This window comes from Acinetobacter colistiniresistens, assembly GCF_000413935.1.
Taxonomy (GTDB): Bacteria; Pseudomonadota; Gammaproteobacteria; order Pseudomonadales; family Moraxellaceae; genus Acinetobacter; species Acinetobacter colistiniresistens.
The window spans coordinates 1-57,671 of record NZ_KE340380.1; the positions used below are offsets into that span (position 1 = coordinate 1).

Annotated in this window: 58 protein-coding genes, 2 tRNA genes and 1 pseudogene (1 of these 61 running past the window's edge); 23 read left to right on the forward strand and 38 right to left on the reverse strand. The window is 40.9% G+C overall.

The features are described from left to right. Positions 1-487 precede the first annotated feature (487 nt). The 3 genes from F907_RS10135 (at position 488) to F907_RS10130 (ending at position 1,662) form a co-directional block, all read left to right on the forward strand. Complete coding sequence (locus tag F907_RS10135) at positions 488-1,039, forward strand: hypothetical protein (protein WP_016652022.1); 552 nt, start codon at positions 488-490, stop codon at positions 1,037-1,039. Between the two features lie 114 nt (positions 1,040-1,153). Continuing rightward, positions 1,154-1,285, forward strand: a complete 132-nt coding sequence (locus F907_RS19365) for a KGW motif small protein (protein WP_005274116.1) — start codon at positions 1,154-1,156, stop codon at positions 1,283-1,285. 62 nt (positions 1,286-1,347) lie between these two features. After that, positions 1,348-1,662: a YqfO family protein gene (locus F907_RS10130; protein WP_016652023.1), complete on the forward strand. Its 315-nt coding sequence runs from the start codon at positions 1,348-1,350 to the stop codon at positions 1,660-1,662. 3 nt (positions 1,663-1,665) lie between these two features. Here F907_RS10130 and F907_RS10125 read toward each other — a convergent pair whose 3' ends face one another. After that, positions 1,666-2,811, reverse strand: coding sequence for a glycerate kinase (locus F907_RS10125; protein WP_016652024.1), 1,146 nt, complete (start codon positions 2,809-2,811; stop codon positions 1,666-1,668). A gap of 134 nt (positions 2,812-2,945) precedes the next feature. Beyond that, a complete protein-coding gene (locus tag F907_RS10120) occupies positions 2,946-3,746 on the reverse strand; it encodes an enoyl-CoA hydratase-related protein (RefSeq protein ID WP_005274124.1) in 801 nt (266 codons plus the stop codon). Between the two features lie 107 nt (positions 3,747-3,853). Between F907_RS10120 and F907_RS10115 the strand changes: the two genes are divergently transcribed. Further along, on the forward strand, positions 3,854-4,426 hold the full coding sequence (locus F907_RS10115; RefSeq protein WP_162616974.1) for a nicotinate-nicotinamide nucleotide adenylyltransferase: 573 nt from the start codon (positions 3,854-3,856) through the stop codon (positions 4,424-4,426). A gap of 15 nt (positions 4,427-4,441) precedes the next feature. Here the strand turns inward: F907_RS10115 and F907_RS10110 are convergent, their stop codons facing one another. The 8 genes from F907_RS10110 to dapD form a co-directional block, all read right to left on the reverse strand. Then, on the reverse strand, positions 4,442-4,804 hold the full coding sequence (locus tag F907_RS10110) for a glyoxalase superfamily protein (protein WP_016652026.1): 363 nt from the start codon (positions 4,802-4,804) through the stop codon (positions 4,442-4,444). A gap of 12 nt (positions 4,805-4,816) precedes the next feature. Next, positions 4,817-5,386, reverse strand: coding sequence for a CAP domain-containing protein (locus F907_RS10105; RefSeq protein ID WP_016652027.1), 570 nt, complete (start codon positions 5,384-5,386; stop codon positions 4,817-4,819). 108 nt (positions 5,387-5,494) lie between these two features. Next, entirely contained in the window at positions 5,495-5,956 is a 462-nt protein-coding gene (locus tag F907_RS10100; protein WP_016652028.1) for a peroxiredoxin, read from the reverse strand. A 19-nt stretch (positions 5,957-5,975) separates the two neighbouring features. After that, positions 5,976-6,662: a Dph6-related ATP pyrophosphatase gene (locus F907_RS10095; RefSeq protein ID WP_016652029.1), complete on the reverse strand. Its 687-nt coding sequence runs from the start codon at positions 6,660-6,662 to the stop codon at positions 5,976-5,978. 93 nt (positions 6,663-6,755) lie between these two features. Next, on the reverse strand, positions 6,756-7,172 hold the full coding sequence (locus tag F907_RS10090; RefSeq protein ID WP_016652030.1) for a hypothetical protein: 417 nt from the start codon (positions 7,170-7,172) through the stop codon (positions 6,756-6,758). A 31-nt stretch (positions 7,173-7,203) separates the two neighbouring features. After that, positions 7,204-7,872, reverse strand: coding sequence for a 7-cyano-7-deazaguanine synthase QueC (gene queC, locus F907_RS10085; protein WP_010589729.1), 669 nt, complete (start codon positions 7,870-7,872; stop codon positions 7,204-7,206). 74 nt (positions 7,873-7,946) lie between these two features. Then, on the reverse strand, positions 7,947-8,657 hold the full coding sequence (gene queE, locus F907_RS10080; protein ID WP_016652031.1) for a 7-carboxy-7-deazaguanine synthase QueE: 711 nt from the start codon (positions 8,655-8,657) through the stop codon (positions 7,947-7,949). A gap of 138 nt (positions 8,658-8,795) precedes the next feature. Next, positions 8,796-9,617 carry a 2,3,4,5-tetrahydropyridine-2,6-dicarboxylate N-succinyltransferase gene (gene dapD / locus F907_RS10075; RefSeq protein ID WP_005195842.1) on the reverse strand — a complete coding sequence of 274 codons (822 nt, stop codon included), beginning with the start codon at positions 9,615-9,617 and terminating at the stop codon, positions 8,796-8,798. 298 nt (positions 9,618-9,915) lie between these two features. On the opposite strand from dapD, the gene carO reads away from it, so the two are divergent. Next, positions 9,916-10,665 (forward strand): ornithine uptake porin CarO, encoded by a 750-nt coding sequence (gene carO / locus F907_RS10070; RefSeq protein WP_016652032.1) that lies wholly within the window; start codon positions 9,916-9,918, stop codon positions 10,663-10,665. Positions 10,666-10,778: 113 nt separating this feature from the next. Here the strand turns inward: carO and F907_RS10065 are convergent, their stop codons facing one another. The 6 genes from F907_RS10065 to F907_RS10040 form a co-directional block, all read right to left on the reverse strand. Continuing rightward, positions 10,779-11,702, reverse strand: a complete 924-nt coding sequence (locus tag F907_RS10065; RefSeq protein ID WP_005274141.1) for a CysB family HTH-type transcriptional regulator — start codon at positions 11,700-11,702, stop codon at positions 10,779-10,781. A 53-nt stretch (positions 11,703-11,755) separates the two neighbouring features. Beyond that, complete coding sequence (locus F907_RS10060) at positions 11,756-12,826, reverse strand: sulfate/molybdate ABC transporter ATP-binding protein (RefSeq protein ID WP_016652033.1); 1,071 nt, start codon at positions 12,824-12,826, stop codon at positions 11,756-11,758. 11 nt (positions 12,827-12,837) lie between these two features. Then, positions 12,838-13,722, reverse strand: coding sequence for a sulfate ABC transporter permease subunit CysW (cysW, locus tag F907_RS10055; RefSeq protein ID WP_005274144.1), 885 nt, complete (start codon positions 13,720-13,722; stop codon positions 12,838-12,840). After that, entirely contained in the window at positions 13,719-14,552 is an 834-nt protein-coding gene (gene cysT, locus F907_RS10050; protein WP_005274145.1) for a sulfate ABC transporter permease subunit CysT, read from the reverse strand. Before cysT ends, cysW begins: the two co-directional genes overlap by 4 nt. Positions 14,553-14,628: 76 nt before the next feature. Next, positions 14,629-15,231, reverse strand: coding sequence for an RBBP9/YdeN family alpha/beta hydrolase (locus F907_RS10045; RefSeq protein ID WP_016652034.1), 603 nt, complete (start codon positions 15,229-15,231; stop codon positions 14,629-14,631). A 140-nt stretch (positions 15,232-15,371) separates the two neighbouring features. Further along, on the reverse strand, positions 15,372-16,379 hold the full coding sequence (locus F907_RS10040) for a sulfate ABC transporter substrate-binding protein (RefSeq protein ID WP_016652035.1): 1,008 nt from the start codon (positions 16,377-16,379) through the stop codon (positions 15,372-15,374). Positions 16,380-16,632: 253 nt separating this feature from the next. On the opposite strand from F907_RS10040, the gene pabC reads away from it, so the two are divergent. The 3 genes from pabC to tmk are packed head-to-tail and all read left to right on the forward strand — an operon-like array spanning position 16,633 to position 19,125. Then, positions 16,633-17,445 (forward strand): aminodeoxychorismate lyase, encoded by an 813-nt coding sequence (pabC, locus tag F907_RS10035; RefSeq protein WP_016652036.1) that lies wholly within the window; start codon positions 16,633-16,635, stop codon positions 17,443-17,445. 1 nt (position 17,446) lies between these two features. Continuing rightward, positions 17,447-18,526: an endolytic transglycosylase MltG gene (gene mltG, locus F907_RS10030; RefSeq protein WP_016652037.1), complete on the forward strand. Its 1,080-nt coding sequence runs from the start codon at positions 17,447-17,449 to the stop codon at positions 18,524-18,526. Beyond that, on the forward strand, positions 18,526-19,125 hold the full coding sequence (tmk, locus tag F907_RS10025; protein WP_016652038.1) for a dTMP kinase: 600 nt from the start codon (positions 18,526-18,528) through the stop codon (positions 19,123-19,125). The genes mltG and tmk overlap by 1 nt, the downstream gene beginning before the upstream one ends. A 259-nt stretch (positions 19,126-19,384) precedes the next feature. Here the strand turns inward: tmk and nadB are convergent, their stop codons facing one another. Next, the gene (gene nadB, locus F907_RS10020; RefSeq protein ID WP_016652039.1) at positions 19,385-21,016 is read right to left on the reverse strand and encodes an L-aspartate oxidase; all 1,632 of its coding nucleotides are present in this window, start codon (positions 21,014-21,016) and stop codon (positions 19,385-19,387) included. Between the two features lie 381 nt (positions 21,017-21,397). Here nadB and F907_RS10015 point away from each other — a divergent pair, with 381 nt between their 5' ends. From F907_RS10015 to miaE, 11 genes are all read left to right on the forward strand, one after another. Continuing rightward, positions 21,398-22,774: a Do family serine endopeptidase gene (locus F907_RS10015; RefSeq protein ID WP_016652040.1), complete on the forward strand. Its 1,377-nt coding sequence runs from the start codon at positions 21,398-21,400 to the stop codon at positions 22,772-22,774. A 131-nt stretch (positions 22,775-22,905) separates the two neighbouring features. Then, positions 22,906-23,361 (forward strand): acyl-CoA thioesterase, encoded by a 456-nt coding sequence (locus F907_RS10010; RefSeq protein WP_016652041.1) that lies wholly within the window; start codon positions 22,906-22,908, stop codon positions 23,359-23,361. A 163-nt stretch (positions 23,362-23,524) separates the two neighbouring features. Next, entirely contained in the window at positions 23,525-25,342 is a 1,818-nt protein-coding gene (gene lepA / locus F907_RS10005; protein ID WP_005242499.1) for a translation elongation factor 4, read from the forward strand. A gap of 74 nt (positions 25,343-25,416) precedes the next feature. Continuing rightward, positions 25,417-26,280, forward strand: coding sequence for a signal peptidase I (gene lepB / locus F907_RS10000; protein ID WP_016652042.1), 864 nt, complete (start codon positions 25,417-25,419; stop codon positions 26,278-26,280). 24 nt (positions 26,281-26,304) lie between these two features. Further along, positions 26,305-26,682 carry a DUF4845 domain-containing protein gene (locus F907_RS09995; protein ID WP_016652043.1) on the forward strand — a complete coding sequence of 126 codons (378 nt, stop codon included), beginning with the start codon at positions 26,305-26,307 and terminating at the stop codon, positions 26,680-26,682. Continuing rightward, the gene (rnc, locus tag F907_RS09990) at positions 26,651-27,346 is read left to right on the forward strand and encodes a ribonuclease III (RefSeq protein WP_005274161.1); all 696 of its coding nucleotides are present in this window, start codon (positions 26,651-26,653) and stop codon (positions 27,344-27,346) included. Before F907_RS09995 ends, rnc begins: the two co-directional genes overlap by 32 nt. 4 nt (positions 27,347-27,350) lie before the next feature. Beyond that, complete coding sequence (gene era, locus F907_RS09985) at positions 27,351-28,376, forward strand: GTPase Era (RefSeq protein ID WP_016652044.1); 1,026 nt, start codon at positions 27,351-27,353, stop codon at positions 28,374-28,376. Positions 28,377-28,388: 12 nt separating this feature from the next. After that, on the forward strand, positions 28,389-28,574 hold the full coding sequence (locus F907_RS09980; protein ID WP_016652045.1) for an NF038104 family lipoprotein: 186 nt from the start codon (positions 28,389-28,391) through the stop codon (positions 28,572-28,574). A 9-nt stretch (positions 28,575-28,583) separates the two neighbouring features. Continuing rightward, positions 28,584-29,291 (forward strand): DNA repair protein RecO, encoded by a 708-nt coding sequence (gene recO / locus F907_RS09975; RefSeq protein WP_016652046.1) that lies wholly within the window; start codon positions 28,584-28,586, stop codon positions 29,289-29,291. A gap of 54 nt (positions 29,292-29,345) precedes the next feature. After that, positions 29,346-30,074: a pyridoxine 5'-phosphate synthase gene (gene pdxJ, locus F907_RS09970; protein ID WP_016652047.1), complete on the forward strand. Its 729-nt coding sequence runs from the start codon at positions 29,346-29,348 to the stop codon at positions 30,072-30,074. Between the two features lie 4 nt (positions 30,075-30,078). Further along, complete coding sequence (miaE, locus tag F907_RS09965) at positions 30,079-30,735, forward strand: MiaE family protein (RefSeq protein WP_016652048.1); 657 nt, start codon at positions 30,079-30,081, stop codon at positions 30,733-30,735. A 105-nt stretch (positions 30,736-30,840) separates the two neighbouring features. Here miaE and F907_RS09960 read toward each other — a convergent pair. The 10 genes from F907_RS09960 to gloB all read right to left on the reverse strand — a co-directional run bounded on the left by F907_RS09960 (position 30,841) and on the right by gloB (position 42,470). After that, a tRNA-Asn gene (locus tag F907_RS09960) sits at positions 30,841-30,916 on the reverse strand. 9 nt (positions 30,917-30,925) lie between these two features. Continuing rightward, positions 30,926-31,001 (reverse strand) — tRNA-Asn (locus tag F907_RS09955). A gap of 142 nt (positions 31,002-31,143) precedes the next feature. After that, positions 31,144-32,370, reverse strand: coding sequence for a multifunctional CCA addition/repair protein (locus F907_RS09950; RefSeq protein ID WP_005274171.1), 1,227 nt, complete (start codon positions 32,368-32,370; stop codon positions 31,144-31,146). Positions 32,371-32,466: 96 nt separating this feature from the next. Beyond that, positions 32,467-34,737 (reverse strand): NADP-dependent malic enzyme, encoded by a 2,271-nt coding sequence (locus F907_RS09945; RefSeq protein ID WP_016652049.1) that lies wholly within the window; start codon positions 34,735-34,737, stop codon positions 32,467-32,469. Positions 34,738-34,928: 191 nt separating this feature from the next. Next, on the reverse strand, positions 34,929-37,805 hold the full coding sequence (locus tag F907_RS09940; RefSeq protein WP_016652050.1) for a bifunctional diguanylate cyclase/phosphodiesterase: 2,877 nt from the start codon (positions 37,803-37,805) through the stop codon (positions 34,929-34,931). Between the two features lie 91 nt (positions 37,806-37,896). Next, positions 37,897-38,616 (reverse strand): 16S rRNA (uracil(1498)-N(3))-methyltransferase, encoded by a 720-nt coding sequence (locus tag F907_RS09935; RefSeq protein ID WP_016652051.1) that lies wholly within the window; start codon positions 38,614-38,616, stop codon positions 37,897-37,899. A gap of 22 nt (positions 38,617-38,638) precedes the next feature. After that, positions 38,639-39,475 (reverse strand): methylenetetrahydrofolate reductase [NAD(P)H], encoded by an 837-nt coding sequence (gene metF, locus F907_RS09930; RefSeq protein ID WP_016652052.1) that lies wholly within the window; start codon positions 39,473-39,475, stop codon positions 38,639-38,641. Positions 39,476-39,548: 73 nt separating this feature from the next. Continuing rightward, positions 39,549-40,931 carry an adenosylhomocysteinase gene (gene ahcY, locus F907_RS09925; protein WP_016652053.1) on the reverse strand — a complete coding sequence of 461 codons (1,383 nt, stop codon included), beginning with the start codon at positions 40,929-40,931 and terminating at the stop codon, positions 39,549-39,551. A gap of 303 nt (positions 40,932-41,234) precedes the next feature. Continuing rightward, the gene (locus tag F907_RS09920) at positions 41,235-41,441 is read right to left on the reverse strand and encodes a hypothetical protein (RefSeq protein WP_004654498.1); all 207 of its coding nucleotides are present in this window, start codon (positions 41,439-41,441) and stop codon (positions 41,235-41,237) included. Positions 41,442-41,738: 297 nt separating this feature from the next. Continuing rightward, positions 41,739-42,470 (reverse strand): hydroxyacylglutathione hydrolase, encoded by a 732-nt coding sequence (gloB, locus tag F907_RS09915; RefSeq protein WP_016652054.1) that lies wholly within the window; start codon positions 42,468-42,470, stop codon positions 41,739-41,741. 363 nt (positions 42,471-42,833) lie between these two features. On the opposite strand from gloB, the gene F907_RS09910 reads away from it, so the two are divergent. Together F907_RS09910 and F907_RS09905 are read left to right on the forward strand one after the other, a co-directional pair. Beyond that, on the forward strand, positions 42,834-43,820 hold the full coding sequence (locus tag F907_RS09910; RefSeq protein ID WP_016652055.1) for a hypothetical protein: 987 nt from the start codon (positions 42,834-42,836) through the stop codon (positions 43,818-43,820). Then, complete coding sequence (locus F907_RS09905; protein ID WP_005242452.1) at positions 43,814-44,701, forward strand: arginase family protein; 888 nt, start codon at positions 43,814-43,816, stop codon at positions 44,699-44,701. The genes F907_RS09910 and F907_RS09905 overlap by 7 nt, the downstream gene beginning before the upstream one ends. On the opposite strand, the gene F907_RS09900 is transcribed toward F907_RS09905, so the two are convergent. The 10 genes and pseudogenes from F907_RS09900 to F907_RS09855 form a co-directional block, all read right to left on the reverse strand. Continuing rightward, positions 44,687-45,313 (reverse strand): LysE family translocator, encoded by a 627-nt coding sequence (locus F907_RS09900; RefSeq protein ID WP_016652056.1) that lies wholly within the window; start codon positions 45,311-45,313, stop codon positions 44,687-44,689. The two genes, F907_RS09905 and F907_RS09900, sit on opposite strands and share 15 nt — an antisense overlap. 134 nt (positions 45,314-45,447) lie before the next feature. Beyond that, positions 45,448-46,143: a methionine ABC transporter permease gene (locus F907_RS09895; RefSeq protein WP_005274188.1), complete on the reverse strand. Its 696-nt coding sequence runs from the start codon at positions 46,141-46,143 to the stop codon at positions 45,448-45,450. Further along, on the reverse strand, positions 46,140-47,168 hold the full coding sequence (locus F907_RS09890; RefSeq protein WP_005274191.1) for a methionine ABC transporter ATP-binding protein: 1,029 nt from the start codon (positions 47,166-47,168) through the stop codon (positions 46,140-46,142). The genes F907_RS09895 and F907_RS09890 overlap by 4 nt, the downstream gene beginning before the upstream one ends. Positions 47,169-47,240: 72 nt before the next feature. Beyond that, positions 47,241-48,116: a MetQ/NlpA family ABC transporter substrate-binding protein gene (locus tag F907_RS09885; protein WP_016652057.1), complete on the reverse strand. Its 876-nt coding sequence runs from the start codon at positions 48,114-48,116 to the stop codon at positions 47,241-47,243. A gap of 609 nt (positions 48,117-48,725) precedes the next feature. Beyond that, positions 48,726-50,012 carry a phosphoribosylamine--glycine ligase gene (gene purD / locus F907_RS09880; protein WP_016652058.1) on the reverse strand — a complete coding sequence of 429 codons (1,287 nt, stop codon included), beginning with the start codon at positions 50,010-50,012 and terminating at the stop codon, positions 48,726-48,728. A gap of 202 nt (positions 50,013-50,214) precedes the next feature. Then, positions 50,215-51,789: a bifunctional phosphoribosylaminoimidazolecarboxamide formyltransferase/IMP cyclohydrolase gene (gene purH, locus F907_RS09875; protein ID WP_016652059.1), complete on the reverse strand. Its 1,575-nt coding sequence runs from the start codon at positions 51,787-51,789 to the stop codon at positions 50,215-50,217. Between the two features lie 82 nt (positions 51,790-51,871). Further along, entirely contained in the window at positions 51,872-52,141 is a 270-nt protein-coding gene (gene fis, locus F907_RS09870) for a DNA-binding transcriptional regulator Fis (protein ID WP_001086304.1), read from the reverse strand. A 374-nt stretch (positions 52,142-52,515) separates the two neighbouring features. Further along, a complete protein-coding gene (locus F907_RS09865) occupies positions 52,516-53,376 on the reverse strand; it encodes a DUF3426 domain-containing protein (RefSeq protein WP_016652060.1) in 861 nt (286 codons plus the stop codon). A 14-nt stretch (positions 53,377-53,390) separates the two neighbouring features. Continuing rightward, on the reverse strand, positions 53,391-54,296 hold the full coding sequence (gene prmA, locus F907_RS09860) for a 50S ribosomal protein L11 methyltransferase (protein ID WP_005274207.1): 906 nt from the start codon (positions 54,294-54,296) through the stop codon (positions 53,391-53,393). A gap of 232 nt (positions 54,297-54,528) precedes the next feature. Further along, a pseudogene (locus tag F907_RS09855) lies at positions 54,529-54,825 on the reverse strand (hypothetical protein); the annotation flags it as partial. A 251-nt stretch (positions 54,826-55,076) separates the two neighbouring features. Between F907_RS09855 and mnmG the strand changes: the two are divergent. Both mnmG and F907_RS09845 read left to right on the forward strand, forming a co-directional pair. Further along, entirely contained in the window at positions 55,077-56,957 is a 1,881-nt protein-coding gene (gene mnmG, locus F907_RS09850; RefSeq protein WP_016652061.1) for a tRNA uridine-5-carboxymethylaminomethyl(34) synthesis enzyme MnmG, read from the forward strand. A 111-nt stretch (positions 56,958-57,068) separates the two neighbouring features. Continuing rightward, positions 57,069-57,401 carry a DMT family transporter gene (locus tag F907_RS09845; protein WP_016652062.1) on the forward strand — a complete coding sequence of 111 codons (333 nt, stop codon included), beginning with the start codon at positions 57,069-57,071 and terminating at the stop codon, positions 57,399-57,401. Positions 57,402-57,467: 66 nt separating this feature from the next. Here F907_RS09845 and F907_RS09840 read toward each other — a convergent pair whose 3' ends face one another. Then, on the reverse strand, positions 57,468-57,671 hold the end of the coding sequence (locus F907_RS09840) for a sterol desaturase family protein (RefSeq protein WP_016652063.1). Its footprint extends 420 nt past the window's final position; 204 of the gene's 624 nt are visible here — the last part of the coding sequence; its start codon lies beyond the right edge, outside the window; it ends in the stop codon at positions 57,468-57,470.

Below are 57,671 nucleotides of genomic sequence, written 5' to 3' on the forward strand. Positions count from 1 at the left end.
TCCTTTATTATTTTAATTAAAGTAGTATGGTGCGAACAGGAATGACTGGTATGGTACGAACAGGAATGACTGGTATGTTTATGCAGGAATATGCAGTTTGACTTTTAATTTTATTTTCATCCGCTCGGAATTTAGTAATCTGGAAGAGATGTCGCTTTTTTACAAAGAGAGATGCGGGGTGAAAGCAAATTATGATTTATTTATTGGATTGGTTTTGCTGACCTAGTTCCATTCTCTGTAGCGCAGGTTCCAATCGCCCTTGGCGTTTATGCTTGCAATGGTGCATCTTAAGTTCTTGCTTGGATCAGGAGTCAGTTATATAACGGAACTTTAATTCCAATGACCAACGGCTTAGTAATTTTATATGGTTTGGCTTTCGTGATGATACTATATGAGAAAAAGTAGTTGAAAGCCTTCCAAAAGTATAAATTATTCAGTAGATTAAGAAGGGTGTGAGTCTTTGCTCTAGTCTATTGATGTTAGGAAAATGAAAAGAAGACTTCTAGATACCGCAACAGTATTGTTAGATAAATTTGTTAATCGTTATCATGATTATGAGGACTTTTGGGCAATAGGTGTTTTATATAGCTACTGCCAGTCTTTAGATCAATCGTCATTAACATTTAATCTTATAGATCGGGACTGCTTTGGACGTGATGAATTCTTAAAGCAAGTTAATATCAAATTTTCGGACGATCTCGATAAATATTTGGCTATCCATAAGAAAAGAAGAGAGGATTTAGCTGATGCAACAATAACAATTGCATTTGATAAAGATCATAAAATATCGTCAGAAACTTTATTTGGCGACTATTTTCAAGTTCGAGTGATACTTATTGATTCGTACGGTAGGCGCTTCATGAGGTATAGTGATGGATATTGCGTGTCACATACATTGTGGTTAGAACAACGTAATTATATAGATTCATTATCGATAGAAACCCATCACATAGTGGGGAGTATTCATTTTCCATTAACACGGCCTATTAAGTCTTTACCCGATACTGATATTTTATTTAATGATATTAAGGCAGTATAGTTGAAGAGATATTGGTGAGAAACTTGTCTTTCTATTGATTACCTAATTTATTTATGAAGTTGGATCAATTCTTGCTTCTTATATTTAGACAATGAACAAAATATGAGAAGTCTGATGATGAAAAATGCAAATTATTTAAGAACAGTGCATACCAAAGATCGAGGCTGGTTTTGGTTTGGTCTAACGGTCGCGATTCAAGTGCTATTTATTGTCGTGAGTTACCTAGCGATCAATATTTCACTTTGATTATTCAGCTTTTATCGCGTTATGATTAAGATCTTATCTATTTGATTTGAGCTGTTTAAGCGATGCTAAAACTGATTTATTACGTGCCTGAGTCTCATTTGGAATCGACTAAACAAGCAATTTTTGCTGCTGGGGCGGGTGGTATTGGCAATTACGAGCATTGTGCGTGGCAAGTCAAAGGCATTGGTCAGTTTAAGCCCGTAAAAGGTGCAAATCCATTCTTAGGGCAATTGGATGAATTAGAGCAGCTTGAAGAATGGCGCGTTGAAACCATTGTTATAGAAGAAAAGGCCAGTGCTGTGGCAAAAGCTTTAAAAGTAAGCCATCCTTATGAAGAACCTGCTTTTGAATTTATCCAGATTTTAGAGATTCAATAAACTTTATTCTTTTCTAAGCATACTGCTTTGAATCAACCGAGCAATATCGGTTGCCCGTGCATGAATCAGCTCTGCCGCATTTTGACAGGCTTCTTCTAGACTGATTGGACCTGAGGTTAAAGAGAAGGCAGCAGTAACACCATGTGGGTAAAGTGCTTGGTAATCCTCTCCAAGTGTTCCTGCTATGACAATGACGGGGACATTGGTCAATTGTGCAATTTTAGCGACGCCGAATGGAGTTTTACCATTCAAGGTCTGCTCATCAAACTTTCCTTCACCTGTAATCACCCAATCCGCCCCTTGGATTTTAGCAGCAAGCTGATTCAGTTCAGCAATGACTTCGACTCCAGATCTAAACTCCGCCTTTAAGAATGTTTTAGCAGCAAAACCAAGTCCGCCTGCGGCTCCGGCACCAGCTTCATTACGTTGATCAACCCCAAGCAATTGTGCGGTGACATCGGCAAAATGGGCGAGGGCTTGATCTAACTCCAATACTTGTTGAGGTGAAGCACCTTTTTGAGGCCCAAAAATATGTGAAGCGCCATTGGCCCCACATAAAGGATTGGTCACATCGGCGGCTAATCGAAATTGGGTTTGTTGAATCCGTGGATCAAGCTGATCTAAATTGATTTTAGCTAAGTTTTGCAGTGCAATGCCGCCAGCGGCTAGGGGATTATGCTTTGCATCTAGAAATGTTGCCCCTAATGCCGTCAATAAGCCTGTACCTGCATCATTACTTGCGCTGCCGCCGACAGTCAGTACAATTTCCTTTGCACCCGCATCCAAAGCAGCGAGGATCAATTCACCTGTACCAAAAGTACTGCTGATACATGCATCTCGATCAGCAGGTTGCACCAACTGGATACCACTGGCTTGCGCCATTTCAATAATGGCAATTTTTTCTGTGGCTAACCAGCCCCATTTAGCCAGTACAGGTTCACCAAGAGGGCCTTGTACCATTTGCTCACGCCATTCCCCTGAACAAACTTCTAAGACAGCCTCGATAGAGCCCTCACCACCATCTGCCATGGGGCATTGAATGATTTCTGCATCAGGAAAGACCTGTTGCCAACCTGAAGCAATTGCTTGAGCAATCTCCTGTGCAGATAGGCTGTCTTTAAAGGAATCTGGGGCAATCACTACTTTCATAATTGTTTGTAACTTTATCTTGTTCTGACCTGAGCTTAGTCTGTCTGGTGTGGAATAGCTAGATGAATGCCAAAAAGAAAAAAGCCACTGAATTGTATCAACTCAGTGGCTTGGTTTAATCAACGATTATTGCATCAATTAAACTGAGAAAAATCAGGTTTACGTTTTTGCATAAAGGCTTGTACGGCTTCCATCATTTCAGGTGAGCGTACACGCTGCATAAAGATTTCAGCTTCATCATCCACACACTGAATGATCTCAGCCAAGTCTTGTTTCATTAGGGCTTTAGTCTGTTTGATTGAAGCCAATGGTAATGCTGCTAAATGTTGCGCTGTTTTTTGCGCTGTGGCATAAACATCTTCAACCACATCATTCACAAGATTGGCTTTAACCGCAGTTGCTGCATCAAATTTCTTCGCTGTGAAGAGTAATTCAGCGGCTTTTTGATAGCCCGCTTGTTTTACCAAGAGTCGACTTGCAGCACCTTCTGGAGATAGACCAAGGCTAACAAATGGAATTTGGAACAGGGCAGTATTGTCTGCAAATACCAGATCAGCATGTAATAAAATCGTCACGCCAATACCGATTGCGACACCTTTAACCGCAATAATCAATGGCTTAGAAAAACGAGCAGCCGCTTTTAACAATACAAAAGGAGGTTGATCACCCGCTTTGCCTTCATGTGGTTTTTGAATAAAACCCATAAAGTCTTTCATGTCATTACCCGCAGTAAAGTCTTGTTCTGCACCACGGAAAATTACCACACGAACGTCTTTATTTGCATCGGCTTCATCTAGAGCTTTTGCGATCCAAAGGTAAAGTTCGCCATAGAGTGCATTTTTTGCTTCTGAACGGTTAATGGCTAAGGTGAGTACGCCATCTTCTAAATTTGCTTGCAAATGTTGATGAGGTTGTTGAATACAGCTAAGTGTCATCGTACTATCCTTGCTTTAATCCAGATTGATTTTTAAGTGCCCTCATTATGTCGCATATTTGTCTGAATGACACAACTGATGAGTTCACAAAAAGTGAAATTACGCCTATGTACACATTTGACTATCTTGTTTTTATTGGACGCTTTCAGCCCTTTCATTTGGCACATCTAGAAACTATTGAAATTGCATTACAGCAAAGTCAGAACGTGATCTTGGCTTTGGGCTCAGCTCAATCTGAACGAAACATCAAGAATCCTTTTCTGGCGATTGAACGTGAGCAGATGATTCTGTCAAATTTCTCTGAAGATGCACAAAAGCGGATTCATTTTGTACATGTGATTGATGTTTATAATGATGAAAAATGGGTTAAACAGGTCAAAGATTTGGTCAATGGCGTCATTCAGCCAAATGCAAAAGTCGGTTTAATCGGTCATTTTAAGGATGAATCTTCGTATTATTTACGTTTATTTCCTGAGTGGCAAATGCTGGAACTAGACAGTTTAAAGAACTCGATTTCAGCAACACCGATGCGTGAAGCCTATTATCGTGGCGAGATTCAAACTGAATTTTTCCCAGCAGGGACGATACGCTTTCTGGAAGAATTTCAAAAGTCATCGGCTTATCAGAAGTTGCAGCAACATTTTGATCAAGATGATCGTTCCAATATCGATGAATCTTGAGGCTGGGGAAGAGGATTAAGCATCTTCCCAAAAAATAAGTCGATTGGAAAATGGATCGGTGATAATGAGTTCTAAAGTTTCCCAATCCGTTTTCTCAATTTGTGGCTTGGCAAATTTATAGTCTTTTGCATCAATTTCAGCATGTAGCTGTGTCAGATCTTGCCAATAAATCCGAATCGCACTGTGTGGACTGGCATCACCGAAATGTTCAGATAAGTGAATAATACAATCACCTTTAGAAACTTGTAGATAAATAGGGAAGTTATCCCCAAAGGTATGCTCCCAATCCTGTTGGAAGCCTAAATAATCAAGATAAAATGATTGGGCGAGTGGAAGATCAAAAATACGAAAAATCGGGGTGATTGAACCTGATTGCATTACTTTTTCCTTTTAACGAACACCGAAGTGCTGTGTCCAATAGTTTTTTTGCCGAACGGATTGGTCTGTGGTACAAGCGATGGCGTAATCTGTAAATTTTGGATGTATTAAATTATGACAATGGACAGGGCTCGCTAACCAGGTTGCCATAACAGCATGCAGATTTTTTTGTCCACGTGCCACATTCTCTCCGCCGCCCCGACCGTTAAATTGTGAATACTTCAAACGGGTTCTAAAATCTTGCCCTGTGATGCTGACATGTCCTAGAAAATTGTGTTGTGCCATCTCCTGAGCATGCCTCAAAGCCGTTTGATAGAGCTGATTGTTCCATTTTAATGGTGCAACTGCTGGAAAATATTGTTCGCCACATTGACGTGGATGTTGTCTAATTTCATTGATTGCATTGAGAATGACTTGTTGATAAGCAGGGTTCTGTAGATCTTGGCAGCGAATTTCAGTTGCTGCTATCGTAATTTGTGGTACTAGAGCCGACTGATCTTGGGTTGTTGTTGGTGTATTGGAATTACATGCCACTAAAAAAAACACCAAAGAGAGTGGCCAAAAAACATGGGAATGATTCATTATAAATGTCTTTCATTTAATTTTTTTAATCTATTTATCATACGTCAAACGTAATTTGCTTCAACAAAAAAGCGAGTACTGAACTCGCTTTTTTGTTACTCAACATGATTATGCTTTTTGTAATGCTTTTAAGTCTTCAAGCACTTGTTCTGCATGTCCAGCAGCTTTAACTTTACGATAGCTTTTGACCAGTTGCTTGTTATGGAAAATAAAGGTAGAGCGTTCGATGCCCATCACTTGTTTGCCATACATATTTTTTTCTTTAATCACATCGAAATGTTTACAGAGTACTTCTTCTTTATCACTGATTAAATCAATCGTGAGCGCTTGTTTTTCAGTAAAGTTCTGATGTGCTTTAACAGAATCGCGTGATACACCAATGATTTGACAATTTAAGGCATCGAATTGATCTTTTAGGCATGAAAAGCCGACTGCTTGTGTGGTACAGCCTGGGGTTGAATCTTTTGGATAGAAATAAAGAATCAACCATTCGCTGCTAAGTTCAGCAAGATTAACTTCACTTTGTGTGGTTGGGAAGCTGTGATTCGGTAATTGAATATTCTCAGACATTGCTTATCCTTCGATAAAATTAATTGTTTTCGAGCTCAAGTGTTAAAAAAGCATATTCCTCATGATAAACAATATCGCCGTGACGTACAGGAATAGCTTTGTTAAAAATTGGTCCATCAATGACCGTTGTATGGAATTCACCACCTTCACCACATGGATCAACCCCTCGATTTTCTAACTCTTGGATGTAGTCTAATGTGAGGGTTTTGCCCAGATCTTCGACTTTCATACCAAGTTTAAGATTGACGGTGACGATTACGCTGCGGAAACCAAGATTGATAAACTCTTCTACCACTTCTCTATGCGGACGTAACCACAGTGGCATGCCTAGTTTGAGTCCAACCTGTTGGGTTACACGGTCATGCCAACAACCATGTTCAGGCATATCCAGATCACCTGTTACCAGAACTTCGGCACCTTGTTGTTTGGCTTGATCGAGTAGAGCAATAAATTTATTTTCATAGTCAGCCCAACTGGAAGAGGCCATAAACACCGGTAAACCAACTGCATTTGCCTGTGCATGAATGATATCCAGTGGCATGGCATGTGAACGAGAGCGCTGGCCTTGTTCTTCTAACATCACGATTAGACCAACAGCAACGCCTGTCTGCATCGTATGGTAGAGGGCTAGGGAGCTGTCTTTGCCACCACTAAATGACACAATCGACCGCCGTCGATCAGCATTGGTTCTCCACTGCTCTTGCATACTGTTATTCAACTAATTCTAGATAAAAGGGATTTTAACAAAACCCAATAAAAAAGCCTGCATTAATGCAGGCTTTTTCTGGGCAATCCAAGCTTATTTTTTAGGAGCTTGTTGCTGAGCAGCTTTCATTGCTTCTTCAGTTAACTTTTCAAGTTTGCTTACAAGCGGAGCACCTAAGCATGCTTGTAGGTCTTTATTTTGCTGTTGTACAAAAGCTAAAGAACTTGGGCTTTTCTTCGCGTTAATTGCGCTTTGGATTTCCCATTTCTGAGCTTCGGTTACTTTACCTTGTGCGTCAATTTGGCAACCACAGAACTTGCTGACTTCTGCTGCTGTTAATTTACCGCCTTTCGCAGTTTGATCTTTACATACATTGACCAATGCTGCTTTTACATTGGTACTTTTATACGCAGTTTGTAATGGATTATCAGCTGCGTGAGTTGCTGTCGCAAATAATGCAGCAGCTGACATCATGGTAGAAAGAATAAGATTTGATTTAGAAAACTTCATATAATGTACCTAATTTTTTACCCTATATCGGTTATTCAGCGTATCGCGTAGGATCTGCAATACCTGCTTCGATAAAACCTTGTTGACGTAGACGACAACTGTCGCATTTGCCACATGCACGTCCTTGAGCATCTGCCTGATAGCAGGATACCGTTTGACTATAGTCTACGCCATGTTCGATGCCTAAGCGTATAATATTCGCTTTGGATAAATGTAACAAAGGTGTTTCAATTTTAAGGGGTTTTCCTTCAACCCCCGCTTTTGTTGCAAGACGAGCTAAATTGGCAAAAGCGTCAATAAATTCTGGACGGCAATCTGGATACCCTGAATAATCAACAGCATTGACCCCAATGACGATGGCTTCAGCGTCAAATACTTCGGCTGCTGCGAGCGCATAAGATAAGAAAATGGTGTTACGTGCTGGAACATAAGTTACAGGAATGCCTTCTTGTAATTGTTCTGGGACTTCAATGTTATGATCTGTAAGTGCAGAACCACCTAGATTACCCAAATCAATATTAATGATCCGGTGTTCTACACCTGCGCGTTGTGCAAGTGCTTTGGCTGCATCAAGTTCTGTGGTCGAACGTTGACCATACATAAAGCTCAAAGCAATGCATTCGTAGTTAGCTTGTGCCCAAGCTAGACACGTTGTTGAATCTAAACCACCAGACAATAATACGATGGCACGGGAACGCATATTATTTTCCATTATTTAACCTAAATCTAAATTGGGGAAGACCATTCTGAATGAGTAGAAAGGCTTCATGAGTTTTAACGACCAGATTCATCATTCCATAACAGTTTATGCAACTGGAGCTGGAAGCGAACAGGGAGATGGTCTTCTAAAATCCACTGTGCTAAATCGCGCGCCAATGCAGGAAGGGCGACTGCACCTTTTTCAACTGCAAAAGCGGGGGAGAACCAGACCGTACTCACTTTGTTTTGCAACTGAAACTGTTCAAGTTGTTGTCTTGACCATTCATAGTCTTCACGATTACAGATCACAAATTTAATCTGATCGTGCTGGGTTAAATAGTCAAGATTGCTGTATAGATTTCGATGATCTTCTTTGGAGGTCGGTGTTTTTAAATCCAGTACTTTAGAAACACGGGGATCAACTTTAGAGACATCTAAAGCACCACTGGTTTCCAAAGAAACGTCGAAACCGAGGTCACACAGACGCTGTAATAGGATCAGGCAATTGGGTTGAGCAAGTGGCTCACCCCCTGTGACACAAATATAGGGTGTTTTATGCTGGCTAGCAGTTTCGATAATCTGTTCGAGTGATAAACGCTCACCGCCTTCAAAAGAGTAAGTGGTATCACAATAACTACAACGTAAAGGACAGCCTGTTAAACGAATAAAAACAGTCGGTAGACCAAACGTATTCGCTTCGCCTTGCAAAGAGTAAAAGATCTCCGTAATGCGTAAACCAGCCGCAGGATCAGAGACAGGAATTGCCGAAGAACGTAAGGAAGCCATAAACAGTTACCACAAACAGGTGCCGCATAAGCAGCATGCTATATAAAAAACAAAATCTCTACGACCATGACTGATCGTAGAGACGAGGAGCAATTGAAGCTCCGAGGAACGATCAAGTTCCACAATAAATATTACAAATTAGTCAGCGCGCAATAAATCGTTCAAGCTGGTTTTTGCGCGAGTTTTCGCATCTACTTTTTTGACGATGATTGCAGCATAAAGGCTGTAAGTACCGCATTTCGATGGAAGGCTACCAGCAACAACTACAGAACCTGCTGGTACGCGACCGTAGTGAACTTCACCAGTTTCACGATCGAAGATCTTGGTTGATTGACCAATGAAAACGCCCATTGAAATCACAGAACCTTCTTCAACAATCACACCTTCAACGATTTCAGAACGTGCACCAATGAAGCAGTTATCTTCAATAATGGTCGGGTTTGCTTGTAATGGCTCTAATACACCACCAATACCAACGCCACCTGACAAATGAACATTTTTACCAATTTGTGCACATGAACCGACAGTTGCCCATGTGTCAACCATGGTACCTTCATCAACATAAGCACCAATGTTGACATAAGAAGGCATCAACACCACATTTTTTGCTTGGAAGCTACCACGTCGTGCTACTGCAGGCGGTACAACACGGACACCAGCAGCTTTGAACTGTTCTTCTGTCCAACCTGAGTATTTGGTTGCTACTTTGTCATAGAAACGAAGATCACACGCTTCAATCGGCGTATTGTCATTGAGTTTAAATGAAAGTAAAACCGCTTTTTTTAACCATTGATGAACAACCCATTCACCATCAATTTTTTCTGCAACACGGAGGGTACCGTTATCTAAACCTGTCAACGCTTCTTCTACAGCTTGACGGATTTCTGTTGGGCAGTCCGCTGCACTATAGTTGGCACGGTCTTCAAATGCTTGCTCAATGATTGTAGAAAGCTGAGACATGATCTTCCTTCTTCCAAAAAAAATTTTGTAGATTTTACACTAATTTGTAGCAAGAATCTTTGAAAAAAGTAGTTACAATATTTTGTTTTAAATTTGAGCAATAAATCTGTAATAAAAAATGGAGCTTATTGTTTTTTATCTATATTTTGCAAATACATAATTACTTCGAATTTGTATCAAAAAATAACAAAAAGTAATCAGTTTTTGTATAAAAAAATAGCGATCATTCTTTTATGCTTATTTCACAAGCAACAATTATATATTTATTTAAATAAAAGCATTTTTTGAGGAGACTTCAATGAAAGCTTTGCGTGTTATGTTAGCAGCAGGTGCATTAACAGCGATTGCAGGTACTGCATTTGCAGCAGATGAACAAGTAGTGAAGGAATCTGTATATGCGTTCCCTTCATACTTAGATCCAGTTTCAGTTCGTGCTGAGGTAGGTACTACAGGCTACGGTGGTGCAATTTCATATAGAGTCAATCCATATGTAAGCTTAAGTCTTGGTTATAATGGTGGCGATATTTCTTGGTCAGATGACCTTAAAATAAATGGCTCTAAATATGACTTGGACATGGACAATAAAACAGCATATTTAAATGCTGAGATTCGTCCTTGGGGCACAAATCCGAACAACTTTGTAAACTCAATTTATGTTGCAACAGGTGTTGGTTATTTAGATAATGATTACAAGCTTGACCGTCGTGTAGGTCAAGGGCGTAATTTCACTGTAAATAATACTGATTTTAACGCAACTTCTGATGTTCATATTGCAGGTAAAATGCGTTATAAAGATGATATCGCACCATATTTAGGTGTGGGTATCGCGCCGCAAGTGTATAAAAACATTGGTGTATTCGGTGAAGTCGGGGCTTACTATACAGGTAACCCAACAGCAACTTTACAAAATGTGAATGGCGGTACTGCGACTAACGGTAATGGTGCAAACTTAAATGATGAAATTGCTAAAGAACAAGGCAAAATTCAAGATAAAGCACGTTACGAGTGGATGCCAGTTGCGAAAGTGGGTGTGAGCTTCAAGTTCTAATCCATGCATTCAATATAAAAAAACGAGCACTATGCTCGTTTTTTATATTTTGATATCCGATCAAAGACAAACAAAAAAGGCTCTAGCTGAGCCTTTCTTTGTTCTGTAGGGGATTACTCTTCTGGATATGCCACTTTCTTTAACGCTTTAATGTCAGTTTGAGGTGAGCATAGTGAGATGAATTCATAACCATAGCCACGGAGTAGGTGTCCTTTACGCACTGCGATCCATGTCGTATTTACCCCAAAAACATCGGTTTTAATTTGTTGTAAACGATAGTCACGCTCGGCATCATAAGCGACATCATTGACAATCCCAACCCCCATATTAAGTTCAACATAGGTTTTGATAACATCGGCATCTAGTGCGGACATTACGATATCAGCATGCAATTGTGCATCTTCAAAAGCCTTATCAATTTTAGAGCGTCCTGTGAAACCACCATGATAGGTAATTAAAGGATATTCAGCTAATACGTCTAGGCTGATTTTGTCTAGTTTTGCGAGAGGATGGTCTTTTGGCGTAATGATACTGTGGTGCCACTCATAATAAGGCACGCTGGCTAAATTATCTTCTGTAGTTAACGATTCTGTTGCAATCCCGATATCTGCTTCACCTTGTAGTAACATTTCTGCAATTTCAACAGGGCTGGCCTGTTGTAAAACCAAATGTACTTTTGGAAATAGTTTTTTAAATTGGTTAACGATTGGCGGAAGGACATAACGTGCCTGTGTATGCGTTGTGGCAATTGTGAGTGTCCCTTCATCGACTTTATTAAAATCATCGGCCAGACGTTTAATATTATCTGCATCGACCAGCATGCGTTCCACGATGCTTAATAAGGATTGACCTGGTTCGGTTAAGCCAAGTAAGCGTTTACCTTTACGGACAAACAGTTGTACACCTAATTCATCTTCTAGATCTTTAATATGTTTACTGACACCAGATTGGGAGGTATAAAGTGCCGCAGATGCTTCAGTCAAATTAAAGTTTTGGCGAACTGTTTCTCGAATAATTCTGAGTTGTTGAAAGTTCATAAAAGTTTTTCCTCATAAGAGGATGGGGCGTGTTTTACCCCATCAATATTATTTTAAGCAACTTGCGTTGTTTGATCTGCGAATAAATGAAGTTGAGCCGCACTAATCCAAACGGTTTGATTTGGTTTGAATTGATGTAAGTTCGCCTCTTCTACAGTTAATAAAATTTCAATCGTTCGTCCACTACGATCTTGTAATTCAGCTACGACACGACCTGCAATCCATACTTCCCGCAAGAAGGTTGCCTCAATGGTATTGGCTTGAGGCTGAGTATGAATATGTAATTCATTTGGTCGCGCAAAGGCAATCACTTTCCCTTGCGGCGCTTCTAGGCTAGTTGGTAGCTGAATACGATCATCACCGATACGAATAATACCGCCAGTATGCTCACCTTCAAAACGATTTGCTTGACCAAGGAAATCAAAAACAAAGGGGGTTGCTGGTTTTTCGTACACTTCTCGTGGTGAACCGATTTGTTCAACGTCACCTTTGTTCATGACAATAATCTGATCTGCAACTTCTAAGGCTTCTTCCTGATCGTGTGTCACGAAGATTGAAGTAATGTGAAGTTCATCGTGCAAAGTTCGTAACCAGCGGCGTAATTCTTTACGGACTTTGGCATCTAATGCACCAAATGGCTCATCGAGTAATAAAACACGTGGTTCAACTGCCAAGGCACGTGCCAAGGCGATACGCTGGCGCTGGCCACCTGAAAGCTGAGCTGGATAGCGGTCTGCCAAAAAGCCGAGCTGTACCAAATCGAGTAAACGAGTGACACGTTTTTTGATTTCTGCTTCCGATGGGCGTGTTGCGCGTGGACGAACACGTAAACCAAAAGCAATATTGTCAAAAACAGTCATGTGACGGAACAGCGCATAGTGCTGGAATACAAAACCAACCTGACGCTCACGGACGTGAATATCCGTTGCATCTTCACCTTCAAGTAAAACCTGACCGCCGTCTGCAGACTCTAGACCTGCGATAATGCGTAGTAAGGTGGTTTTTCCACAACCAGAAGGGCCAAGCAGGGCAACCAATTCACCTTCCGGAAAGTCTAAAGAGATATTTTTCAGCGCATGGAATGCACCAAAGTGTTTTTCAATATTTTTAACTTGAATACTCATGTGTTCATTCCTTAGTGATTGGGTTGATGTTCATTTGCTTGGTCTTGGCGGACTTCTAGCCAAGTTTTCAAAATCAAAGTAATGATCGCTAAAAATGCCAGTAATGAAGACACAGCAAATGCAGCACTAAAGGTATATTCGTTATAGAGAATTTCTACATGTAACGGTAGTGTATTGGTTTGGCCGCGAATATGACCTGAAACCACAGATACTGCACCGAACTCACCCATTGCACGGGCATTACATAGAATTACACCGTAAATCAAACCCCATTTGATATTAGGCAGGGTTACTTTCCAGAAGGTTTGCCAACCTGAAGCACCGAGTACAATCGCTGCTTCTTCTTCCTCAGTCCCTTGCGCTTCCATTAAAGGAATTAACTCACGAGCAACGAAAGGAACCGTAATAAAAATGGTGGCAAGGACAATCGCAGGGACGGCATACAAGATTTTGATGTCATGGTCCATTAACCAGCTACCCATCCAGCCTTGTGTACCAAAAATCAGCACCAACATGAGGCCAGCAATGACAGGAGATACCGAGAAAGGCATATCAATAATCGTGGTTAAGATGGCTTTACCACGGAACTGGAATTTCGCAACCGCCCATGCTGCAGCAACACCAAACACGACATTAATGGGTACAGCAATGGCTGCTGTGAGTAAGGTCAGTTTGACTGCTGATAAGGTATCTGAATCAGTTAAGGCATTAATATAAACCGTCAACCCTTGTTTAAATGCTTCAACAAAAACCAAAATCAGGGGCAGAATTAAGCAGCTCAGGAAGAAGATTAGTGCAACAGTGATCAAGCTATAGCGAACCCAAGTCGGTTCACGGGTTGCATCTCTGGCTTGTAATTTGAGTGCCAAAGCATTGCCATTGGTATTTAAGCTCATTGTGCAACTCTCCCTGTACGACGGCTCGCCCATGCTTGTACCAAGTTAATTAAAAATAAAATACCGAAAGAGAGGACAAGCATGACCACAGCAATGGTGGTTGCACCGGCATAATCATATTCTTCTAAACGAGAAATAATCATCAGCGGCGCGATTTCAGTTTTATAGGGCTGGTTACCTGCAATGAAAATGACTGAGCCATATTCACCGACGCCACGGGCAAAGGCCAATGCGAAGCCTGTCAGTAAGGCAGGGAATAAAATCGGTAAAATAATTTTGGTAATGGTCTGCCAACGATTCGCACCTAAGGCAGAAGCAGCTTCTTCCAATTCGGTTTCAATATCACTAAGTACAGGCTGAACTGTACGAACCACGAAAGGTAGACCAATAAAGATCAAGGCTAATGTAATCCCGATGGGGGTATAAGCCACTTCAATCCCTAGCGGTGAAAGATATTGTCCAATCCAGCCTGTTGGTGCGTATAAAGAGGTTAATGCAATACCTGCAACAGCTGTTGGTAGGGCAAAAGGTAGATCCACTAAAGCATCAACAATGCGTTTACCAGGAAAGTTATAACGGACGAGGCACCAAGCCAGTAACAAACCAAAAATAACGTTCACTAAAGCCGCAATCAGTGCAGCACTAAAGCTCAGTTGTAAGGACTTTAAAATTCGTTCTGAGGTTAAGATTTCCCATAAGCCATCCCATCCAATCCCAAAAGATTTGATAAATACAGCAGATAAAGGAATAAGCACAATCAAAGACACGTAAGCGAGGGTGAAGCCTAATGAGAGACCAAACCCAGGCAGCACTCGGGAACGCTGCGACATGATATTTCCTCAAAGAGAAATTTTGCTAAAACAAGCAAATAAATAATGGGAATACTAAAATTACGGAAAGCTGGGGTTAGGCAAATTTCAAATTAAAATTTGCCTGACTCATTCGGACCACAGGTTGCATCTTTTTTTCAGGCAGCAAATAGTTCAGGATCTCAGGGAAGGGACCAAATCCAGATGCGACATTGATATGACCAACAGCACCTAAATTAATCGGTGTTAATTTCCATGTTTGGGCCAATTGCAAGGCATCGACATAACCTAACCAAGGATCATTTTCACTGATCAGTAAAGTGGTGGGCACTTCGATTTTGAGTTGCTGAAAATACTGTTTGTAGTCCGTCAAGCTATGTCGTGCAAAACCTGCTTCACCAAAACGGGCAGGATTTGCAGGAGCAACTAAAACCAGATTTTTCACTTTTGCGCTGAGTTCTGGATGCTCCGCAAGTGCTGCGACACTGGTCAAACAACCAAAGCTGTGGGCAACGATTTGCACAGGGGCTGGCGCAGCTGAAACTGTTTTGACAAACTGAGCAACCCATTCGCTGAGCACAGGACGATCCCAATGTTTCTGTTCAACGCGAGAGCTAGACACGAGTTGCTGTTGTAACCAAGACTGCCAATGCTGCGCTTCGCTACCACCTACACCTGGAACAATTACGGTATGAATCATGTCTATTCTCCTTAGAATCCCTCCCAACCGCCCTTTAAGAAAGGGAGGAGTGACACGAATTTAGTAACTAAACTAAGATTCGTGTAATTCCCCTCTTTTAAAAGAGGGGAGCTGCGTTTATAGCAGCGCAAGGGAGATTTTTATTTGCCTGTGCTGTTGAGCTTGACGATTTGGTCAAACACACCGCCATTATCAAAGTGAGTTTTTTGTACTTTGGTCCAGCCACCGAATTCTTGATCAATCGTCACTAATTTTAGGGGTTTGAATACATTGCTATATTTCTTTAATACAGCTGCATTGCGTGGGCGGTAGAAGTTACGTGCCGCAATCTCTTGACCCGCAGGTGAGTAGAGGTAGTTCAAATAACCACGAGCGATTTGTAAATTGCCTTTTTTCTCAGCATTTTTTTCTACGACTGCAACAGGTGGTTCAGCAAGAATTGAGAGGGATGGTGTGATAATCTCGAATTTGCCTGGCTGTTCACGTACAGCAAGATAAGCTTCATTTTCCCAAGCCAGTAATACGTCACCGATACCGCGTTCAGCAAAGGTTGTGGTTGCGCCACGTGCGCCTGAATCTAGTACTTTGGTTTGTTTATAAATTTGACGAACAAATTCTTGTGCTTTGGCATCGTTACCACCTTTTTGGTGTTTCGCCCAAGCCCAAGCACCTAAGTAGTTCCAACGTGCCCCACCTGATGTTTTTGGATTTGGTGTGATGATTTCTACACCAGGTTTAATCAGATCACCCCAGTCCTTAATTTGCTTTGGATTGTCTTTACGAACAAGGAATACAATTGTTGAAGTGTATGGCGTAGAGTTGTTTGGTAATTTCTTTTGCCAGTCTGCAGGAAGTAATTTTGCATTTTTAGCAATTTCGTCAATATCCGCTGCAAGTGCAAGCGTAACGACATCTGCATTTAAGCCATCAATTACGGCACGCGCTTGTTTACCTGAGCCGCCATGGGACTGTTTAAAGTCAATGTCTTGACCCGTACGTTGTTTCCAGAATGTGCCAAATTGTTTATTGAAATCTGTATAAAGTTCACGAGTTGGATCATAAGACACATTTAAAAATTCTTGTGCCGCAAATGAAGAAACTGAGAGTAGTGCGGCAATGACGCCAACTTTAACTTGAGATAAACGCATGAAAAACCCCTTAAAAACTAAATCACTGTTTGGAATATGTACGCAGCATAACGCCAGTTTTTTTGCAAAAAAAATAATTAAAATCGAATTTGATATGAAAAAAATGCAATTGCATAAAACAGCTAAGCTTTGCTGAATTGTTGATATAGATCTGTTTTTTTTGGCGGAAATTAAATTAACATCCTTGTTTAAAATCAAATGGTTATTTAGTATTTGTTATAAGGCTCATAGAAAGTGAATAGGTGCTTAGGTCATGCAATGTTATAAAAATGGACAATTGATTGATTCCATTCCTTTATTAGATCGAGCTTTTCATTATGGCGATGGTTGCTTTACCACAGCACGTATTTTTCACGGAATTTGGGAGCTAAAAGAATTACACTTTGCACGTTTGCAGTTGGCTTGTAAAAATTTAAGCCTTGAAGCCGATCTGAGTTTGATTGAAAGCTCTTTGCAGCACTTAGCACAACAGAATGTGCATCTCAACGGCACCTTAAAAGTCGTGATCAGTCGAGGTATCGGAGATCGAGGCTATAGCCTTCCATTACATGCTGCTGATGTATATGTCTGGTATTACCCGCGCGCAACTCAAGTTTTTCAGCCTGAATGGATTGAAAGCGGGATGTTGCATCATGCCTTAGGCTTGAATATGCCGCATTTGGTGGGTTTAAAAACCCTGAATAGATTAGAGCAGGTTTTACTCAAGCAAGAAGCGGATCAACATGGTTGGCTGGAAGCGTTGGTGAGTGATGTACAAGGTTATATTGTTGAAGGGGTGAGCAGTAATTGTTTTATTCGTATAAATGATCGATGGATTACGCCTGAACTTCGTTATAATGGCGTCCACGGTGTGATGAGAGCCAGAATCTTATCGAGAATGCAGCAATACCAGATTGAATGTGAGCAGCGGTGTATCGATATCAATGAGATTGGGCGCATCCAGAATCTATTTTTTTGTAATGCCTTACATCCCATGAAAGCGGTTGTTCGATTTAATGATCGGGCTTTAGAGCAACAACCCTATCTTGATTTATTTGAAACTTTAAAACTTAGCCAGATTGATTAATATGCCAAAGCCGCCTAATTCCAGCAAGAGCAAGAAAAAGCCTAAAGCGAAACCGAAAGCCAGATTTTCTTTTTTTAAAGCCCTTTTGATCATCATTATTATTGCGCTATTGGGGATCTTTGGTGCTGTATGGTCAAGTTTATTTAAAAATTATCCTGTAGAAGGGAAGAAACAACTTCTGGTGATTTCTTCTGGTGATACCTATTCACGATTTATTGATCGTTTAGCCAAAGAAAATAAAGTGAACTTTCCAATAGTTTTAAAGCTGTATCAGAAGTTTATGATTCATGACACCATGAAAGCGGGTGTCTATGAAATCGCAGAAGGCATGAGTATTCGTCAGGTCATGGATATGTTGGCTGATGCAGATAATGCACAGATGAATCGTATTTTGGTGATTGAAGGGACAACTTTTTCACAGCTGATCCAGAGTTTGAGAAAAGATCCGAATGTGACCAATACCTTACTCGATCTTCCGCACAGTGAGCTATTAAAGCAGTTAAATATTCCGTATACGCATCCAGAAGGTCTGTTTGCACCAGACACTTACTTCTTTGCCAAAGGTGAGACAGATAAAAAAATCTTAACTGATTTATACCGCCGTCAAATGAAATCACTGGATGAAGCATGGGCCAAGAAAGCACCGAATTTACCGTATAAAGATAAGTATGAAGCGTTGATCATGGCTTCTATTATCGAGAAAGAAACCAGTTTAGACAGTGAGTTAGAACAGGTTTCAGGTGTATTTGTGCGTCGCTTAAAAATCGGGATGCGTTTGCAAACAGATCCAACCGTGATTTATGGCATGGGTGAAAATTATAAAGGCAATATCACCCGTAATGACTTACGCACCCCAACTGCATATAACACTTATACGATCAATGGGTTACCACCAACACCAATTGCTTTACCGGGCAAAAAAGCAATCGAAGCTGCAATGCATCCTGATGATGCCAAAAATATTTATTTTGTTGCGACAGGTAATGGTGGACATAAATTTACAGCGTCTTTAGACGATCATAATCGGGCAGTGCAAGAATATTTAACTGTACTACGTTCAAAGAAAAAGCAGGGCGAATAATGTTTATTAGTTTTGAAGGGACGGAAGGTGTAGGCAAGACTACATTGATTCGTAAAATTCATCAGTACTTTGAACAGCAAGGTAAGGAAGTGGTATTAACCCGTGAGCCGGGTGGAACACCCTTGGCTGAGCAGATCCGTTCGCTATTATTGGCTGTGAATCATGAAGAGCAAATGAGTCATGATACTGAGCTACTCTTGATTTATGCCGCACGTGCACAGCATTTACAGCAAGTGATTTTACCTGCATTACAGGCAGGCAAGATTGTATTAAGTGATCGTTTTACCGATGCCAGCTTTGCTTATCAGTGTTCTGGACGTGGTTTAAGCCAAGAAAAGTTGCAACTGTTGAATCAAACTTTTGTCGCGAAAATGCCCAATATTACTTTTTGGCTGGATGCGCCAATTGAGTTGGGGATGACCCGTGCTCGAGAGCGTGGCGCCTTGGATCGTTTTGAGCAAGAGAAATTAAGTTTCTTTGCTAAAGTTCGTGCAGGTTATGAGACTTTATGGCAAGCAGAGCCTGAACGGATGAAGCGATTGGATGCGACACAGAATGCGGATGTTGTGTTTGAAGATGCTTTGCAATATTTGAGATAGGCCTTAAGCAATATCCAGTCCGAAAATAGCCTGATTTTTAGTATTTGAATTCAAGTTGTTATTTGCTATCGAGATCGGCGGCATGGATGCCGCCAAGTTGGGCAGGGGTAACAAGGATGTACCCTCTGTCCAACAAGGGATTTTTGATTACTTTGATCCTTCAAAGTAATGTATTGCCCATACAAATAGTATTTAATTATTCTGACTATATAAGATAAGGCAGTGACAATTAAAAAATAATTGGTGAATAAATTGAGAATTATTCATTCACCAACGGCTGTTCCACTTTAAAATTCGGTGGCGTTAACACCGTTTTGCGAATCTCATTTGAGAGTTCAGGATAATCCAGTGTGTAATGTAGACCACGTGATTCCTTACGTTCCATTGCACAACGTACAATCATTTCTGAAACTAAAACCAAGTTACGCAATTCAATCAGATTCTTACTGACACGATAATCCTGATAATACTCAGTGATTTCACGTTTCAACATTTCAATACGGTGCAAGGCACGTTGTAAGCGTTTGGTGGTACGCACAATACCGACATAGTTCCACATGGTGGAACGTAGCTCATCCCAATTTTGCAGAATCACCACGTCTTCATCGGCATCGGTGACTTGGGTTTCGTCCCATGTTGGAACATCAGGGAATTTAAACTCAGCATCAAATTTTTGTTGGATATCTTCTGCTGCACTCATGCCATAAACGAAACATTCAAGTAAGGAGTTACTCGCCATGCGGTTAGCGCCGTGTAGACCGGTATATGAGGTCTCACCAATTGCATATAAACCGTCTAAATCAGTTTGGCTATGTTCATCCACCACTACACCGCCACAGGTGTAATGCGCTGCAGGCACAACTGGGATCATATCTTTGGTGATATCAATGCCAAGCTCAAGCAAACGTGCATATAGGGTCGGGAAGTGTTCGATAATGAATTCTGGAGATTTATGGGTGATGTCTAACCAAACATGACGAATCCCTAAGCGTTTGATTTCATGGTCGATGGTACGTGCCACAATATCACGCGGCGCGAGTTCAGCACGTTCATCAAAACGCAGCATAAAACGTTCGCCGTCTGGTAAGCGTAAATAAGCACCTTCACCACGCATTGCTTCGGTAATTAGGAAAGAACGGGCTTTCGGGTGATATAAACAAGTTGGATGGAATTGGTTAAATTCCATATTGGCGACACGACATCCCGCACGATAAGCCATGGCAATCCCATCGCCTGTTGCGATGTCTGGGTTTGAGGTGTATAGATACGCTTTCATTGCACCACCACAGGCAAGTGCAGTAAATGGTGCTAAGAAAGTATGAACCTGTTCGTTGGTTTCATCTAAAGCATAAAGACCGATTGATCGATTGGCTTGGTCTTGATGGCCAAGTTTATGCAGAGTAATTAAATCAATCGCAATATAATTTTCAAAAATCGTAATATTTTTTCGTTCTTTGGCGCGTTCAACCAAGGTGGTTGAAATGGCTTTACCAGTGGCATCGGCAGAGTGAATGATACGACGTTGTGAGTGGCCACCTTCACGGGTCAGGTGTAACTGCTCATCATCATCTAAAGTAAATTGCACGCCTTGCTTAAGCAGGAAGTCAACCGAAGGTTTACCACCTTCAACGGTATGTTTTACAGCATCCAACTCGCAAAGATGACCGCCTGCAATCATAGTGTCATTAATGTGTTGTTGAATAGAATCTGTTTCGTCTAAGACTGCAGCAACACCGCCTTGCGCATAGAAGGTACTGGCCTCTGTCAATGCTGCCTTGGCTAAAATTGCAATGTTGTAATGACTTGGTAAAGAGAGTGCGAGGCTTAAACCTGCACCACCACTGCCCACAATAATCACATCAAAATGGTGAATTGTTTTTAAATCAGGCATGTCGTCGATCTGCTTCAGTTTTAAACGTTCGCTAATGACACCGCTTTTTGATCAAAAAGGCAAGGGCTAATCTGCCTAGAATTGAATGAATTTTTAGCGAATGCGATTTATTTACTTATTAATTTTTGCCCCAATTGTATGAATGTGAAAATGATTACGTTTCAATACATTGTTTTAATCTGTGATTAAGCTCCCCAAGATAAAACCATTCTTAGACAGTGGATCATGGCGTGTTTCTCCATAGTTTATTCACATTTCATCATTCTAGATCGTTGTATGCATTGAAAATATAAACATATTTTTACGAAAAGAATGGTAGGGTTATGCTAAAAACATAGACCTAAATCTTATTTTAATCATCAGTATGTGGGTTCTTGCTTCATGAAAAGTCGCTATTTACAACAAGGAATGTATGCTGCGGTATTTACGATAGCAGCATCTCAAGTCAATGCTGCATCGCCAGTAGATTTTTCAAATCTGGTTGAGCAGGTCAGCCCTGCTGTTGTGAGTGTCAATGTTGTAAAGAAAATGACTCAGGAAGAGTTATTGCAACAACAAGTCCCTGAAATTTTACGTCGTTTTTTTGGTAATCAGGTGATTATCCCACAACAGCAGGGGCCTCAAGAAAAAACTGGCTATGGCAGTGCATTTTTTATTGGTAAGGACGGTTATTTATTAACGAATCGTCACGTGGTTGAAAATGCTTCCCGTATCAGTATTATCCTGAATGATCGTCGAGAATTAGATGCCACGCTCGTTGGAAGTGATGAGCGTACCGATATTGCGCTACTCAAAGTCACTGGAAATAACTTTCCAGAGTTAAAAATTGGTAATGTCGATCAACTTCGTGTGGGTGAACCTGTATTGGCAATTGGTTCACCATTCGGTTTTGACTACTCGGCTTCGGCGGGGATTGTCAGTGCGAAATCACGTAATATGAGTGGTGAAACGTCTGTTCCCTTTATTCAAACGGACGCTGCTCTGAATCCGGGTAACTCAGGTGGTCCATTGTTCAACCAACGTGGTGAGGTTGTTGGGGTGAATTCACGTATCTTCAGTGGTACGGGCGGCTATATGGGCTTATCCTTCTCGATTCCGATCGATGTGGCAATGGATGTTGTACAGCAGTTGAAAACAACAGGTAAGGTGACTCGCTCATATCTTGGTATTATGATGCAGGATATTGATCGTAATCTGGCAGAAGCCTATAAGTTACCGAAACCAGAAGGTTCTTTGATTACTCAGGTTGCACCGAAATCGCCAGCAGAAAAAGCAGGTCTGAAATCGGGCGATGTGATTTTGAAAGCCAATGGTGCTTCAATTTCACGTACCAGCGATTTACTTTACTCACTTAACCGTATTGCGCCGAATCAAACGGTTCAATTAGAAATTCTGCGTGATGATAAAACACGTACGATCTCAGCAACATTGGGCACTGCGCCAGATGATACGGCTGCTGATGCTGAGAAAAATAACCCGACTAGTGGTTTGGGTATGAGTATTCGTGATTTAAGCGCAGCTGAACAAGCGCGTTTAGATGTGCGTGGTGGTATCTTGATTCAAGATGTGAAGCGTGGCGGTACGGCTTCTTTATCCAATCTGGTTGCTGGTGATGTGATTGTACAAGTGAATGGTACAGCAATTACCAATAGCCAGCAGTTTGCAAGAACGGTTTCGGCTTTGCCGAAGAATAGTGTTGCGCGTGTAACGATTATTCGCCAAGGTCAACGTGCAATCCTTGGGTTGCGTTTACCTTAAGATTTAAATTTTATTGAATACTACTTAAATAAAAACCACTCTAGAATTAGGGTGGTTTTTATTTTGAAATCCTGTTGTGTTTAGACTAGTGTAGCTAGCGAAACGTTGGTCGTGATGAAATACGCAAAATTATGAGTACGATTTTTGATCTAAAAATACAAGTTCAGCCTAAACATATTGATGTATTGGGGCATGTCAATAACGTTATGTATATCCAGTGGATGCAAGATGTTGCTTCAGCACATATCGAGACATTGGGTTTAGGTCTAGCTCAATATCTAGAGCTGAAACATGCCATGGTGGCAGTTGAACATCATGTGCAATATCGTAAGGCAGCACTGGAAGGTGAGGAAGTCATTTTACGGACATGGCTGGATGATATTAATGCCCTCTATTCATTCCGCCAGTATGCGTTCTATCGCCCTAAAGATCAGAGTATTTTATTTGTTGGTAATACCAAATGGGCCTGTATTGAAATCGAAACAGGTCGACCAAAACGAATGTCACCGAGTTTTACCCAAGCTTATCAGCCGATTGCTACGGATTTAGATCCGATGGATTTCTCTATTTCATATGAAGCAGTTTGATTGACTTAAATGTGAGTAAATTGTTCAGTCTTAGCAATGAAAGCTTTTATTATTTTGAATACTTTGAAAAGCTGTTCTGTTATAATCCCGAGCAATTTTATTAAACCATTTGGCTCATTACTTTTCTTAAGTACAGAGCGTTCTATTTTTCTTAAGGTAACCCATGGCGCAAGCTAAAAAATCCGTAGATATCAAAAATATACGCAATTTCTCGATCATTGCTCATATTGACCATGGTAAGTCGACTTTGGCTGACCGTTTTATTCAAATGTGCGGTGGCTTACAAGATCGTGAGATGCAAGCTCAAGTATTAGACTCTATGGAGCTTGAGCGTGAACGTGGGATTACCATTAAGGCTGCATCGGTAACCTTGTACTACACGCATCCAAATGGCCAAGAATATCAATTGAATTTTATTGATACTCCAGGGCACGTTGACTTCTCTTATGAAGTATCACGTTCTTTAGCAGCCTGTGAAGGTGCATTGTTGGTCGTAGATGCTGCGCAAGGTGTTGAAGCACAGTCTGTCGCAAACTGCTATACCGCAATTGAACAAGGCCTGGAAGTTTTACCGATCTTAAACAAAATTGATTTACCACAAGCAGAACCAGAGCGTGTAATTCACGAAATTGAAGAAATTATCGGAATTGAAGCGACGGATGCACCGACCTGTTCAGCAAAAACAGGTTTAGGGGTTGAGGGTGTTTTAGAACGTTTGGTGGATGTGATTCCTGCACCAGAAGGTGATCGTGATGCACCTTTACAAGCATTGATTATCGACTCATGGTTTGATAATTACCTTGGTGTTGTATCGTTGGTTCGTATTAAACAAGGTCGTATCCGTAAGGGCGACAAGATGTTGGTGAAATCGACAGGCCAAACACATCCAGTAACTTCAGTGGGTGTATTTAATCCGAAGCATACCGAAACTGACATCCTCGAAGCGGGTGAAGTGGGCTTCGTGATTGCAGGGATTAAAGATATTTTTGGTGCGCCAGTGGGGGATACGATTACGCTTGCAGCAACACCAGAAGTTACAACTTTACCAGGTTTTAAAAAGGTTAAGCCACAGGTCTATGCGGGTCTGTTCCCGATTGATTCAAGTGACTTCGAGCCGTTCCGTGAAGCGCTGCAAAAATTACAGATCAATGACTCGGCTTTATTTTTCGAGCCTGAAAGTTCGGATGCATTGGGCTTCGGTTTCCGTTGCGGCTTCTTGGGCATGCTGCACATGGAAATCGTACAAGAGCGCTTAGAACGTGAATACGATCTGGATCTGATCAGTTCTGCACCAACGGTTATTTATGAAGCATTGACCAAGAAAGGCGATATTATTTATATCGACAGCCCTTCAAAAATGCCTGATGGTTCAACGGTTGAAGATCTACGTGAACCAATTGCTGAATGTCATATTCTGGTGCCGCAAGAATATCTGGGTAACGTCATGACTTTGTGTATTGAGCGTCGTGGCGTACAAAAAGACATGAAGTTCTTGGGTAATCAAGTGTCAATTACCTTTGAAATTCCAATGGCAGAAGTGGTCATGGATTTCTTTGATAAATTAAAATCGTGCTCGCGTGGTTTTGCTTCACTAGACTATAACTTTGTGCGTTTCGAGAGTTCAGCTCTGGTTAAGGTTGATGTTTTAATCAATAGCGAAAAGGTTGATGCCTTGGCAATGATCTGTCACCGTCAAGACGCGCGCCATCGTGGTATTGCATTGGTTGAGAAGATGAAAGATCTGATTCCTCGCCAAATGTATGATGTTGCGATTCAGGCGGCGATTGGTGCGCAAATCATTGCTCGTTCTACTGTAAAAGCCATGCGTAAAAACGTATTGGCAAAATGTTATGGTGGTGACGTGTCACGTAAGAAGAAACTTCTTGCGAAGCAGAAAGAAGGTAAGAAGCGTATGAAGCAAGTGGGAAGTGTTGAAATCCCACAAGAGGCATTCTTAGCTGTATTGAAAGTTGATCGATAAAGAAACATGAGGCTGGGGAAACGTTTTGTTTTACCCAGTCGCGAGACGAGCAGTAAAACTGCAAGAGAGGGTTTGTGGATTTTGATTTTAACTTGATTCTGGTACCAGCAACACTGATTTTCTTTTTAGTGTGGTTACTGGATAAGTTGGTATTCAAACAACGTGCAACACGTGGGCGTAATCAAGAGAATTTTGTCATTACATGGGCATATGACTTTTGGCCAGTGTTAGCAGTCGTGCTCGTGCTACGTTCTTTCTTATATGAACCATTTAACATTCCATCAGATTCTATGGTCCCAACCTTGGAAACTGGTGATTTTATTTTGGTGAATAAGTTTGATTATGGTGTGCGTTTGCCTATCGTTAATTCTAAAATTATTGATGTCGGTGAACCCAAACGTGGTGAAGTGATTGTATTCCGTTATCCACCACAACCTACGATCAGCTATATTAAGCGTGTGGTGGGTTTACCAGGAGATCATATCCAGTTTAAAGAGGGGCAATTGGTCATTAATGGTCAACAAATTGCAAAGGTTGAGACACGATTTGCACGTGAAAAAGATCAGCAAGATACACCAACTGCACTTTACTTTAAAGAAACCTTGGGTGAACACCAGCATTTGATCCGTTACTTGGAAGGGCGAAATCCTTTGGTTGAGCAATTCCAGTTTGCACAATTGCGAGGTGCTGAAGCATTGATTCCATTTGTTGCCAAAGAAAATGATGTATTTATCAAAAGTAATGGGCAAGATTGGGAAGTCACTGTACCGAAAGGCCAATACTTTGCCATGGGCGATAACCGTGATCAAAGTGCAGACAGTCGTTTTTGGGGCTTTGTACCTGAGGCGAATTTAACAGGTCGCGCTTTTTATGTATGGATGCATAAAGAACCTGGTTTTAATCTTCCAAGTTTTAACCGAAATGGTAAGATTGACTAATAAAAATAGATAGGAAATAGACAGATGCGTAAATCTCAACAAGGGACTTCGTATATTGCAATTTTATTTGGGGTGGTGTTGTTTGCAATTGCTGTTAAGGCGGCAATTGCGATCTGGCCAGCATATTGGGACGATAAACTGATTAATACTCAGATTGAGGGTTTATTAAAAGAGAGCCCTCCGAATATTACGCCGAGTAAGTTCGCGTCTCAGATGGATCAGCGTTTTGATATGAACGGGATTCGTGATCTGCATTTTAAAGATATTGCGCAAGTGACTTATAAAGACGATCTTGTGGTGATGAAGAAGTATGAAATACGTAAGCCTTTCATGCTGAATATCAGTTTAGTTATGACCTTTGAGAAGACTTTTGACCAAAAATCTGCAAAACAAGCTCAATGATACACGGCTGCAAGGGCGCTTAGGTCACCAGTTTAAACAGTTTGACTTGTTAAAACTGGCTTTGACCCATCGCTCGGTCAGCCATAAACATAATTATGAACGCCTAGAGTTTCTAGGCGATTCATTATTAGGGATGATCGTCGCAAATTATTTGTACAATGCCTATCCATTGGAAAATGAAGGTCGTTTAACGCGAATGCGTGCGACTTTGGTTCGACAGGAAGCGTTGGGAAAAATCGCAAATGATTTGCAACTAAGCCGGTCATTAATTTTAAGCACAGGCGAGTTAAAATCTGGTGGACATCACCGCGAGTCGATTTTGGCGGATACCGTAGAAGCCATCATTGGTGCTATTTATTTAGACAGCAATGATCTCAACTTACTGGAACGCATTGTGCTAAAATGGTATGAACCATATCTGGATCATATCGAACCGACAGATCAACTGAAAGACCCGAAATCACGTTTGCAAGAGTATTTACAAGCACGTAAAAAACCTCTCCCAGTTTACGAGGTTGTAGATATTCAAGGTGATGCCCCGAACCAACATTTCAAAGTGGAATGTGATGTAACGGGATTGCCAAAAATTATAGGCGAGGGCTCAAGTCGTCGTTTTGCCGAACAAACGGCAGCGGCAGAGATTTTAAAATTATTGGAGCAATAACCTGATGTCTCAATCAAATGAAAATAAGCCAGAAGCAATTGAACAGCAAGATGGCAATAACTTAATTGATCAATTTTTTAGTTCTCAAGGAACTACAATTCCTTCAGATTTCAAAAGCGGTTTTGTTGCCATTGTCGGTCGCCCAAACGTAGGTAAATCTACGTTGATGAATCATTTACTGGGTCAAAAGTTATCGATTACTTCACGTAAGCCACAAACTACGCGTCACAAGATTGTGGGGATTGATTCACGTGAGAAATCTCAGGCCGTATTTGTTGACACGCCAGGGATGCACAAAAAAGAAGTACGTGCCATCAATAAGATGATGAACCGTGCCGCACACTCAGCATTGCGTGATGTGAACTTGGTTTTATTTGTGGTGGATGCACAGAAGTGGACTCAAAACGATGAATTGGTTTTGGAAAAACTTAAAAATGCAGAAATACCTGTCATTCTTGTGATCAATAAGTTAGATACTTTTGAAAATAAAAATGAAGCTTTACCACTGATTCGCGAGCGTGCAAAGTTAATGAACTTTGCTGAGATTGTTCCTGTTTCTGCACTACGTGGAGCGAATCTGGAACACCTGCGCGATACCATTGAGAAGTATTTGCCGTATCAGCCGCCTTTGTATTCATTAGATCAGATTACTGATCGTTCTGAACGTTTCCTTGCGAGTGAAATCATTCGCGAGAAAATCATGCGTCAGTTGGGTGAAGAGCTTCCATATGATTTGACCGTACAAATCGAATCGTTTAAAACTGAAGAAGCGACTGTAAATGAAAAAACAGGTCGTTTAAAGCCACCTTGTACTTATATTGATGCAACCATTTTCGTAGAGCGTCAAGGTCAAAAAGCCATTGTAATTGGTGATAAAGGTGCGAAGCTGAAAAGTATCGGAATGGATGCGCGTGCAGACATGGAAAAAATGTTTGAACAGAAAATCATGCTCACACTTTGGGTGAAAGTCAAAGGGGGTTGGTCTGATGATGAGCGTGCTTTAAAAAGTTTGGGTTATAGCGATATTTAAAAAGGATTAGGAATGATTAAAGCACTCATGGTTTTATCCTGCATCTTTTTGTTACAAGGGTGTATTACTAAAGTTGTTACCGTCCCAGTCGAAGTGGCTTATAAAACCACGAAAGGGGTCGTGAAGGGAACGGCTGCAGTTGTGGGTGCTGTAATCCCAGGCGGTGATGATAAAAAGGATGAAAAAGAAAAGGACTAGTATCGTTCTATGATGCGTAATGAAGTCCTGCATGGCTATTTGATTCATCATCGTAAATATCGTGAAAAAAGCCATATTGTGCATTTATACACACAAGAGTTTGGTCGGGTGGATGGAATTTTAAGACAAATTCCACCGCCGCAATACCAGCCGATTCGTTTGCAAGCCACAGGAAAATCTGAGTTGAAGAATTTCACCAAACTTGAAATTCTGAATCAGCCTGTATTTTTTCATGGTGATGCTTTCTTTGCTGGTTTTTATTTGAATGAAATTTTATTGCGATTATGCCCTCTAGAAGAGGCAATGCCACAAAGCTTTGAACAATATCAATTGATATTATTACAATTACAGCAATTGGCTTCCCATGAGCAATCGGCTCTATTTTTGCGGCAAATATTACGTCAGTTTGAGCATGTTTTACTGCAAGAACTGGGTTATGCGATTGATTTTTCAATAGATGCAAATCAGCAGAAAATCTTGCCGCTTCGGCATTATCAATTTCAGCTCAATGATGGTTTTTTACCAGTTTCACAAGCTTCGCGCTCTACGCTCGGAGGGGCTTTGATTGCATCAATGCAATGTTATGAAGATGGTCAGAATTTTTCTCCCGAACAACTGCAATTATTAGGTAAACTATATCGCCAAATGATTAGCTCATTGTTAGGTGATCGGCCGCTGAAAAGCCGTCAACTCTGGATTCAAAATACGCAAACTTGATTTCTTTGATGCATTGATGATGTAAACAAAGAGATAAACGATAGGATATTTTTTATGGCTGCAATCTTAGGTGTAAACATTGATCATGTTGCGACGTTAAGACAGGCACGTGGTACAACTTACCCTGATCCAGTTCAGGCTGCTTTGGTTTGTGAAGAAGCGGGTGCTGAGGGGATTACTTTGCATTTGCGTGAAGATCGCCGCCATATACAAGATGATGATGTGCGTCGTATGCGTCCATTATTAAAAACGCGAATGAATCTCGAATTGGCTGTGACGGATGAAATGGTTGAATTTGCTAAAGAGATCAAACCTCAACACGTGTGTTTTGTCCCTGAACGTCGTCAAGAAGTCACCACAGAAGGTGGCTTGGATGTGGTGGGTCACTTTGAAAAGGTCAAAGCTGCAACTGAAGCATTGAAAGCGATTGGTAGCGATGTCTCTTTGTTTATCGATGCTGACTTGGCACAAATTGATGCAGCGGTGGCGTGTGGCGCACCGACGATTGAGATTCATACAGGCGCTTATGCTGATGCTGAGACAGATGAGCAGCAACAGGCAGAATTAGCGCGTATTATCAAAGGTGTAGAATATGCTGCTGCTAAAGGTTTGGTGGTGAATGCTGGCCATGGTTTGAATCTGGACAATGTTGCTGCAATTGCTGCAATTCCACAAATTCATGAACTCAATATTGGTCATTCGATCATTGCAGATAGCGTATTTGTTGGTTTGACTCAAGCAGTAAAAGATATGAAAGCAGCGATTCAGGCTGCTGTGAGATAGTTGAATGAGTAGTGTAAAGTATGAAGAGCTGATGCAACCTGTAATTGATTTTTTGGGTTGCACGACTCCTCAAGCATGGTTGGATGAGGCTGTTAATAATTTAGACACTTTAATGCAGGATCATGCCAATTGTGAAAAAAAGGCAGCCGGAACAGCGATGAATCTCATGTTTCGCTACAACTTCTTTACCGACTTGCAGGTGAAATTAGCACAATTGGTACGTGAAGAAATGCTGCATTACGAGCAGGTGTTAGAATTCATGACCAAACGTGGCCAAGAATGGAAGGGGCTAAGTGCGGGACGTTATGCGGGCGAATTGCGTAAAGAAATCCGGACTTATGAGCCTGAAGCCTTAATCGATGTCATGGTTATTGGTGCATTTGTAGAAGCGCGCTCTTGTGAGCGTTTCTATTCGCTTGCACCCATTGTTGATGATGAGTTGGGGCGTTACTACCGTTATTTGCTTAAGTCTGAATCTCGTCATTTTGAGGACTATCTGGCATTGGCTTTGGATGTTGCGAAAACAGCGAAATTAAAAGACCCTGAAGAAGACATTCAACGGCGTATTGAACATATTCGTGAAGTGGAAAAAAATCTGATTTTAACTCCAGACAATACCTTCCGTTTCCACAGTGGTGTACCTGCAAAAGTTGCAGCTTAATTTACGATAAAAAGGCCTCTGTATCTCAGAGGTCTTTTTTATTGGCTTATATTTTTATTGGGAATAAAAAAAGCCCTGATCAATGATCAGGGCTTTTTAGAATCTTGGCTCTCCCACCTGGGCTCGAACCAGGGACCTGCGGATTAACAGTCCGTCGCTCTACCGACTGAGCTATGGGAGAATAGTAGATTGGCTCTCCAACCTGGGCTCGAACCAGGGACCTGCGGATTAACAGTCCGTCGCTCTACCGACTGAGCTATTGGAGAATCTGATGCGCATTTTAGGCATGAAAAGCGGATGCGTCAACAACAATAGTAAAGAAAATTAATCGTTTGCTTGATTAATAGTCTTTTCTGGTCAAAGTGAAGTAAATTTGCTTAAAAATGACCTTATTTACTTAAAAATTAATCAGTTATTGTGAAGTTCCTTAAATTTGGCAAGTGCATCAATTCGATATTGAATCAGCATTTCACCAATTTCTGGACCTGTAACATGTTCAGGTAAGTCCTGAGCGCGAATATTGCGCACAATTTCCATGGCATCTAAAACAAACTGTGCCTGAGGATAAGGACGCTGCTCCAAACCTAAGCGGCCCTTAGCATCGCATTCACATGCTTGTACAAAGGCGACGACTTTCTCGGGACGACGCAGTACATCTAAGCGCTGTAATAGCCGCCATAACGTGCCTGGTTTGAGATTCTTGATCTGATGGCATTTCAGATGCTCTTTGCAGACGATCAGCGCCAAATTCTTTAAATGTGTAGGTACTCTTAAGCGGTCACAAAGGTCGGTCACAGGCTGGATACCACGCTCTTCATGCATAATGTGCCGTGGTAGTTCGTCTACAGGGGTAAGTGCCTTACCTAAATCATGAACCAGTACTGCAAAACGGACATCCAACGCATATTTTGCTAAACAAGCTTGTTTAAGCGCCATCAATGTATGAATACCACAGTCGATTTCAGGGTGATATTCTGGCCGTTGCGGTACCCCAAAAAGGGCATCAATCTCGGGGAATAAAATCTTTAAGGCGTGACAATCTCTTAAGGTTTGGAAGTAAATATCGGCGTGATCTTCCAGTAAAGCACGGGACGTTTCTTTCCAGACTCGTTCAGGTGTTAAAGCATTTAACTCGCCAGATTGAGCAATATCTTGCATCAATTGCAGTGTTTCATCTGCAATTTTAAAGCCATAGGCTGCATAACGGGCAGCGAAACGAGCCACGCGAAGAACACGTAAAGGGTCTTCGGTAAACGCATCCGAAACATGGCGCAGGATTCTCTGCTCTAAATCTTGTTGTCCACCATAAGGATCATAGATGTTACCTGCTTCATCCATGGCTATGGCATTAATGGTTAAATCACGACGGATCAGGTCTTCTTCTAGTTTAACAGTCGTGTCCGTGAAAAATTGAAACCCGTGATAACCAATGCCTGACTTACGCTCTGTACGTGCAAGTGCATATTCTTCTTTTGTTATTGGATGTAGAAATACCGGGAAATCTTTTCCCACGGGTTGATAGCCTTCGGCGAGTAATTGCTCGGGCGTTGCTCCAACCACCACATAATCTTTTTCGTGATAGGGGTGGCCGAGTAAATGATCCCGAACAGCACCGCCTACTAAATAAACTTGCATGAAAAAACCTCTATTCTTCACACAATCATGCTACAGAATAGAGGTTTTCTCAAGCGTTAAGCGAAGCTTTTCAAGAAAAGCAGAGCTTAAATAGATTTAGTTTTGGCTTTGCTGAATTTCCGCAACCGTTAATGCTGTCATATTCACCAAGCGACGCGTTGTTGCTGTAGGTGTAAGAATATGAACAGGTTTTGCAGCGCCTAATAAAATAGGACCAATGGTCACATTATTACCAGAAGTTGCTTTTAACAAGTTGAATGAAATATTGGCTGAATCAAGGTTCGGCATAATCAACAAGTTTGCAGAACCTTTGAAACGTGAATTCGGGAATGCAAAATGACGGATGTTTTCATCTAGAGCTGCATCACCATGCATTTCACCTTCAACTTCCAGTTCCGGAGCTTGTTCCGACAGTAAACGGTAAACTTCACGCATTTTTTGAGCGCTTGGATCAGTTTGGTCACTACCAAAGCTTGAGTGAGACAGCAGGGCAACACGTGGTGTAATACCAAAACGACGGACTTCTTCTGCTGCTAAAATAGTCATTTCAGCGAGTTGAGCCGCGGTTGGATTAGTGTTGACATAGGTATCTGCAATAAATAAATTGCGATCTTCAAGCATCAATGCATTCAAGGTAAAGAATGTGCTGCGACCTTCTTTTAAGCCAATGATATTCTTTACGAAATCTAAGTGAATATCATAGCTTGAATAGGTTCCGCATAACATACCATCTGCTTTGCCAAATTTAACCAGCATTGCTGCGATTAAAGTAGAACGACGACGGGCTTCACGTTGTGCATATTCAACAGTGACACCTTTACGCTGCATGATTTGATGATATTCTTTCCAGAAATCGTCATATAAAGGATTCTTTTCTTGATCGACGATTTCAATATTCACGCCATGCTGTAAACGTAAACCTAACTTTCGGATGTTGTCTTCAATAACAGCGGTACGACCAATTAGAATTGGTTTCGCTAAGCCTTCATCTACAACAATCTGAACAGCACGCAATACACGTTGGTCTTCGCCCTCAGCATAAGCAATACGCTTTGGATCTGTTTTCGCTTGAGAGAAAATTGGCTTCATCAGGAATGCTGAGTTATAAACAAACTCAGAAAGTCGTTGACGATATGCCGAGAAATCTTCAATTGGACGGGTCGCAACACCAGAGTCCATTGCTGCTTTTGCTACAGCAGGTGCAATTTCTAAAATCAAACGCTGATCAAGTGGACGAGGGATTAAATAGTCACGACCGAATGAAGCTGATTTTTCACCATAAGTTGCTGCATCTGCTTCAACATGTGCCATACGCGCAATGGCATGTACACAAGCAATTTTCATTTCTTCATTAATTGTTGTTGCACCAACATCAAGTGCACCACGGAAGATATAAGGGAAGCAAAGTGCATTGTTCACTTGGTTTGGATAGTCTGAGCGACCTGTTGCCATAATGGCATCTGGACGTACTTCATGCGCATGTTCAGGCAGAATTTCAGGATCTGGGTTTGCGAGTGCAAAAATAATTGGATTTTCAGCCATTTCCTTAACCATTTCTTTGGTTAAGATTCCAGCTGCTGAAAGACCTAGGAACATGTCTGCGCCAGTCATCACTTCATGGAGTTGGCTTGCTTGAATGTCTTGCACATAACGTTTTTTAGACTCATCCAACCCTTCTCGAGAAGTAGTGAGAAGACCGCGAGAGTCGGCAACAACGATATTGGCTTTATTTACACCTAAAGCACAAAGTAAATCTAAACAAGAAAGGGCAGCAGCGCCTGCGCCTGATGCAACGATTTTAATTTCATCAATCTTCTTATTGACCAGTTGCAAAGCATTGAGCAAAGCAGAACCAACAATAATACTGGTACCATGTTGGTCATCATGGAAGACTGGAATTTTCATGCGCTCGCGAAGTTTCTTTTCAATGTAGAAACATTCTGGCGCTTTGATATCTTCCAGATTGATACCACCAAATGTCGGTTCTAATGCAGCAACGATATCCACGATCTTGTCTGGATCATTTTCATCAATTTCGATATCGAATACATCAACACCAGCAAACTTCTTGAACAGAACGCCTTTACCTTCCATTACAGGTTTAGATGCGAGTGGGCCAATATTTCCTAAACCAAGCACGGCTGTACCATTACTCACAACCGCGACCAGATTTCCGCGTGCTGTATACTTTGCAGCGGCAGAAGGGTCTCGTTCGATTTCCAAACATGGAGCAGCAACGCCTGGAGAATATGCAAGCGCTAAATCTCGTTGGTTCACGAGCTGCTTGCTAGGCGTCACACTGATTTTTCCTGGGGTTGGAAATTCATGGTAATACAAAGCGGCTTGTTTTAAAGATTGATCGTCCATCTGAGTCTCGTTTGTTCCGATAATAATCAGACATCTAGCTGTCTAATTACGATATTAAGATAAGTGCACAAGAATATAGCACTAGTTCATGCTTTCGCACAGTCAAAAAAGCTTATTTTCACTGAACCGTATGCTTATTGACTGGTTGGTTTGAAGGCAAAATAAATAGCTCAAAAGCTCAAAATTCATGTTTAAATGGAAGGTCTTGCCGTTGACTGTTGCATTTGTTTTTGCAGATATTCAGTTGCATGGGCTGAGCTTAGTGGCTGTGAAAATAGATAACCCTGTAATATGTCGCAGTTTTGCTGTCTTAAATAATAGTATTGTTGCTCAGTTTCGACGCCTTCGGCTACAACTTTTAGGCCAATGGTCTTGCCCATTGCGATCATGGCATTAACGATTGCATCTTGTTTTGGGTTACCAATTTTTGAGATAAAAGCACGATCAATTTTCAAAATATCAATTGGATATTCGGTGAGGTAGGCGAGTGAAGAATAGCCCGTGCCGAAGTCGTCCAGCGCAATTGAAATTTGACGTTCTTTAATGGCACGTAATACCGTTTTGACGCTTTCGGTATTTTCAATGAAGGCTGATTCAGTAATTTCTAATTCAAGATTTTTCCCTGAAATTGCATAACTGTTTAATACCGTATCAATGTCATGCAACAATTGGCCGCGCAAAATTTGCTGTGCCACAATATTGACGGCAATATTGATATTGCTAAAACCAAGCTGTTGCCATGTCTGTAATTGCTTGGCTGCTTCATGTAAAACGAATTGCCCGATATCCGAAATCAAACTGGTACTTTCAGCTAAGGGAATAAAAATGCTGGGCATGATGAGCCCTTTGGTTGGATGTTGCCATCGAATCAAAGCTTCAAAGCCATTAATTTGATTATTTTGTGCATTAATTTTGGGTTGATAGTAAACCACCAATTCGTTGTTCTGGATCGCTTTTCTGAGATCAAGCTCTAAGTCAGTATATTTGGCAACAAAATTGGCACGTTCATTGGAATAATAACGAATGGTATTGCCACCTAAACGTTTCGCTTCAGTTAATGCCTGTTCTGCATGCGTATTTAAGTTATCAACTTGGCGGCCATGCTCTGGGTAAATCGCGACCCCGATTGAAATACTGACTAGATGTTCCTGATCGGCGAGATAGAAGGGTTTGCTAAAGGCTTCAACAATGTTGTTGCAGAGTTGATGAATGGGCGGGTGTAACGGAGACATCTCATAGATAATGGCGAAGTCATCGGCACTTAAATGCGCAACCAGCAACGCATCAATATTGCTAATGCGTAAGCGTTGCGCCACTTGTTTCAATAATTCATTCCCAGCTTGATTGCTGATGATTTCATTTAATGCACGGAAGCGGTCAATGTTGAGGCGGATGACAGCCAAGTGCTGAATTGAAGTTTCATTGACTAAATATTGATGTAATTGCTGTTGATAATAAAAGCGGTTAGGCAGATCGGTGAGCGTATCGTAATTGGTTAAATATGATAGGCGTTGTTCTTGATGTTTACGCTCAGTTTGATCTGAAACAATACCAATATAATTGATAACCCGATCTTGCTCATCTTTCACTGCATTAATATGCATCCATAAAAAACACGATTTTTCGGAACTATAGGTTTCTTGAAATTCACCTTCATATTCTTGTTCTGCTCGAAGTGTATCGAGTATAGATAAGTGAAAATTGTGATGATGTTGTTTATTCTGTTTAGTGATTTCAAACAACTGTTTATTGACGATGTCTTGTTTATTAAGACCTGTGAGCTGCTCATATTTAGGATTCACTTCAACATAATTGAAGTTGCCATCTAAAATGAAAATACCTTCAGAGGCTTGTTCAAATACACTGGCAGCGAGTTTTAAACGCTCCTTATCTCTTTTTTCCTGATTGATATCACGATGAATGCCTACCATGCGTAATGGGGTATTATCTTTGGGGTCTCTTAGAATGACCTGGCCAACATCATGAATCCATGACCATTCACCATTATGACGTTTGATTCTGAAGGTTTCTTCATAACGTTTGGTCTGACCACATAGGTGACGATATAGGGTGTTTTTGACACGTTCAATATCATCAGGATGGATGATTTTATGCAGCAGCGTGTAATGGTTCTCGGAGTTGCGTGTTACTGACTGGCTATGCGCATTGGTCACGCCAACGCTATGATTTTCAAGATCCCAATCCCAAGGTCGAATGCCCGCTGTTTCATGCGCAAAGCTTAAGTTTTGACGGTGTTCTTGCAAGCTTTCATTCATCTGAGTCAAATCAAATGTTCGCTCACGAACTTTTTGCTCTAAAAGATGATTGTTAAATTGTAGTTGGGCTTCAATATCTTTAGATTTATTCACTTCACGCTGTAACTGTTGGCAAAGTTCTTCAGTCCATTGATTGTGCTGCTCGGCGACATCAATCAACTGTTTATTTTTATCCAGTACTAAGGCCAAGCGCTTATGAATTTTAAACGTGGCTTGAGCACATAGTACTGTCGCAAAAAAAGAAGAGTAATAAGCCAGATAGAAGAGAGTGTGATCGTGCTCTTGGTGCAGCAGTTGAGATATAATTAATGGTGTAATACTTGGAATAAAAAATAGAAAGAAATAGCGAATATGTTGGGTTAAAAAAGTCAGTGCAATAATATGCGATGCGGTGAGTAATAAAGCGGTTAGTGTTAAAACATGTGAGCCAATTAAATGAGGAATGTCAGCCACTAAGTAGTGGTTAATGACGATAGTATTTACACCAATGAGCAAACCAGTTAAGAAACAGATGGTCTGGAAAATAATATTGGTTTGACTGCTATATTGAATTGAAGCGTTGCGTTTTAATAAAAAATGACAAATACAGAAAAAACTAAACAAAATGATGAGGGTAATGCTCATCCAAGTTGTGAAAATATTAGATTCAAAAGAATAAAAGATACCAAATAGGGCATAATCTAACAGACAAATACAAAACACGCTTAATACAAATAAGCGGACATGATTTGGATAATTGATTTGATCTGTATAGATAAACTGTGGCAAATTTTTTTCCTGAGCAGCTAACATACAAAGAATAATCCTTTTCGTTTTTTATCTATATTTACAGTCTTTGTTTTTTTGTAAACAGAACAGCATTTTATCTTAAATGCGCGTTCTGTTATTTCAACGAAAAATGATAATTCAAGATCGATAAAGCAACCACTGGTGCTGTTTCTGTTCTTAAAACACGGTCTCCAATACACCAGTTTTTAAAGTGATGCTGATTCGCAGTAGTAATTTCTGCTTCACTGAGACCGCCTTCAGGGCCAATCAATAATGCGATATCAGGGCTGCTGTTAAGCAGTACATTGGCTTGATCTTTGTTGGGAGCGAGGACAAAGCGTGATGCGGGTAATTCAGAATTGACCCAATCATTTAAAGAGATAGGGGCGAGAACTTCAGGGACTCGGTTAAGGCCACACTGTTCACATGCTGCAATTGCAACAGACTGCCAATGATCGATTTTCTTTTGGTCGCGATCGTATTTTAATCGCATTTCACAGCGTTCGCTGGTGAGTAACTGAATCGTTGTAACACCGAGCTCAGTTGCTTTCTGGATCGCATAATCCATGCGATCACCTTTGCTCATCACTTGCCCTAGAATAACCTGAAAAGGTGCTGTGCGATCGACTGGATCAAACTGATCTACTGAAACAAAAGCATTTTTCTTATTGATTTCAGTCAGTGTTACGATATATTCACCACCTTTTCCATTAAAAAAGATGGCTTGTTCTTGTTCTTTTGCACGGAGTACACGAACCCAATGGTGAAATACCGATTCAGTTAATTCAATGGTATTGCCAGTGTTTAATTCAGTTTCGATATAAAAACGATTCATGCTTGGGTCGTGCTCGTACAAATTAGTTTAAACCAAGATCAACAACGAGTTGTCGAGTTGGCTCTGTTTGATTCATTGAATAGAAGTGCAGGGTTGGTGCGCCACCCGCAATCAAGCGTTCACAAAGTTTCACAATCACTTCATGACCAAAAGCTTTGATGCTCTCGCTGTCATCGCCATAAGCTGCCAGTTGCTTACGAATCCAACGCGGAATTTCTGCACCAGTCCCATCGGCAAAGCGGATCAGGTTGCTTGCGTTGGTGATCGGCATAATACCTGGTGCGACTGGAATATTCACGCCAGCTTTGGCAATACGCTCGATAAAATAGAAATAGGCATCTGGATTGAAGAAAAATTGAGTAATACCTGCGTTCGCACCAGCATTTACCTTTTCAACAAAACGTTGAATATCACCATCAAAGGTGTCAGCTTGGGGATGCATTTCAGGATAGGCCGCCACTTCGATATGGAAGTGATCACCTGAATGTTCACGAATAAAGCGAACTAAGTCTTGGGCATAAGGTAATTCACCTAGACCGACCTGACCTGATGGTAAGTCACCACGTAATGCGACAATGCGATCAATACCTTGAGATTTATATAAATCTAAAAGTTCAGCGATACGAACCTTATCATCACCAATACAAGACAAATGCGGTGCGACAGGCGTGCCTTTGCCATTAAATTCATTAATCGCCGCTAAAGTGCGTTCACGAGTAGAACCACCTGCGCCATACGTAATCGAGAAAAATTCTGGATTTAATAATTGTAATTCTTGATGAACAGTTTTTAATTTTTCCGCACCAGCATCAGTTTTGGGTGGGAAAAATTCAAAAGAAATAGGAACACGTTTTGTCATTTCAAATCCTTTTTAAAATCGCTCGGAAATTTTAGAAAAAAGGGCAGTCCGTAAAACGTCTGCCCTGATTTTCTTAGTATTTATAAGCGTCAGATTTGAACGGACCTTCGACAGGAACGCCAAGGTAATCTGCTTGTACTTGCGTCAATTGCGTTAATACACCGCCAAAGCCAACGACCATTGCAGCAGCAACTTCTTCATCTAATTTCTTAGGAAGCACTTCTACACGAATTGCAGCTTGTTTCTGATCAGCAGGTAAATCAGCAAATTTCTCAGCAAATAAATGCATTTGACCTAATACTTGGTTAGCAAAAGAACCATCCATGACACGTGATGGGTGGCCTGTTGCATTGCCAAGGTTCACTAAACGACCTTCAGAAAGAAGAATCAAGTAGTTATTTTCGTCTTCTGAACGATAGACTTGGTGGACTTGAGGTTTTACTTCAACCCACTTATAACCACGGAGGTAGGCAGTGTCAATTTCTGTATCGAAGTGACCGATGTTACACACCACAGCACCCGCTTTTAAGCTATCTAACATTGCAGAATCACATACGTGGTAGTTACCAGTCGTCGTGACAACAAGGTCAGTATTGCCTAATAAATCGTGGTTGATGTCTTCTTTTTTGCCAGTTTGCGCACCATTTTTGTATGGAGATACAACTTCATACCCATCCATGCAAGCTTGCATTGCACAAATTGGGTCAACTTCAGTCACGCGAACGATCATGCCTTCTTGACGTAAAGATTGTGCAGAACCTTTACCTACGTCACCATAACCGATCACAAGCGCACGACGACCAGAAAGCAACATGTCAGTCGCACGTTTGATCGCATCGTTTAATGAGTGGCGGCAACCGTATTTGTTGTCATTTTTCGATTTAGTGATCGAATCATTCACATTGATTGCAGGGACTTTAAGCGAACCGTCTTTCCACATTTCTAACAGGCGTTGTACACCTGTTGTCGTTTCTTCGGTAATGCCGTGAATACGTTCTAAAAGCGCAGGGTATTTGTCATGAACAAGTGCAGTTAAGTCACCGCCATCGTCCAAGATCATGTTGGCATCCCAAGGTTGACCATTGACATTGATCTGTTGTTCTAGGCACCAAACATATTCTTCTTCAGTTTCGCCTTTCCAAGCAAAAACAGGAACACCGCTTGCAGCGATTGCAGCAGCAGCATGGTCTTGAGTAGAGAAGATGTTGCAAGACGTCCAACGCACTTCTGCGCCAAGTTCAACCAAGGTCTCAATGAGAACGGCAGTCTGGATTGTCATGTGGATACAACCCAAGATTTTTGCGCCAGCAAGTGGTTTAGCCGCTGAATAACGCTTACGTAAGCCAATCAAAGCTGGCATTTCTGCTTCAGCAAGTTTGATCTCTTTACGACCGTAGTCAGCAAGGGAAATATCAGCAACTTTATAATCTGTAAATGAAGCATTCACCGCGTTCATCAGGATCTCCTAGAAAAAATAGTATGGATCATTCTGTTCGCGGATGCCGTTGTTGGTTAAAAACGAGTGTCTAACCGATCGTCGAGCCTGGCAAATTGATCTTTAGTGCCGATCAATTGTCGCAGCATCCCTCGACTGGCCATTATGATACTTGGAAATTGCGTTGGTTCCAATAATATTTTGTATGAAATGCTTAGAAAATGAGGGATTAAATCGAAGGGGAGAAATGTTTAAATTTTTTAGACTTCATCTATCAGGATTCCAAAATCCTTTTGCAATCCTGATCTATTAGAAATTTGGTCATTAGGCTTTTAAGTGGTCTTCGAATTCTTCGCCAAGCTGCATTGCCAAGGCATTACCGGATAAGTCACATGTAACTAGACCATATTCTTTTTTAAAGCTAAATGTAAAACCACGGTTATCTGTCAGATTTTTAACCGAATAGCCTAATTTTTCTAGCCAAATACGGAAAGCCAATACGTTTTTTGCTTTAACAACTCTGTTTTTCATGACAGATCTCCTTGTGAACATGTAAATATTAATAAGGGCCGGTTAAAATTTTTTAAAGGGGGATTGCATAGATTTATTTTTCCACATGTAAATAATGTAAGTTGAGCGTAATTTTTATAGAGAGAACGTTATCTGGTGTTTATTTATATTTTTGATTTTATTTGATTATTTGGTTTTGTTTTTTGGAAATTTAAGCTCGGATATTTTATAAATTGAGCCAGATAAATGTAAAAAATAATTTCATTTTCCACTTTTAACAAAAAATGGAAAATGAATCGTTTAAATTTAATGCATTCATTAGAACTGATCTTTCAAACTGCGGATATGTGCAAAATCTTCGGCACTTTCGGTACGCAAAAATGGATTGGTTTCGAGTTCTAATTCAATGGTACTTGGTAAGGTGATTTGATCGGCCGCTCTCAGTGCTCGAACCTGTTTGATGCGCTGTTGTAATGCCGCGTTATGCGGTTCAACCGTAACCGCAAATTCTGCGTTGGCAAGTGTGTACTCATGTGTGCAATAGACTTTGGTTTGAATAGGCAAGGCGGCTAGACGATTTAATGAGTGATACATTTGTTCAGCTGTACCTTCAAATAGGCGGCCACAACCCATTGCGAACAAGGTATCACCACTAAACAGTGTCTCTATTTTTTCAATAAAATAAACAATATGACCTAGGGTATGACCTGGCGTTGCAATAATTTCAACTTTTAAATCATTAAAATGAAAATGATCGTCATTTTGCAAAGGGTTTGAAATTAGCGAAATTTTACTGAGTTCATCTCTTGGGCCATAGACCATAATATTTTGATCTGCGAGTAAACCTTCGACTCCACCTGTATGATCTTTATGCCAATGTGTCAACCAAATCTGTTTCAGCTTGAGCTGGTTTTTTTCACAAAATTCGATCACCAAATCTGCTTCGGTCGGGTCAATTGCAACCACCTCTTGCGCCTCGGTATCTTCCAATAACCAAATATAGTTTTTTAAGGCATTTTTGACATCAATTGCATGAATTTTATAATGCATAGCCGAATCCTAAATCTTTTGTTCCGGGTGGTTATTGCGAGTTGGGTACTGAATGTTAGTGCCTGATTCTAGTTTAAGTGTAAATGCTGCTGAGTGCAAAAAAGTAGAATAAAGTTGAAAGCAAAAGGCTGACGATTTCGGGCAAATGTTGACAGCAAACTTCAGTCGATATCTTTCTCGTTGACAAGCATCCTGTTTTCCATGAAGATGGAATTAAAGTTTATAAGTTAATGATTTATATTCATCTTTGGTCGTATAAGAATAGTTAATTAAAGCTAAATAATGTGAATGATGAAGCAAGCATCGTACAGATCATTTGCGATAGATGAAAATTGATAAATCAGAATAACAAGAGAGGGAATCATGTCTGAGATGGTCGACCATGAAGTGGTCGTTATTTTTAAAAAATATTTATATCCGCTCTCTGCCAAACTTACAGAAATGCTGAATGAGCATTTTAGTCACCAAACCGAGCGACGGGGTTGTGGCTATACACAAGCCACCCGTGTAATTGCAGAATTTGTTTCACAGGCACGTGATCCAATGGGGTTTCAGGATTTACGCATTTTTGAAGATTATGATACGAAGACGTTAAAAAATCTTCTCAATCAAAGTTCATCTTATGGTTTAGTGCTGCAGACATGGCGTAATCTGGATCTTAACGCTGATGTTCAGCAGTGTTTGCAACGTTTAAATCCACAAGAGGGCTTTGCGCAGAATTTACAACAGGAAATTGAGTTTCAGTCCACACTTAGACATATACATCAATATGCCGAGCGAGAAGAAAGTAAACTGATTTGCCAGTTGCTGACGGATATTATTTTGCCTCAAGATGCAGCAGTGCTGGATATGATTGATTGCCAATCCTTAGCAGAAAAGCCTAAAGTCGGTTCTTGTCCCATGGCAGAAAAATTCTTCCTGCGTATCGCACATCATCGCTTACTCAGGCAGGGGGAAATCAATATCTTTGTGGATGAGCATGAACAACCAATCATGATAGAAAAGCTCAATATGGGAGATAATCATTCCTGTATCAGCTTAGTACCTTTGATGATGAATGGGGTGCGTTTACCTGCGGGTAGTTTATTTTCAGCCGACTATGATATTGAGCAACTGGTTAAACACAAAAATAAGCAGTACAAAGGCTATGTGATCCCGATTGCTGAAATGAGTGGTTTTTGGTTTTTGCGTCTAACTACTTTGGCTGTGTCACCTGAAAATCGGGCACGTGCTTTTGGATATCATTTTAAACAACAGGTGGATAATGGATTGTTCCGACCGGATAGTACTGAATTAAGTCAGTTGATGGACATTGCGCATGATCAAATTTACGTAGGACATCCATGCTAAAAGCTTGTTATTCGCCGCGTTATTTTGCCCAAACGCACACCAATAGTATGGAAAAACTCACCGCCGTTGCGGATGTGTTAGCAGCGCAACATATAGCTGAGCTAATTGATCCTGGCATGATCGATGTCGAGTTGCTCAAAAAGTTGCATAATCCTCAGTATGTGGATGCTTTTTTATCTGGTCAATCTGCATTTGCCACCATACAAGGCTTTAAGCCATGGAATGAGCAGCTTCGGGATGCGATTCTGTCAGTACAGGCAGGGCAATTGGTGGGTGCAGAGATTGCTTTGAAAGAAGGCATTGCTGCCAATATTGCCCAAGGCTTTCATCATGCTAGCTATGAATCTGGTGCAGCCTATTGTACTTTTAATGGCTTAGCTCTGGTGGCTAAGCAGTATCCAGAAAAGCGCATTTTCGTTCTGGACTGTGATCAGCATGGTGGAGATGGGACAGCAGTGTTTACCAACCGTATGACAAACTTGGTCAATTTCGGAATTTTTGGGATTCGCTTTGGTTGTAAAGCCAGTGAACGTAGTTTGACCCGCTATATTCATCCTAAACAGGGGAATTTTGACTTATATCGTGAGGCGATCTATGAGGCTTTCCAATATGCATCAGGTTGGGAGGCAGATCTTATGATTTATCAGGCGGGCATGGATTGTCATCAACACGATAAATATGGTTCAAAGTGGTTTAGTACCGAATTGCTATTTGAGCGTGATCGGATTGTTTTTGAAATGGCTAAAAAAATGAAAATCCCGATGTTGTTTGTGTTGGCGGGGGGATATCAGGCACTGGATGATTTAGTGCCGTTACATGTGAATACTTTTAAAGCAGCGAATGAAGTTTATTTTCCATCAGCTCATTTAGTGTTGGCCTAAAACGAGAAATAAGCCCAAAGTAATAAAGATTGTCCCGCCTAATATGGACATAAATTTTTGGACACTTTGGGATTTATTCATTTTTGTCATGATGAATTCAGCAAGAAAAACGCATACCAGATCTGCGGAAATAAAAATCGTATTAACGATTAAACCTAAGAGGATGAATTGTAGCCAGACGGGTGATTCAGAAGTGCTATTGATAAATTGAGGTAAAAATGCGAGATAAAAAATTGCAGTTTTAGGGTTTAATACCTCTACCAATATACTTTCTTTCAATGTTTTTTTCGCAATATTTTGAGGGGAGTTTAACGTACCCGATTTGGGAGTGTCTTTAATGAGTTTTATCCCCAACCAGATCAGCCAACATGCTCCAAGTACTTTAATGACGGTGTATAAAACTGGAAATAGATGGAACAGTGTCGTAAGTCCCACTGCGGCGGCTATGATATGAGCACATCCTCCTATAAAAAGTCCTAAAGTTGCCATGAAACCAGATTTTTGGCCTTTAGCTAAAGTTTGTGCGGCGGTATACAGCATTGCTGGACCAGGAATATAAGCAAAGATAAATGTAGTAATTAAAAAGGTGGTTAGTATTTCAAGCGACGCCATATTGTTCTCATTGATGGTTTTTAACTTTATTTTAATAGACCATTATTTTATATCAATTGGTCGGTTTTTGAGAATAAAATAAAAGGAATATATTGAGTTTTCAATATATTCCTTGATGACACATAGAATACAAGTTAGCGTAATTTTGCTAACCAATCACCGAGCATTTGTACTATTTGTACCAGCAGCAATAATACGATTACGGTTAAAATCACGACACTGGTGTCAAAACGTTGGTAACCATACGAAATGGCCAAGTCACCAATACCGCCTGCACCCACTGCACCAGCCATTGCCGTTGCACCGATCAGGGAAATTGTACCTGTGGTTAAGTTTAAAATCAGAGAGCTACGTGCTTCTGGAATAATAAACTTAAAAATAATTTGCCAAGGCGAGGCACCCATTGCCTGAGCCGATTCAACAATGCCTTCATTTACTTCAAGTAATGAAGTTTCAATTAAACGACCGAGATATGGGCCGACATAAATGGTTAAAGGCACAATTGCAGCCCACGTCCCAATTGAAGTTCCAACTAACATTTTGGTCAGTGGAATAACGGCAATCAGTAAGATAATGAAGGGAAGGGAGCGTAGCGCGTTGACGATTGGATTGAGAAAATAATAAATCGCACGATTTTGTAAAATGCCGCCAGTACGTGTCACCACTAAGGTGATGCCTTGAATCAAGCCCCAAATACAACCAAACAGTAGCGAGAAAAACACCATTTGGAAGGTTTCTTGCAAGGCTGTGACAAACTGGTCAATCGATAGCGAGCTATGCCAAAATGGTGCTGTGACTTCGGTCAGCCATTGTACAATTAAATCTCTCATTGGCTTACCACTCCAGACTGTTCAACTTTCACCCCTTGGCGCTCAAGAAACGCCACAGTTTCTTGAATCATGAGTGGATCACCCAATAGCTGGATAAACATTTGACCAATTACCGTACCGTTAATTTCGGTCATATTGGCAAACAAAATATTCAAACTGATATCAAACTGCTTAATTGCAGCTTGGATCACGGTTTCCTGCGCCGATGTGCCTAAAAACTGTAAGCTATAAATACTATTATGATGCTGATGCTCAAGATTATTCAGAATGTTAATTGGTAATTGTTGTTGCAAAACCGTTTGAATAAAGGTTTTGGTGGTTGGGTGTTGGGGCTGACTGAAGATATCCAGTGTTGGGCCAGTTTCAATCACATGACCAGCTTCCATCACGGCAACATAATCACAAACAGATTCAATTACATCCATTTCATGAGTCACCATCACAATAGTAATGTTTTGTTCTTTGTTAATCTTTTTTAACAAGGCTAAAACTGATTTTGTTGTTTGTGGATCAAGTGCAGAGGTGGCTTCGTCACACAATAAGATTTTAGGGTGATTGGCCAATGCACGTGCAATCCCGACACGTTGTTTTTGACCGCCTGAAAGTTCATCAGGATAAGCATCTTTTTTATGTTTGAGATCGATAAAATCTAGCAGTTCTGCCAGACGTTTTTCACGCTCAGCTTTACTATGGCCGAGTAATTTAAGTGGCATTTCAATATTTTCAGATACAGTTTTGCTCTGAAGCAGGTTGAAGTGCTGGAAGATCATGCCGATATTTGCACGTTCTTGACGAAGGGTGCGCGCATCCATTGCAGTAAAGTCTTTTTGATTAATAATGACCTGTCCCTGAGTTGGGCGCTCAAGTAAATTAATCAAACGGATAAGCGTACTTTTACCTGCACCACTATAGCCGATAATGCCAAAGATACTACCGTCTGGGATCTCTAAATTGATCTGATCCAACGCATTGATCGTTTGACCTTTCAACTGATAGTGTTTCGAAATGTTTTTAAATTGGATCATGTTCGTCAGTACTATGGCAGAAAAGAAAAAACAGGCAAAATCACTTTGCCTGTTTTATTTGAGGTTATTATATTACGAATTTGCTTCGGTGAGGTAGCTTGTCGGTTTGTTTACGTCAACTTTAGTACCCGCGAAGTGTTCTTGAACATATTGCTTCACAGCTTCAGTATGGTAAAGCGCGCCAACTTTTTGCAATACAGGATCATCTTTACGAGATTCAGCCGTTGCCAATACGTTTACGTTTAACTTAGTGCTTTGATCCACTGGCTCATAGAAGATCGCGTCTTTAAGTACGTTTAAACCGCCTTCCATCGCAAGTGTATTACCCAATAAAATTGCATCAACTTCATCTTTAACACGGACAGCTGTTGCCATTTGAATCGGTTTGATTACGATTTTCTTGCTGTTTTCAATAATATCAGCAGGGGTACCTTTGACAGGATCAAAGTCAGCTTTTAACTTGATCAAGCCAGCGCTTTGTAAAAGTAATAAAGCACGGGATTCGTTTGCACCGTCATTTGGAATGGCAATCGTTGCACCTTCTGCAAACTCTTCAACTTTCTTGACTTTGCTTGAGTAGATCCCCATTGGCTCTAAGTAAGTTGTTGAAACAGGCGCAATCTTGTCTTTATTTGCAGCATTAAAAGCAACAAGGTAAGCGTAAGATTGGAATGCATTTAAATCAACTTCTTTATTCGCTGCAGCAGTATTCATTGCAACGTAGTCAGTGAAGTTCTTAATTTCGAGTTTAACGCCAGCAGCTTTGGTTTCAGGCAAAGTCGCAATGTAACGCCAAATATCAGCGTCTGAACCTGTAGAAGCGATTACAACAGTTTGTAATGCAGCAGCATCACCTTTTTGTTCGGTCGATGCGGTATCTGGTTGTTTACTGCATGCTGCAAGTAATAACACCGATACACTTAAAAAAAGACTAATCAGCTTTTTCATGTATAAATCCTAATCGGAATAATGTCGAGAAAATCAGCATTTCTCTAGCATTAATGATTGCAATAGGTTTGTATGTTGTAAATTGGCATCGGCCTCAAACCATCACGTGAATTATTCTTGAAGTTTGAACAAGAGTCCTTTCCACAACATCAGAAAAATAGATGAATATTCATGTGCCCATTCCATAGCTCAGAATAGGGAACATGCGTTGTCCACCTTATGTTTCTAATCGAATTTGGATTTAGCTGCAATTTGTTTTGTTAGGGTGAGTATTCTAACCATTTGAAACTAATGAAGAAGAATGCCAGGTTAACATAAAAACAACATCTAAAATTTCGGCAATCATACCAACAAATTAGAGCAGGTGACAGTGGAGAAAATGGTATTAAAGCGTATAAGAATATGATTATTTAAGGGAAATTGCATATAGAGTAAATATAAATAGATGATAGTTTTATGAATTTTTCTAAAAAGATATTGAGATAGATCAATTGAATAATAAATATATATTTTTCTGAATTTTATATTCAAATAATGAATATATAAATTGTATTTATGCTGTTTAAGGAATAAAAAGCCTTCCGAAGAAGGCTTTTTATTGGAAAGTATTTATTCAGCTTTTTCACGTGCAATGGCACGGTAGCCGATGTCACTGCGGTATTGCATCCCCGTAAAGGTGACTTGACCACATACTTCTAATGCATTGATTTGCGCTTCAAGTACCGTGTCGCCTAATGCCGTTACGCAAAGTACGCGACCGCCCGCAGTAATGACATGACCATCTGCGCTCATTGCCGTACCTGCATGGAAAATCTTGGTGTCTTCTGGAGATTGCCCTAGACCTGAAATCACATCGCCTTTGCGCACGGTTTCAGGATAACCGCCAGCGGCCAGCACAATACCGATCGATTTACGTTCATCCCATTCAGCTTCGCTTGGTAAGTTACCATCGATACCGGCTTCAACCAAATCGACCAAAGATGATTTTAAACGCATCATGATTGGTTGGGTTTCAGGATCGCCAAAACGACAGTTGAATTCGATCACACGTGGTTGACCTTGTTCATCAATCATTAAGCCAGCGTATAAGAAACCAGTGTAAACATGGCCATCTGCTGCCATACCGTCAACGGTAGGGCGCATCACTTCTTTCATAACACGTTCAAAGACTTCTGCGGTTACGACTGGCGCAGGAGAGTAAGCACCCATACCACCTGTGTTTGGACCTTCATCACCTTCGAAAATGCGTTTATGATCTTGTGAAGTTGCCATTGGCAAAATGTTGTTGCCATCGATCATGCAAATGAAGCTGGCTTCTTCACCAGCAAGGAATTGCTCAATCACCACACGTGAGCCTGCATCACCAAATTTGTTGCCTGCAAGCATATCGTCAATCGCAGCAAAGGCTTCTTCGTTGCTCATTGCCACGATCACGCCTTTACCTGCAGCTAGACCATCTGCTTTAATTACGATTGGCGCGCCGTGTTGTTCAACATAGGCTTTAGCCGCAGCAACTTCAGTAAATACATCATAAAAAGCCGTCGGAATGTTATGACGTTTTAAGAAGTGCTTGGCAAATGCTTTCGAACCTTCAAGCTGTGCAGCATACTGGGTTGGCCCCCAGATTTTTAAGCCTGCTTCACGTGCTGCATCCACCACACCATTCACTAATGGCGCTTCTGGACCCACAATGACCAAAGCAACATCATTTGCCTTAGCAAATTCAATAATCGCTGGATTGTCTAAAATATCGAGGTCAATATTTTTACATTTGTCTTCAGTTGCTGTCCCTGCATTACCTGGTGCAACGAATACTTGAGTGACTTTTGCATCTTGTGCGATTTTCCATGCAAGTGCATGTTCACGGCCACCGCTACCCAAAACTAAAATATTCATTATTAAGTTATTTCCTTTTTCCGTATTTAAGAATATACCTGTTCAGAATAAAAAAGTCCCTCTTAACCTCACCCTTGCGTAACTACAATCGTTCCCCATCTCCTAAGAGGAGAGGGAACCCATATTGATATTGGTGTAGTCTCCCTCCTTTTAGGAGGGAGATTTAGAGGGAGGTAAATAAGACGGAATTTTTAAAGTAGTATTAGTGACGGAAGTGACGCATGCCTGTGAAGACCATTGCGATACCCGCTTCGTCTGCAGCAGCAATCGTTTCTTCATCACGCATTGAACCACCCGGTTGGATAATGCATTTAATGCCAGCTTTGGCCGCATTATCAATACCATCACGGAATGGGAAGAATGCGTCAGACGCCATAACTGCACCTTCAACCACTAAACCTGCATGCTCAGCTTTAATTGCAGCAATACGTGCTGAGTTGACACGGCTCATCTGACCAGCGCCTACACCAATGGTTTGACGGTTTTTCGCATACACGATCGCATTTGATTTCACATATTTCGCAACTTTCCAAGCAAAGATCAAATCATCAATTTCTTGCTCAGTTGGTGCGCGCTTGGTCACAACTTTAAGATCATCTTTGGTGATCATGCCCAAGTCTTGGTCTTGAACCAATAAACCGCCGTTTACACGTTTATAGTCAAGTTGTGCTGCACGTGCATCAATTGCTGGAAGTTCACCACACACCAGCACACGGACATTCTTTTTCGCGCCTGTGATTTCAAGCACGCCATCGGCGATGCTTGGTGCGATAATCACTTCAACAAATTGGCGATCTACAATCGCTTGCGCAGTTGCAGTGTCCAATTCACGGTTGAATGCAATGATGCCACCGAAAGCAGATTCAGGATCGGTTGCATAGGCAAGATCATAAGCGGCGTTGATACCGTCCAATGAAACTGCAACGCCACAAGGGTTGGCATGTTTAACAATCACACAGGCTGGTTTTGCAAACGATTTCACACACTCAAGTGCTGCATCGGTATCTGCAATATTGTTATAAGAGAGTTCTTTACCTTGTAATTGCTTCGCAGTAGAAACAGAAGCTTCTTTGGCATTTTCTTCAATATAGAAGGCTGCGTTTTGATGCGGATTTTCACCATAACGTAAATCTTGTGCTTTGTTGAGCTGCGTATTGAAAGTGCGCGGGAACACATCTGCTTCACCTTCAGCCTTACCCACGCGTGCACCTAGATAAGATGCAATCATGCCATCATATTGTGCTGTATGTTCAAATGCTTTTACAGCCAAGTCAAAACGTGTTTCGTAAGACAATCCACCATTGGCTTTTAATTCAGCGATAACTGAATCATAGTCAGTGGCATTCACAATAATACCGACTGAAGCATGGTTTTTTGCAGCTGCACGAACCATTGTTGGACCACCGATGTCGATATTTTCGATCGCATCGGCAAGTGAACAGTTCGGTTTTGCAACTGTTGCTGCAAAAGGATAGAGGTTAACAACAACAAGATCGATTGGATCAATATTGTGTTCTTGCATCACCGCTTCGTCCAGACCACGACGCGCTAAGATGCCTCCATGAATTTTAGGATGGAGTGTTTTTACACGACCGTCCATCATTTCAGGAAAACCTGTATGTTCAGAAACCTCTACTACGGCGATATTGTTGTCTTTAAGCAACTTATATGTACCGCCCGTAGATAAAATTTCTACCCCTAGAGCTGCAAGATTTTGAGCAAATTCAACGATTCCAGTTTTATCGGAAACAGAGATTAAAGCACGTTTGATAGTCATGATTTTAGTCAACAGTTTGAAGTCTACAGATTGAAAATAAAAGGCAAAAAAAATGCCCACGAGAACGTGAGCATTTTATCAATTATTCACTCATTAAACCGTGAGCTTTTAACTTTTTGCGTAAAGTTCCGCGGTTAAGGCCTAAAATCTCAGCGGCACGTGTTTGATTACCGCGAGTATATTCTAAGACCACAGATAAAAGAGGTTTCTCCATTTCTGCTAAAACCATGTCATAAACTTGAGATGGTTGCTCACCTTGCAATTGTGCAAAATAATGACGAACTGCGCGATCTACATGGATGCGAAGAGCGACATCAGATTGAGCCGTAAAAATAGGAGATTTGCTATTCATGCGTTTTAATCCGAAAAATCAAAATATCACTTGGGTAAAGTGATATAAATGTGGTCTAAATTACTGAGTCCTGTTTTAGATCCTAAAACAGTGACTCTAAAACAATGGGACTATTAGCTTGCCACAAATCCTCGAATTGTGTAAAAAATAAGCGTAACAATAGTTAAATATTTGTTACCGCCTACTTTAAAAAACAAAAAAACCAACAATGCGCTTATGGGATAGAAGCACAGTTCGTTTAACGATTTTATTGTCTGTAAATTACGAGGAGTAAGTAGGTCAAAGCATTCGTGGCGCGTATCATACCACTGTCAGCGAAAAAGTGAGCAAATTAACTGCACTTTTTTTTGTTTTTTTGTCACTTTTTTGATCTTTTAGGGCTGTACAAATTCTAAACTATAGTCGTTGAAGCTATTTTTGCTTTTTGGAACCGTAAATTCGAAGCGAAATGGGCTATTGGATGGAATACGTTGAATGGTTTTTAAACTGTCTACCAAATAGTCTTGCGGTTTTAAGACGACATTAAAAACGGCATCATCATTTTGTTTGAGCATAACCTTTATAGAAGGCAGCATGACACTGTTCTCGTGATGATTTAAAAGTACACCTGAAAAAACCGTACTATCTTTTTCTGCACGCTTTAGTTTTACTTTTTCAAAGCTGAGATACTTATATTGGTCATTGGTGGTTTTGCACGAGAAAATGCCGCAAGCATAGTTAAAGATTTGATTGAGCGCAGGGCTTTCATGCATCAGTTTTGGGTTGAACCATAAAATCTGAAAAGCAAATACCAAAATCAAGGCAATATTACCAATGCCCCAAAGTGTGTAATACATCCAGCCATGTTGTTTGTCGTTATTTTCATGATCAATCAGTAAGCTGTCTTCTGACAGATTCAGATTGGGCAATGCAGTGACTGGTTCGGTATTGAAGTAATTCAGGTTGTTGAGGTAGGTCAGTAAATCAATGTTTGAGTTTTCAATTTTCTGATCAAAAATGCTCAAAATCTGCATTTGTTTTTCTGCAAACGAGCTGTCAGGTTGAATTGAAGAAAAAAGTGAGCGATTGACAGGTGTCGGTATCGCTTCATTATCTGTTTCTAATAAGTTGGTTAATGCGTTAAAGTTGATGACGCATTTTGGACAACAAACCATACCCTGTGCAACACTGAGTTGTGAAAGGGTCACTTTGTACACAGTTGAACATTTAGGGCAGCGGGTTTGTTTTTCACTCATAAGTAACAATGTTCTCAAATTGTTGTTTTACGTTTTCCTGAAATGCGACACCAGTTTTCTTCACGCTTTTCGATCTCTAATATATCAAAAAATTGTGAGTAAACACTAGAAACATCAGCAACTTGCTCTTCGATTACACCAGCAAGTGCGAACTCACCCTCATTTTTTAATAAAGTTGAGAATTCAGGCGCAAGTGCCATTAAAGGTGCCGCCAAAATATTTGCGACAAGGACATCTGCTTGTTGTGGTTTGAATTCTTGATCAAACTCTTCTGGTAATCCTACATAAAGGCGATCGAGTACACCATTCAATTCTGCGTTTTGTTTTGTAGCAAGTACGGCTTGAGGATCGATATCTGTCGAATATACTTTTTTGGCACCGAGTAATAAGGCTGCAACACCTAAAATTCCTGAACCACAGCCATAATCAATCACGATTTTGTCTTTAACGTCAGTTTTACCTAACCATTGTAGGCAGAGGAATGTGCTGGCATGGTTTCCTGTACCAAAAGCCAGACCTGGATCGAGCTTGATGTTGGTTGCATCTGCTTCAGGTGGTTCTAGCCATTCTGGTACGATCCAGTATTTTTCACCAATTTGAATCGGTTCATAATAGTCCATCCAAGCACGTTCCCAAACTTGGTTTTCCAGATATTCATGGCGCATAGGCACATCTGGAAGCTGTACTTTTAAAAAGGCTTCCAAAGTATCAACATCAATTGGGTCATCTTCTTCTTGTTGGTAAATCCCTGTAACGATGACTTTATTCCAAAGTGGGGTTTCACCTGGTAATGGCTCAAGCAAGGCTTGGTCTTCTGCATCATCTAAAGTAACACTGACTGCACCTAGTGATAGGAGTAATGTTTCGGTCAGTTCAACTTGATTTTGATCAACAGTAATATGAATTTGTAGCCAGTTCACAGGAAAACCTAAATAAATGTATTTGTGGGTATTGTAATGGATTCGGGTCGATTAAAGGGATTATAAAATAGACAGATTACAATTTTAAGATGAAATATTGTGGACATATGTACACTATTATATTGTTTTTTCATATTTTATGGAAAAGAAAAAGAAGGCCTTGAAGACCTTCTTTTATGGTTTATACCTAGAAAGCAGATCTTTATCTGACTGAATAAGGCAGGATTTACTGACTAACAGGGCGAGGTGCCGACTGCGTTTCTGAAATCCGGCTTTGTGTATCTACCGCGGCATTCGAAGCAGGCATTGGCGGCTGGAATACTAATTTACCTGCTGCATTGGGCTCGCATGACCCATTGAAAACAACGCCTTTATATGCAAATGAGACAGGTGTACCTTGTTTTTTACCTTTACAAACCTGTTCATATTTTTTTGCTTGTTGGTCTTGGGTTGCCTTAGTCCCTGCATGTGCAGCTACACTGAAACAAAGGCTACAAATAAGAGATGACAATAAAAGCTTGGTGTTCATATCATTTTCCTAAAGTATTTGTTATTCACTTTTAGGATAAGAAATTCACCAAATAAAACAGTGGTGTTCCAGTTAATAGTGATGAATGGCTGTGTGGAGTCTAAGAGCAAAATGCAACATAAGGTTTCTTTTTGTATATTTTGTAGTCAGAACAGTGGCTTGTAATCCACAACAAACTTGACTGTTTTTGCCAAATTAATTGAAAACTCCTGTATAATGCTCTGTCATTTTTTGAATACACATTTACCACTATGCACTATCCTAAAGTTTACGACGTTATCGTAATTGGCGGCGGACACGCAGGTACGGAAGCAGCGCTTGCTGCGGCTCGTATGGGAAGACAAACATTATTGTTAACGCATAATATTGAAACTTTGGGGCAGATGAGCTGTAACCCAGCGATTGGTGGTATTGGTAAATCACATCTTGTTCGTGAAATCGATGCGCTCGGTGGTGCCATGGCACTTGCAGCGGATAAAGGTGGTATTCAATTCCGTATTCTAAATTCCCGTAAAGGGGCGGCTGTGCGTGCAACACGTGCGCAAGCGGACCGTGTTCGTTATAAAGCTGCGATTCGCGATACTTTAGAAAATCAAGCCAATCTGGATATTTTTCAGCAAGCGGCTGATGACCTCATTGTTGAAGGCGATACCGTTAAGGGTGTTGTGACGCAAATGGGGATTCGTTTCGATACTAAAACAGTGGTGTTGACGACAGGTACGTTCTTGGGTGGAGTGATCCATGTTGGTTTACAAAACTCTAGTGGTGGCCGTGCAGGTGATCCACCATCGATTGCTTTGGCGCACCGTTTGCGTGAGCTTAAATTGCCTGTCGGTCGTTTAAAGACCGGAACACCGCCACGTATTGATGCTCGTACCGTTGATTTTTCAGCAATGACGCCTCAGCCTGGTGATTTCCCATCTCCTGTAATGTCATTTATGGGTGATGCATCAATGCATCCAGAGCAAGTGAACTGCTATATCACGCATACCAGTGAAAAAACCCATGAGATCATCCGTGGCGGACTTGATCGTTCACCAATGTATACCGGTGTGATCGAAGGTGTAGGCCCACGCTATTGCCCATCGATTGAAGATAAGATTCATCGTTTTGCCGATAAAGATTCACATCAGGTGTTCTTGGAGCCTGAAGGTTTGGATACACATGAACTTTATCCAAACGGGATTTCGACCTCTTTGCCATTTGATGTGCAGTTCAATTTGGTTCGTTCAATTCGTGGTATGGAAAATGCGCATATCTTGCGTCCAGGCTATGCAATTGAATATGACTATTTCAACCCACAGGCATTGAAATTCACACTTGAAACCAAAGCGATTCAAAATCTGTACTTTGCTGGTCAAATCAACGGGACTACAGGTTATGAAGAGGCGGGTGCACAAGGCTTGCTGGCGGGCTTAAATGCGGCACGCCGTGCTTGGGAACAAGAAGAGTGGACACCAAAACGTGATCAAGCCTATATGGGCGTATTGGTTGATGACCTTATTACTTTAGGGACGAAAGAACCGTACCGTATGTTCACCTCACGTGCGGAATACCGTTTGATGTTGCGTGAAGATAATGCTGATCAGCGTTTAACGTCTATTGGTCGTGAACTGGGTCTGGTTGATGATGAGCGTTGGGTTGCTTATAGCGAAAAAATGGAAGCGGTTGAACGTGAAACCTCTCGCTTACAACATCTATGGGCTGCACCAAACAACCCAATGGGGAAAAAGTTCGTTGAAATGACGGGTGCTGATCTCAGTAAGGAATGTAGTGCGATCGATTTGCTGAAACGTCCAAATATCAACTTTGCTCAAATTGCCGAATTAACGGGTTCAGACGTGTCTGAACATGTGGGTGAGCAAATTGAAATTGCAGTGAAATATCAAGGTTATATTAATCGTCAACATGAAGATGTTGCACAATTAAAGCGTCTTGAAGAAACCAAGATTCCAGCTGATTTTGAATATGAGGGTATTTCAGGTTTGTCACGTGAAATTACCTTAAAATTGAAAACAGTTCGTCCAGAAACACTGGCGCAGGCAAGCCGTATTCCGGGTGTGACACCAGCAGCTGTACAGTTACTGATGATTACGATCCGTAAAAACAATATGGCAAAGAAGTCAGCTTAATTTTGTTTTAAACTTGCTGACATTAATATTTAAAAACACCCTTTATCATAAGGGTGTTTTTTTCTTGTATATATCATTGGGTAGGCTGTATTGATCGTGGGAGATAGGTAAATGAACAATTGGGTTATTTTATTCATTGCTATTACTGCGGAAGTGATTGCAACATCAGCCTTAAAAAGCAGTGAGGGTTTTACCAAACCACTTGCTTCAATTGTTGTCGTAGTGGGCTATTTCATTGCATTTTATTGTTTGTCATTAACATTGAAAACCATTCCAGTGGGCGTTGCTTATGCGATCTGGTCTGGGGTGGGTATCGTTTTGATTACTACCGTTGCGTGGTTTGTATTTGATCAAAAACTAGATGTTTGGGGCATTATTGGTATTGTGTTGATTATGAGTGGCGTATTGATCTTAAATTTATTGTCTAAAACGAGTTCGCATTAACGTTAATTGCAATAAAAAAACCGAACGCAAGTCTGGTTCGGTTTTAAGCGTGCGTTGGTTTTATTCTTAAAGTGCCACTTCAATCCCATGTTTTAAATTCTGTTGATCAAATTGCGTATTGGCATCAATTTGAGCATACGCTTTTGGCAACAAGCGACGTGCTACATGATTAACTTTTTTTTCTAACCACTTTGGCATGTTGATTGCCAAGGGATTGGTTTCTGTCTCTGACGCATCCGTCATCACTCGCGTTCCCATAATGTAATCAAA

Coding starts and splice junctions, on each gene's coding strand:
- cysW (WP_005274144.1), bottom strand. CDS start 13,722: ATGAGCTTAAATACCAATGGCAATGCTTTGGCACTCAAATTACAAGCC.
- mnmG (WP_016652061.1), top strand. CDS start 55,077: ATGCACTATCCTAAAGTTTACGACGTTATCGTAATTGGCGGCGGACAC.
- F907_RS10105 (WP_016652027.1), bottom strand. CDS start 5,386: ATGAATCATTCCCATGTTTTTTGGCCACTCTCTTTGGTGTTTTTTTTA.
- nadB (WP_016652039.1), bottom strand. CDS start 21,016: ATGCCTGATTTAAAAACAATTCACCATTTTGATGTGATTATTGTGGGC.
- tmk (WP_016652038.1), top strand. CDS start 18,526: ATGTTTATTAGTTTTGAAGGGACGGAAGGTGTAGGCAAGACTACATTG.
- F907_RS10060 (WP_016652033.1), bottom strand. CDS start 12,826: ATGAGTATTCAAGTTAAAAATATTGAAAAACACTTTGGTGCATTCCAT.
- F907_RS10110 (WP_016652026.1), bottom strand. CDS start 4,804: ATGCAATCAGGTTCAATCACCCCGATTTTTCGTATTTTTGATCTTCCA.
- F907_RS10125 (WP_016652024.1), bottom strand. CDS start 2,811: ATGAAAGTAGTGATTGCCCCAGATTCCTTTAAAGACAGCCTATCTGCA.
- F907_RS09940 (WP_016652050.1), bottom strand. CDS start 37,805: ATGTTAGCTGCTCAGGAAAAAAATTTGCCACAGTTTATCTATACAGAT.
- miaE (WP_016652048.1), top strand. CDS start 30,079: ATGAGTAGTGTAAAGTATGAAGAGCTGATGCAACCTGTAATTGATTTT.
- mltG (WP_016652037.1), top strand. CDS start 17,447: ATGCCAAAGCCGCCTAATTCCAGCAAGAGCAAGAAAAAGCCTAAAGCG.
- F907_RS09890 (WP_005274191.1), bottom strand. CDS start 47,168: ATGATCCAATTTAAAAACATTTCGAAACACTATCAGTTGAAAGGTCAA.
- F907_RS10130 (WP_016652023.1), top strand. CDS start 1,348: ATGCTAAAACTGATTTATTACGTGCCTGAGTCTCATTTGGAATCGACT.
- purD (WP_016652058.1), bottom strand. CDS start 50,012: ATGAATATTTTAGTTTTGGGTAGCGGTGGCCGTGAACATGCACTTGCA.
- F907_RS09980 (WP_016652045.1), top strand. CDS start 28,389: ATGATTAAAGCACTCATGGTTTTATCCTGCATCTTTTTGTTACAAGGG.
- F907_RS09910 (WP_016652055.1), top strand. CDS start 42,834: ATGTCTGAGATGGTCGACCATGAAGTGGTCGTTATTTTTAAAAAATAT.
- F907_RS10040 (WP_016652035.1), bottom strand. CDS start 16,379: ATGCGTTTATCTCAAGTTAAAGTTGGCGTCATTGCCGCACTACTCTCA.
- F907_RS10115 (WP_162616974.1), top strand. CDS start 3,854: ATGTACACATTTGACTATCTTGTTTTTATTGGACGCTTTCAGCCCTTT.
- F907_RS10015 (WP_016652040.1), top strand. CDS start 21,398: ATGAAAAGTCGCTATTTACAACAAGGAATGTATGCTGCGGTATTTACG.
- fis (WP_001086304.1), bottom strand. CDS start 52,141: ATGAATAGCAAATCTCCTATTTTTACGGCTCAATCTGATGTCGCTCTT.
- F907_RS10095 (WP_016652029.1), bottom strand. CDS start 6,662: ATGCAAGAGCAGTGGAGAACCAATGCTGATCGACGGCGGTCGATTGTG.
- F907_RS10090 (WP_016652030.1), bottom strand. CDS start 7,172: ATGAAGTTTTCTAAATCAAATCTTATTCTTTCTACCATGATGTCAGCT.
- F907_RS10120 (WP_005274124.1), bottom strand. CDS start 3,746: ATGACACTTAGCTGTATTCAACAACCTCATCAACATTTGCAAGCAAAT.
- gloB (WP_016652054.1), bottom strand. CDS start 42,470: ATGCATTATAAAATTCATGCAATTGATGTCAAAAATGCCTTAAAAAAC.
- queC (WP_010589729.1), bottom strand. CDS start 7,872: ATGCGTTCCCGTGCCATCGTATTATTGTCTGGTGGTTTAGATTCAACA.
- F907_RS09885 (WP_016652057.1), bottom strand. CDS start 48,116: ATGAAAAAGCTGATTAGTCTTTTTTTAAGTGTATCGGTGTTATTACTT.
- pdxJ (WP_016652047.1), top strand. CDS start 29,346: ATGGCTGCAATCTTAGGTGTAAACATTGATCATGTTGCGACGTTAAGA.
- dapD (WP_005195842.1), bottom strand. CDS start 9,617: ATGTCTCAGCTTTCTACAATCATTGAGCAAGCATTTGAAGACCGTGCC.
- F907_RS09945 (WP_016652049.1), bottom strand. CDS start 34,737: ATGGACGATCAATCTTTAAAACAAGCCGCTTTGTATTACCATGAATTT.
- F907_RS10045 (WP_016652034.1), bottom strand. CDS start 15,231: ATGATTCATACCGTAATTGTTCCAGGTGTAGGTGGTAGCGAAGCGCAG.
- F907_RS10010 (WP_016652041.1), top strand. CDS start 22,906: ATGAGTACGATTTTTGATCTAAAAATACAAGTTCAGCCTAAACATATT.
- cysT (WP_005274145.1), bottom strand. CDS start 14,552: ATGTCGCAGCGTTCCCGAGTGCTGCCTGGGTTTGGTCTCTCATTAGGC.
- F907_RS10065 (WP_005274141.1), bottom strand. CDS start 11,702: ATGAACTTTCAACAACTCAGAATTATTCGAGAAACAGTTCGCCAAAAC.
- queE (WP_016652031.1), bottom strand. CDS start 8,657: ATGGCTTCCTTACGTTCTTCGGCAATTCCTGTCTCTGATCCTGCGGCT.
- F907_RS09995 (WP_016652043.1), top strand. CDS start 26,305: ATGCGTAAATCTCAACAAGGGACTTCGTATATTGCAATTTTATTTGGG.
- F907_RS09920 (WP_004654498.1), bottom strand. CDS start 41,441: ATGAAAAACAGAGTTGTTAAAGCAAAAAACGTATTGGCTTTCCGTATT.
- F907_RS09935 (WP_016652051.1), bottom strand. CDS start 38,616: ATGAATCGTTTTTATATCGAAACTGAATTAAACACTGGCAATACCATT.
- era (WP_016652044.1), top strand. CDS start 27,351: ATGTCTCAATCAAATGAAAATAAGCCAGAAGCAATTGAACAGCAAGAT.
- ahcY (WP_016652053.1), bottom strand. CDS start 40,931: ATGAACGCGGTGAATGCTTCATTTACAGATTATAAAGTTGCTGATATT.
- F907_RS09895 (WP_005274188.1), bottom strand. CDS start 46,143: ATGAGAGATTTAATTGTACAATGGCTGACCGAAGTCACAGCACCATTT.
- pabC (WP_016652036.1), top strand. CDS start 16,633: ATGCAATGTTATAAAAATGGACAATTGATTGATTCCATTCCTTTATTA.
- F907_RS09900 (WP_016652056.1), bottom strand. CDS start 45,313: ATGGCGTCGCTTGAAATACTAACCACCTTTTTAATTACTACATTTATC.
- F907_RS09905 (WP_005242452.1), top strand. CDS start 43,814: ATGCTAAAAGCTTGTTATTCGCCGCGTTATTTTGCCCAAACGCACACC.
- F907_RS09865 (WP_016652060.1), bottom strand. CDS start 53,376: ATGAGTGAAAAACAAACCCGCTGCCCTAAATGTTCAACTGTGTACAAA.
- F907_RS10135 (WP_016652022.1), top strand. CDS start 488: ATGAAAAGAAGACTTCTAGATACCGCAACAGTATTGTTAGATAAATTT.
- F907_RS09845 (WP_016652062.1), top strand. CDS start 57,069: ATGAACAATTGGGTTATTTTATTCATTGCTATTACTGCGGAAGTGATT.
- purH (WP_016652059.1), bottom strand. CDS start 51,789: ATGACTATCAAACGTGCTTTAATCTCTGTTTCCGATAAAACTGGAATC.
- metF (WP_016652052.1), bottom strand. CDS start 39,475: ATGACAAAACGTGTTCCTATTTCTTTTGAATTTTTCCCACCCAAAACT.
- carO (WP_016652032.1), top strand. CDS start 9,916: ATGAAAGCTTTGCGTGTTATGTTAGCAGCAGGTGCATTAACAGCGATT.
- F907_RS09950 (WP_005274171.1), bottom strand. CDS start 32,370: ATGCAAGTTTATTTAGTAGGCGGTGCTGTTCGGGATCATTTACTCGGC.
- lepA (WP_005242499.1), top strand. CDS start 23,525: ATGGCGCAAGCTAAAAAATCCGTAGATATCAAAAATATACGCAATTTC.
- F907_RS19365 (WP_005274116.1), top strand. CDS start 1,154: ATGATGAAAAATGCAAATTATTTAAGAACAGTGCATACCAAAGATCGA.
- F907_RS10100 (WP_016652028.1), bottom strand. CDS start 5,956: ATGTCTGAGAATATTCAATTACCGAATCACAGCTTCCCAACCACACAA.
- recO (WP_016652046.1), top strand. CDS start 28,584: ATGATGCGTAATGAAGTCCTGCATGGCTATTTGATTCATCATCGTAAA.